Source organism: Pseudomonas sp. GW821-FHT09C10, assembly GCF_059418085.1.
Genome location: NZ_JBWKPE010000008.1, coordinates 228,110 through 285,780, shown reverse-complemented (window position 1 = coordinate 285,780; position 57,671 = coordinate 228,110). Strand labels below are relative to the sequence as shown.

Sequence of the window (57,671 nt, the reverse complement as noted above, 5' to 3'; positions counted from 1 at the left end):
CTTGATGACCGACGGCTCGGTGGTAGCGGTCACGCCGAGCAAGCGCAACGCTTCCTGGTAGGTCGTGCCACGATTGACCAGCGGCTTGCGCTCAGGTGTGTAATCGGCCGCCAACGCCTGGAGCTGTTGCGGCGTCCAGCCCAACCACTTACCCCACAGGTCGATCAAATCGCGCTCGGCGGCGTCCGCCTTGCCGTCCGCCCAGACCATCCGCCAGCACGCCCGCAACACCCCTTCCGCCGCATGGGGCTGGGCCTTGAGCACACGCAGGTAGCGGCGTACCCGGTCGGAACCGGATTTGCCGCGGTTGAACGCCGCAATCGCGCGGCGCTGGGCCGACTCGGTCATGTCCAGTGAACGCATTTCCTGCCGCGCCTGCTGGATATGCCCGCCCACCACACGCCCGTTGCTTTTGGCCAGGCGCCCGAGCAACACAAACAATAACTCGTCATTGCGTAACGCCGGACGCCCGCCCAAGCGCTCGCGCAACTGTGCCCAACTGTGCAGTTGCAGGCGGCGATCCAGCGCCTGCCCCAACAGCGCCCCCAACAAGGCCCCCGGAATACTGGCAATGGCAAAGCCAGCCCCGGCGCCGATCAGCGTCCCTGGCCACAACATGCTACTGCCCCGCTGTCAGCAGGGTTTCGACGTGCGCCAGGCGCTCCAGCGTGCCGACATCAATCCAGCGTCCCGCCATGTGTTCCCCCGTTACCAAACCTTTCGCCATGGCCGCACGCAGCAGCGGCGCCAGCTTGAAGGCACCGGCGCTGCAACCCTCGAACAGCCGGGGGTCGAGCACTGAAATGCCACTGAAGGTCAGGTTATCGGCACCAGGCGCCGCATCATGAAGCAAGCCCTGATCAAGGTAGAAATCACCGCCCGAGGGGTGATGTGCCGGGTTGTCGACCATCACCAGATGAGCCAGGCCCTTGAGCGGCTGCTTGAGGCGGGTGAAGTCGTAGTCGGTCCAGATATCGCCGTTGACCACCAGGAACGGCTCATCCCCCAGCAAGGGCAGCGCCTGGAAGATCCCGCCGCCGGTTTCCAGCGGTTCGCCCTCCGGGGAGTAGCGGATACGCAAGCCGAACTGCGCGCCATCCCCCAGGTAGCGCTCGATCTGCTGGCCGAGCCAGGCATGGTTGATCACCACATCGGTAAAACCGGCCTTGGCCAGCGCCTCCAGGTGGTACTCGATCAGGCGCTTGCCGCCGGCCTGCACCAGCGGCTTGGGGGTGTGCAAGGTAAGCGGACGCATCCGCTCGCCTTTACCGGCGGCCAGGATCATGGCCTTCATACGCTGGCCTCTGCGGGCTGGCGCAGGCTGGTCAGTAACTCAGCCAGTTCGCCCAACTCCGGACGATCGGCCAGCACCGCCTCTATATAAGCAAAGAAGCGCGGTACGTCGGCCAGGTAGCGTGGCTTGCCGTCGCGATGGCAGATGCGCGCAAAGATACCGATGACCTTGAGGTGGCGCTGCACGCCCATCAGGTCGCTGGCGCGCAGGAAGTCTTGAAAATCCGGCTGTACTGGAATGCCGAGCCGGGCCGCACGCTCCCAATAGCCGCGCTGCCATTCGCGCACGCGGGCCTGGGGCCAACTGAGGAAGGCATCCTTGAACAGGCAGGTGATGTCGTAGGTGACCGGACCATACACCGCATCCTGGAAATCCAGCACGCCAGGGTTCGGCTCGCTGATCATCAGGTTGCGTGGCATATAGTCGCGGTGCACCAGCACTTTGGGTTGCGCCAGGGCACTGTCGATCAGGTGATCGCTGACACGCTGCCAAAGTGCCTGCTGCCGAGTATCCAACTCGATACCCAAGTGCCGGCGCACGTACCATTCGGGAAACAATTCGAGTTCACGGCGCAGCAAGGCGACGTCATAGCTGGGCAGTGGTGCGTCCATCGGCAACTGCTGAAAAGCCAGCAAGGCGTCGATGGCATCGGCAAACAATTGATCGGCGTTTTCGTCGGTTATCACGTCCAGGTAGGTTTTTCTGCCCAGGTCATTGAGCAAAAGAAAGCCTCGCGGCAAGTCTTGTGCATAAATTTTCGGCACATTTATTCCCGAAGTGGAGAGCAAATACGCGATATCGACGAAAGGTTTGCAGTTTTCCTGGGGAGGCGGCGCGTCCATTACCACGAATGTTCGACCGCCGCCGTCCCAACGGAAATAGCGCCTGAAACTCGCGTCGCTGCTGGCCGCAGTCAATGTGGCCGGGGGTACGGCACCCCAGCCTTGAGCGTTGAAAAGGATCGGCAACTGCTCATCCAGCCAGACTTCCAGCTGTTGTAAACGTAGATCTTGCTCGGGCATTACAAGGGTCTCCGACGGCGCTAGCCGTCAAGCGGGGCATGCTTTATTATCACGCATCTTTTTCAGACCATCGAGAGGCGTGCGGCCCAAACCGCGGGCAGATGGCACGCAGGAAGCCCGGACTAATAAGATGGCATTGAAATCCCCCGCGTTTCGTAGAAAATTTCCGTTGCTGGTAACCGGCAGTCTGCTGGTCATGCAACCCTTCGCCACCTCATTCGTGGTCGCCGCGGAACAGTATGACTGCTCAGTCTCTGCTTCGGGTGCCTGGGACTGCGCGCCGAAAACCGCCGCCGCCCCCTTGCCACCGCGCCCGGTGCATGACGGCGCAGCCGTCAGCTCGGCCAACAGCACGGCGCAGGCCGACGCTGGCGGCAGTGCCGAAGCCGAGCCGAAGACCGCACTGGTCACCGAGTCCAAGGGCCGTGGCCTGCGTTCGCGCAGCGCCGACTACAGCCACTTGGACTGGGTGCCTCGTGAAAAGTTGACCGCAGCCCAGCTGGCGGAAACCGGTCCTTACTGCGGCGGTGCGTACATCGAGCCAACGCGTCCTGGCATGAACGACAAGACGAACAAGAGCGATGCGCCCACTTTCATCGGTGCCAAGGCCTCTCGTTACGAGCAGGAACAACAAGTCGCAACCCTGGCCGGTGACGTCGTCATGCGCCAGGGCAGCATGCAGCTGGAGTCGGAAGAAGCCAGCCTGTACCAGGCCGAGAACCGTGGTGAGCTGAACGGTAACGTGCGACTGCGCGACAACGGTGCATTGATCGTCGGCGACCATGCCCAGGTTCAACTGGACACCGGCGCGGCGCAGATCGACAACGCCGAATACGTGCTGCACAAGTCGCGTATCCGCGGTAACGCGCTGTACGCCAAGCGCGCCGAAAACGCGATCATCCGTCTCAAGGACGGTACGTACACCACCTGCGAGCCGGACAGCAACGCCTGGCAGCTCAGGGGCAACAACATCACGTTGAACCCGGCCACCGGTTTCGGTACGGCTACCAACGCGACATTGCGGATCAAGAACATTCCGATCCTGTACACCCCTTACATCTACTTCCCGATCGACGACCGTCGTCAGTCCGGCTTCCTGCCACCGAGCTTCAGCACCGGCGGCGAAACCGGCTTCACCCTGGTCACGCCGTACTACTTCAACCTGGCACCAAACTACGATGCCACGTTGTACCCGCAATACATGACCAAGCGCGGCATGATGATGGAAGGCGAATTCCGCTACCTCACCAAGTCCAGCGAAGGCCAGTTCGGCGGCGCGTACCTGAACGACGACAACGACGAACGCAAGAAGCAGACCGACTACGAAAAAACCCGCTACATGCTCAATTGGCAGCACAAGGGCGGGCTGGATTCGCGTGTACTGACCCAGGTCGACTACACCAAGATCAGCGACCCCTACTACTTCCAGGACCTCAAGTCCTATCAGGAAGGTGTCGAGAGTCGGGACTTCGTCAACCAGCAGGGCTCGGTGGCCTATCGCGGCGACTCGTTCCAGGCGCGCTTGAATGTCCAGGCTTATCAACTGGCGACGATTTCCCAAACCACACCTTATGACCGCCTGCCGCAGATCACTTTAAATGGGCAGTTGCCGTTCCGCCCAGGTGGATTGAAGTTTACCTACGATACCGAAGCAGTTCGGTTTGAGCGAAGCCTGGAAACCGGCAACTTCATCAATGAAGATGGTGGTACCGAGCGCCGCCTGGACACCTACGTAACCGGCCTGACCCGTGCAAACGGTACTCGCCTGAACGTAGCACCCGCCGTCGAATACCCGATGAACTGGACCTACGGTTTTGTGACGCCGAAGCTCAAGTACGTCTACACCAAGTACGATCTCGACCTGGACAACAAGGGCAAGAACGACATCATCGCTGCACAGACAGCAGCAGCGAATGCCGGCACCCAGTACGCAGGCGGCTCCTTCAAGAGCTCCCAGGACCGTGCGATTCCGGTGGCCAGCCTCGACAGCGGCCTGTATTTCGACCGCGATACCAACTGGTTCGGCACAAACTATCGCCAGACCCTTGAGCCGCGCGCGTTCTACCTGTACGTGCCGAACAAGGACCAGTCCGATATCCCGATCTTCGACAGCAGCGAGTATGCGTTCAGCTACGCGTCCTTGTTCCGCGACAACCGCTTCAGCGGTACGGACCGTATCGGCGACGAAAACAAGCTGTCCCTTGGCTTGACCAGCCGCTGGATCGAAGAAAACGGCTTCGAGCGTCAGCGCGTATCCGTGGGCCAGGCGCTGTACTTCAAGGATCGTGAAGTTCAATTGCCGGGCATCCTCGCCGCCGACCGTGCCGATTCGCAGTCCGACGTATCCCCGGTTGCCCTGGACTACGAGTTCCGCTTCAACCGTGACTGGCGCGCCACTGCCGGTTACAACTGGGACACCGAGGAGCACAGCCCTCGCTCCGGCAGTGCGATGCTTCACTACCAGCCGGAGAACGACCCGAACAAGATCATCAACGTCGGTTATCGCTATCGTAACGACCAGGTCGTCTACAACCAGCTGACCGGCAAATGGCAGTTCGGTGGCGACTACGGCACCCCAGGTTCGGCGAACTACGTGAAGGATTACTACAAAATCCAACAACACGATTTCTCGATGATGTGGCCGATCATTCCCCAGTGGAACCTGATCACCCGCTGGCAGTATGACTACGCTCGCAACCGTACCCTGGAAGCCTTCGGTGGTTTCGAGTACGACAACTGCTGCTGGAAACTGCGCGTCATCAACCGTTACTGGGTTTCCAACGACGAATACAGCCAGATCGCCCCGCTTAACGAAAAGGGTGACCACGGGCTCTTCCTGCAGATCGTCCTCAAAGGACTCGGCGGCCTGACCGGCGCCAAGGTAGAGAGCTTCCTCGACAAAGGCATTGAAGGTTATCGTGAACGTGAAGACCAAGCTTTCTGATTGTCTGCGCCCGCTAGTGCTGGGCGCGCTGTTCCTGGGCACCGTATCGGCTCACGCTGCGGTTCAGCAACTGGATAAAGTAGTGGCCATCGTCGATAACGACGTGATCATGCAAAGCCAACTGGACCAGCGCGTCAAGGAAGTGCAGCAAACCATCGCCAAGCGTGGCGGTGGCGTGCCACCTACCAGCGTGCTGGACCAGCAGGTACTGGAACGCCTGATCGTCGAAAACCTGCAACTGCAGATCGGCGAGCGTTCCGGCATCCGTATCTCGGACGAAGAACTGAACCAGGCGGTCGGCACCATCGCTCAGCGCAACAACATGAGCATTGATCAATTCCGCGCGGCCCTGGCCCACGACGGTCTTTCGTATGAAGACGCCCGTGACCAGATCCGCCGCGAAATGATCATCAGCCGTGTGCGCCAGCGTCGCGTTGCCGAGCGGGTCCAGGTATCCGAGCAGGAAGTGAAGAACTTCCTGGCCTCGGACCTGGGCAAGATGCAGCTTTCCGAAGAACTGCACCTGGCCAATATCCTGATCCCGACCCCGGACAGTGCCAACTCCGAGCAACTGAATGCGGCAGCGGCGAAAACCCAGGCTATCTATGATCGCCTGAAAGCCGGTGCTGACTTTGCCCAGATGGCCATTGCCCAGTCCGGCAGCGACAACGCCCTTGAAGGTGGTGATATGGGCTGGCGTAAAGCGGCTCAACTGCCACCTCCGTTCGACCGTGAACTGAGCGCCATGGAAGTGGGTGGCATCACCCAGCCAGCCCGTACCCCAGGCGGCTTCATTATCCTGAAGTTGCTGGAACGTCGCGGTGGCGAGACCTCGCTGAAAGACGAAGTGCATGTTCGTCATATCCTGGTCAAACCAAGTGAAATCCGCACCGAAGCCCAAACCAAGGAACTGGCCCAGAAGATCTATGACCGCATCGAAAGCGGTGAAGACTTCGCCACCCTGGCCAAGAGCTTCTCGGAAGACCCGGGTTCCGCCCTCAACGGCGGCGACCTGAACTGGATCGACCCCAAAGCCCTGGTGCCCGAGTTCCAGCAGGTAATGGCCGATACTCCGCAAGGCGTACTGTCCAAGCCGTTCAAGACCCAATATGGCTGGCATGTACTGGAAGTCCTTGGTCGTCGCGCCACCGACAACACCAGCCAGGCCCGCGAGCAGCAGGCGCTGAACGTACTGCGTAACCGCAAATACGACGAAGAGTTGCAAACCTGGCTGCGTCAGATCCGTGACGAAGCCTACGTGGAAAACAAGCTGCCAGGCGCCGAGCAAACAGGCACCGACCAGGCAGCTCCGTGAAACCCCAGCGTTTCGCCGTGACACCCGGCGAGCCGGCCGGCATTGGTCCAGACCTGTGCCTGCTGCTCGCCTCGCACCCCCAGCCGCACCCCCTGATTGCCATTACCAGCCGCGACCTGCTCCTTGAGCGGGCCGCGCAGTTGGGTGTGGTCGTCAATCTGCTGGACGTGGCACCGGGCAACTGGCCCGACCTGCCGGCGCCCGCCGGCAGCTTGTATGTATGGAACACCCCGCTGCAAGCCAGGGTCGTTGCCGGGCAACTCGACAAGGCCAACGCGGCGTTCGTCCTGGAAACCCTGACCCGCGCGGGGCAAGGCTGCATCGACGGCGACTTCGCCGGCATGATCACCGCGCCGGTCCACAAGGGCGTGATCAACGAATCGGGGATTGCGTTTTCCGGCCACACCGAGTTCCTGGCCGAGCTGACCAACACCGCTCAAGTCGTCATGATGCTGGCCACACGCGGCCTGCGGGTCGCCCTGGTGACCACGCACCTGCCATTGCGCGACATTGCCGACGCCATCACCGCCGAGCGTGTGGAGCGCGTTACGCGCATCCTGCATGCCGACCTGCAACAAAAATTCGGCATCGCCCAACCGCGCATCCTGGTCTGCGGGCTCAACCCCCACGCCGGCGAAGGCGGACACTTGGGCCATGAAGAAATAGACATCATCGAACCAACCCTGGAGCGTCTGCGCCTAGAAGGCATGGACCTGCGCGGCCCACTGCCAGCAGACACTCTGTTTACCCCCAAATATCTGGAGCACTGCGACGCAGTGCTGGCGATGTACCATGACCAGGGGCTGCCCGTGCTGAAGTACAAAGGCTTCGGCGCCGCAGTCAACGTGACACTGGGCCTGCCGATCATCCGCACCTCCGTCGACCATGGCACCGCCCTGGACCTGGCAGGCAGCGGCAAGATCGATACCGGCAGCCTGCACGTGGCCCTGGAAACCGCCTATCAGATGGCCGAGACCCGTATATGACCGAGCATTACCAACACCGGGCGCGCAAGCGCTTCGGGCAAAACTTTCTGCACGACGCTGGCGTGATCGACCGTATCCTGCGCTCCATCCATGCCAAGCCAGAAGACCGCCTGCTGGAAATCGGCCCGGGCCAGGGCGCACTGACCCAAGGCTTGCTCGCCAGTGGCGGCCAACTGGACGTGGTGGAACTGGACAAGGACCTGATCCCGATCCTCAACCAGCAGTTCGCCGACAAGCCCAACTTCAACCTGCATCAGGGCGATGCATTGAAGTTCGACTTCAATACCCTCAACGCCGCGCCTAATAGCCTGCGTGTGGTGGGTAACCTGCCGTACAACATCTCCACACCGCTGATTTTCCACCTGCTGAACAACGCCGGGATCATCCGCGACATGCACTTCATGCTGCAAAAAGAAGTGGTGGAACGCCTGGCTGCCGGCCCTGGTGGTGGTGATTGGGGCCGATTGTCGATCATGGTTCAGTACCACTGCCGCGTCGAACACCTGTTCAATGTCGGCCCGGGTGCGTTCAACCCACCACCGAAGGTCGACTCGGCCATCGTGCGACTGGTGCCTCACGCCGTGCTGCCACACCCGGCCAAGGATCACAAATTGCTGGAACGCGTGGTGCGTGAGGCGTTCAACCAGCGCCGCAAGACCCTGCGCAACACACTCAAGGCCCTGCTGAGCAACGCCGAGATCGAAGCAGCCGGCGTCGACGGCAGCCTGCGCCCCGAGCAACTGGACCTGGCCGCGTTCGTGCGCCTGGCCGACCAGCTTGCCATCCAGCCTGCGCCAGTCGCCGACTGAAACACCCAGGCATGGCCAGACACATGTCTGGCCTAGTGCCCACCTCTTGGCCTAGACTGATCCGCATCTGCTGTCCTCCGCTTTTGCTTTTAAGGCCTCTTGCATGTCCGATCCTCGCTACCAGATCGACGTCAGCGTCGTCACCCGCTTCCTCGCGGACCAATCGCAACCTGAACAGAACCGCTTCGCCTTTGCCTACACCATCACGGTGAAAAACAACGGCCAGGTGCCGGCCAAGCTGCTGTCACGCCATTGGGTGATCACCGACGGTGACGGTCAGGTCGAGGAAGTTCGCGGCGCAGGCGTTGTCGGCCAACAACCGTTGATCGACATTGGCGCCAGCCACACTTACAGCAGCGGCACGGTAATGACTTCCAAGGTCGGCACCATGCAAGGCTCGTATCAGATGAAAGCCACTGACGGCAAACTGTTCGACGCCATCATCAAGCCTTTCCGCCTCGCCGTACCAGGCGCCCTGCACTGATGGCAACGTACGCGGTCGGCGACCTGCAAGGCTGTCTGGAGCCCCTCAAGTGCCTGCTTGAACGGGTGGCCTTCGATCCGGCGAACGATCGCCTGTGGCTGGTCGGCGACCTGGTCAATCGCGGCCCCGAGTCCCTGGAGACGCTCCGTTACCTGTATAGCCTGAGGGACTCCCTGGTGTGCGTACTGGGCAACCATGACCTGCACCTGCTGGCCGCCGGCAATAACATCGAGCGCTTGAAAAAGGGCGATACCCTGCGCGAAATCCTCGAAGCGCCAGATCGCGCGCCACTGCTTGACTGGCTGCGTCGGCAAAAGATCATGCATTACGACGAAAGCCGCAATATGGCCTTGGTCCATGCCGGCATCCCGCCGCAGTGGACGCTGAAAAAAGCCCTCAAGTGCGCCGCCGAAGTCGAAAACGCCCTGGCCGATGACAGCCTGTACACCGCCTACCTCGACGGCATGTATGGCAACGAGCCAGTTAAGTGGGACAACGACCTCACTGGCGTCGCCCGCCTGCGGGTGATTACCAACTATTTCACACGCATGCGCTTCTGCACCGCCGAGGGCAAGCTGGACCTCAAGAGCAAGGAAGGCGCCGACACGGCACTGCCCGGCTACAAACCATGGTTTGCCCACAAGGAACGCAAGACCCGCGACACCAGGATCATCTTTGGTCACTGGGCAGCCCTTGAAGGCAAGTGCGAGGAACCTGGCGTGTTTGCCCTCGACACCGGCTGCGTATGGGGCGGCGCCATGACCCTGATGAACATCGACACCGGCGAGCGTCACGGCTGCCAGTGCCCACCCACTCTTCCCGTTACCCTGCCGGCTGCAGCCAGGCCATAGGAGCCCGCCATGAGCGAATTCAAACGTATCCCTCCCGAACAAGCCCAGGCCCTGCGCGAGCAAGGTGCAGTGGTCGTCGATATCCGCGACCAGCCGACTTACGCCGCCGCTCATATCGCTGGCGCCCAGCATCTGGACAACGTCAACATCGCCGATTTCATCCGTGCCGCCGACCTTGATGCACCGCTGATCGTGGCCTGCTACCACGGTAATTCCAGCCAGAGCGCAGCCGCCTACCTGGTCAGCCAGGGCTTCTCCGACGTCTACAGCCTCGACGGCGGCTTTGAGCTGTGGCGTACGACGTATCCTGCAGAAATTGCCTCCGGCGATTCGCAATAATTTTTTTCACACCCCGCTACCCCGCGTGACGCTTGGGCTCGCGCCGTTTCTGACGAACGGCGCAACCAAACTAATTGCGCATCACGCCTTGCCCTCTCAGATTCCGAACTATCCTTAAGCGCAGGCCATCCGAATCAGGGGAGAGCCGGTACACCGGCGTACGGGTCATCGGTAGCGTTTCAGGGTGTTCTGGGGGGAAAACAGCCATTGGCGTTCGTCAATGACTGCCAGCATCGACTGATAGATCCGGCGTCGGCTCCACGTATCGAGCGAGGTGACGACGTCATGAGTATTTTCAGCCACTTCCAACAACGCTTCGCGTCCACACAGCAGGAAGAACTCACGCTGCAAGAGTATCTCGAGCTGTGCAAGCAGGACCGCAGCACCTACGCATCTGCCGCCGAACGCCTGTTGTTGGCGATCGGCGAGCCGGAGCTGGTGGAAACCGCTAATAATTCGCGCCTGTCGCGAATATTTTCCAACAAGGTGATCCGTCGCTATCCGGCCTTTGAAGACTTCCATGGGATGGAAGAATGCATCGACCAGATCGTCTCCTACTTCCGCCACGCCGCCCAAGGCCTGGAAGAGAAGAAACAGATCCTCTACCTGCTCGGCCCCGTTGGCGGTGGTAAATCGTCCCTGGCCGAAAAACTCAAGCAACTGATCGAGAAGGTGCCCTTCTACGCCATCAAGGGCTCACCGGTCTTCGAGTCGCCCCTGGGCCTGTTCAACGCCACGGAAGATGGCGCGATCCTCGAGGAAGACTTTGGTATCCCACGACGCTACCTCAACACCATCATGTCGCCCTGGGCCACCAAGCGCCTGGCCGAGTTCGGCGGCGATATCAGCCAGTTCCGCGTGGTGAAACTCTACCCGTCGATCCTCAACCAGATCGGCGTGGCCAAGACCGAACCGGGCGATGAGAACAACCAGGACATCTCGGCGCTGGTGGGCAAGGTCGATATCCGCAAGCTGGAGGAATTCCCGCAGAACGACGCCGACGCCTACAGCTACTCGGGCGCACTGTGCCGGGCCAACCAGGGCCTGATGGAATTCGTGGAAATGTTCAAGGCGCCGATCAAGGTGCTGCACCCACTCCTCACCGCCACCCAGGAAGGCAACTACAACAGTACCGAAGGCCTGGGCGCGATTCCGTTCACCGGGATCCTGCTGGCGCACTCCAACGAATCGGAATGGCACACCTTCCGCAACAACAAGAACAATGAAGCCTTCATCGACCGGATCTACATCGTCAAGGTGCCGTACTGCCTGCGGGTCAGCGATGAAATCAAGATCTACGACAAGCTGCTGTTCAACAGCTCGCTGGCCAAGGCCCATTGCGCACCGGACACCCTGAAGATGCTCGCCCAGTTCACCGTGCTGTCGCGTCTCAAGGAGCCGGAAAACTCGAATATCTATTCGAAGATGCGCGTCTACGACGGCGAGAACCTCAAGGACACCGATCCCAAGGCCAAGTCGATCCAGGAATACCGCGACACAGCGGGCGTGGATGAAGGCATGAACGGCCTGTCGACGCGCTTTGCGTTCAAGATCCTGTCCAAGGTCTTCAACTTCGACCCCCATGAGATCGCCGCCAACCCGGTGCACCTGCTGTATGTGCTGGAGCAGCAGATCGAACAGGAACAATTCCAGGCCGAAACCCGCGAACGCTACCTGCGCTTCCTCAAGGAATACCTCGCGCCGCGCTACATCGAGTTTATCGGCAAGGAAATCCAGACCGCGTACCTGGAGTCCTACAGCGAGTACGGCCAGAACATCTTCGACCGCTACGTGCTGTATGCGGACTTCTGGATCCAGGACCAGGAATACCGCGACCCGGAAACCGGCGAAATCCTCAACCGCGTAGCCCTCAACGAAGAATTGGAGAAGATCGAAAAACCCGCCGGCATCAGCAATCCGAAGGATTTCCGCAACGAAATCGTCAACTTCGTACTGCGTGCCCGCGCCAACAACAACGGCAAGAACCCTACCTGGCTCAGCTACGAGAAGCTGCGGGTGGTCATCGAGAAGAAAATGTTCTCCAACACCGAGGATCTGCTGCCGGTCATCAGCTTCAATGCCAAGGCCAGCAAGGAGGACCAGCAAAAACACAACGACTTCGTCACACGAATGGTCGAGCGCGGCTACACCGACAAACAGGTACGACTGCTCTCCGAGTGGTACCTGCGGGTACGCAAATCGCAGTAAGGCAGCGATGGGCGTCCACTGCCAGGTCATGGGCCTGGCAGTGGACCGCTTGTCTCTAAGCTTCCAGCTCGCCGCTTGAAGCTTGTAACGTGAAGCTGCCCGGAGGGCTCCTCATGAGCTATGTGATCGACCGACGCCTTAATGGCAAGAACAAGAGCACGGTAAACCGCCAGCGTTTCCTGCGGCGTTACCGTGACCACATCAAAAAGGCCGTTGAAGAGGCCGTCAGCCGCCGTTCCATTACAGACATGGAGCATGGCGAACAAATCAGCATTCCCGGACGCGACATCGACGAACCGGTGCTGCACCACGGCCGGGGCGGCAAGCAGACTGTCGTGCACCCCGGCAATAAAGAGTTCACCACCGGCGAGCATATCCAGCGCCCGCAGGGCGGTGGCGGTGGCAAAGGCCCGGGCAAGGCCGGTAACTCCGGCGAAGGCATGGACGAGTTCGTGTTCCAGATCACCCAGGAAGAATTCCTCGAGTTCATGTTCGAGGACCTGGAACTGCCCAATCTGGTGAAGCGTAACCTGACCGGCACCGATACCTTCAAGACCGTACGCGCCGGGATCAGCAACGAAGGCAACCCCTCTCGAATCAACATCATCCGCACGCTGCGCTCAGCCCATGCGAGGCGTATCGCCCTCTCGGGCAGCAGTCGTGCCAAATTGAGGACGGCAAAGGAAGAGTTGGCGCGTTTAAAGCGCGAAGAGCCAGACAACTTCGGCGATATCCAGGAAATCGAGGCGGAAATAGAGAAACTCAGCGCGCGTATCCACCGCGTGCCGTTCCTCGATACCTTTGACCTCAAGTACAACCTGCTGGTCAAGCAGCCCAACCCCAGCTCGAAAGCCGTGATGTTCTGCCTGATGGACGTGTCAGGCTCGATGACCCAGGCGACCAAGGACATCGCCAAGCGTTTCTTTATCCTGCTGTACCTGTTCCTGAAGCGGAACTACGACAAGATCGACGTGGTGTTCATCCGCCATCACACCAGCGCTCGGGAGGTGGATGAGGAAGAGTTCTTCTACTCGAGGGAAACCGGCGGCACCATCGTGTCCAGCGCCTTGAAGCTGATGCAGGAGATCATGGCCGAGCGCTACCCGGCCAACGAGTGGAATATCTACGCGGCCCAGGCCTCCGACGGCGACAACTGGAACGACGATTCGCCGATCTGCCGCGACATCCTGATCAACCACATCATGCCGTTTGTGCAGTACTACACTTACGTCGAAATCACCCCCCGTGAGCACCAGGCACTGTGGTTCGAATACGAGCGCATCGGCGAAGCCTTTGCCGACACGTTCGCACAACAGCAACTGGTCTCGGCCGGCGATATCTATCCGGTCTTCCGTGAACTCTTCCAGCGCAGGTTAGTGACATGACCGCCAAAAAAGAGACTAAGCGCCAACCCATTTCCACCGGCTCCGAGTGGACCTTTGAACTGATCCAGGCCTATGACCGGGAAATCAGCCGCATCGCGGCGGGTTATGCCCTGGACACCTACCCCAACCAGATCGAAGTGATCACGGCCGAACAGATGATGGATGCCTACGCCTCCGTCGGCATGCCCCTGGGTTACCACCACTGGTCATACGGCAAACACTTCCTCAGTACCGAAAAGTCGTACACCCGGGGCCAGATGGGCCTGGCCTACGAGATCGTGATCAACTCCGACCCGTGCATCGCCTACCTGATGGAAGAAAACACCATCTGCATGCAGGCGCTGGTGGTGGCCCATGCCTGCTATGGGCACAACAGCTTCTTCAAGGGCAACTACCTGTTTCGCACCTGGACCGACGCCAGCTCGATCATCGATTACCTGGTGTTCGCCAAGCAGTACATCATGCAGTGCGAGGAGCGCCACGGTATCGACGCCGTGGAAGACTTGCTCGACTCCTGCCATGCCCTGATGAACTATGGCGTCGACCGCTACAAGCGCCCATACCCTATTTCTGCCGAGGAAGAGCGCCTGCGCCAGAAGGAGCGCGAAGAGCACCTGCAGAAGCAGATCAACGACCTGTGGCGCACCATTCCCAAACGCGCCGGCAAGAACAGCGACAAGGACAATGCGCGCTTCCCCGCCGAACCCCAGGAAAACATCCTGTATTTCCTGGAAAAGCACGCACCGCTGCTGGAGCCGTGGCAACGGGAAATCGTGCGTATCGTACGCAAGATCGCCCAGTACTTTTACCCACAGCGCCAGACTCAAGTGATGAACGAAGGTTGGGCGACGTTCTGGCACTACACGCTGATGAACGACCTGTACGATGAAGGCCTGGTCACCGACGGCTTCATGATGGAGTTCCTGACGTCCCACACCAGCGTGGTGTTCCAACCCGGCTTCGACAGCCCGTATTACAGCGGGATCAACCCTTACGCGCTGGGTTTTGCCATGTATCGCGATATTCGGCGCATGTGCGAACACCCCACCGATGAGGACCGCCGCTGGTTCCCGGAAATCGCCGGCAGTGACTGGCTGTCGACGATCAAGTTCGCCATGAGCAGCTTCAAGGATGAGAGCTTTATCCTGCAGTACCTCTCACCCCAGGTGATCCGCGACCTCAAACTGTTCAGCATCCTGGATGATGACCTCAAGGACGACCTGGTGGTGCCGGCCATCCACGATGAGCCCGGCTACCGCACCATCCGTGAAACCCTGGCGGCGCAATACAACCTGGGCAACCGTGAGCCCAACGTGCAGATCTACAGCATCGATGTGCGCGGCGACCGCTCGCTGACCCTGCGCCACCAGCAGCACGACCGCAAACCCCTGGGCGAATCCACCGAAGAAGTGCTCAAGCACCTGCATCGGCTATGGGGCTTCGACATCCACCTGGAAACCCTGCAAGGCGACCAAGTGATGAAGACCCACCATGTGCCACCGCGCAACGATCATAGCGACAACGACTACGGCCGCCTGGACCTGGCCGTCGTTCATCTCTGAAACAGCAAAGCCTCCATTGGCCAGGCACAGGCGGTATCCTGTGCCGCTAATGGAGGCTTTTTCATGAAAATCTACAAAGTCGGCGGCGCCGTGCGTGACCGCCTGCTGGGCATCAAGGTCACCGATGTCGACCGCGTGGTCGTCGGCGCGAGCACCGAAGAAATGCTCGCCAAGGGTTTCAAGCCAGTGGGTTCGGACTTCCCGGTGTTCCTGGACCCGAAAAACGGCGATGAGTACGCCCTCGCCCGCACCGAACGCAAGAGTGGTCGGGGTTACGGTGGCTTTGTGTTTCACGCCAGCCCCGAGGTGACGCTGGAAGAAGACCTGATCCGTCGCGACCTGACCATCAACGCCATGGCCGAAGACGGCGACGGTAATCTGACTGATCCGTATCACGGCCAGCGCGACCTTGAGTCCCGCATACTTCGTCACGTTTCCCCCGCATTCGCCGAAGATCCCCTCCGAGTTCTTCGTGTCGCCCGCTTTGCCGCGCGCTATGCACACCTGGGTTTTACGGTAGCTCCGGAGACGCTGGAGCTGATGCGCCAACTCAGCGAGTCCGGGGAATTGGAAGCCCTGACCCCGGAGCGCAGCTGGAAAGAAATCTCCAGGGCGCTGATGGAAGATCAGCCCCAGGTGTTTATCCAGGTACTTCGGGACTGTAATGCGCTGAAAACCTTGATGCCGGAAGTCGATGCATTGTTCGGCGTGCCACAGCCCGAAGCCCATCACCCCGAGATAGATACTGGCGTGCACACCTTGAGCGTGCTGGAACAAGCTGCCATGCACAAACAGCCCCTGACCGTACGCTGGGCCTGCCTGCTGCATGACCTGGGCAAGGGCCTGACGCCTGTGGATAAGTTACCGCAGCACATTGCTCATGAGCATCGAGGCTTGAAGCTGATCAAGGCCGTCAATGAGCGCTTCAAAGTGCCAAGGGATTGCCAGGAATTGGCGCTGTTGGTGGGCCAGTATCACACCCACGGTCATCGCGCGCTGGAGCTGAAAGCCTCGACGCTGCTGGAGCTGCTGCAAAGTTTTGACGTATACCGCAGGCCACAGCGCTTTGAGGAGTTTGTGGTCGCCTGCGAAATGGATGCCCGAGGCCGCAAGGGACTGGAGCAAAGAAGTTATCCACAGGCGGATTACTTACGCGGCGCGGCGAAAGCAGCGCGCGAGGTTGCCGTGGCGCCACTGCTTGAGCAGGGATTCAAGGGGCCGGAGTTGGGCGAGGCGCTCAAGCGTGAACGACTCAGGGCACTCAAAGCCTACAAGGAACTACACAAACCCTCTTAGGAGCGAGTCCGGGGTGAGTTGCTGGCCCTGCCATTCAAACCCGACAGGCGCCAGCACCTGATCAATCTGAGCATCACGCCACAACGCAGCCATCGTCTTTCCCGCTTCAGGGTGCACCCGGTCCGGCGCCATCATCGACAGCGGCCACAGCACAAAGGCATTTTTCAGGATCTCCGCCCGCGGCAGGATCAAGCCATCGAAGTCACCCACCAACTCGCCATACAGCAGCACGTCGATATCCAGCGGCAGGCCTTTGCGGTCCGGCGCATAGCGGCCATTGTCGGCCTCGATGGATTTCAACCGACGATCCAACTCCATCAATGACAGGTCGGTATAGGCCGACACCACCAGATTGAAGAACGGCCCGCTTTTGATGCCCACCGGCTGGCTCTCGAACACCGCCGAGCAACGCATATCCGTCAGGAAACTCGCCAACGCGTCGAGCCCGGCGCACAGATGGGGTTCGCGCTCGATATTACTACCGAGGCCAAGGTAAACCTGAGTCAGCGACATCCGCGCTCAATCTCCACGCCTACACCCTTGGCAGCCGGCACTGCGCCGGGCTTGGTCAGCTTGAGGTGCAGCCAGGGAATCTGGAACTCGCTCATCAGCACTTCGGCCAGGCGTTCGGCAAAGGTCTCGACCAGCTGGTATTGGGACTGCTCGGCAAAGGCCTGGATCCGCGCGGACACGCTGGCGTAATCCAGCGCCAGGGCCAGGTCGTCGCCAGCCGCAGCCGGGCGGTTATCCCAAGCGAAGCTCAGGTCCAGGCGCAGGCATTGACGGATCCCGCGCTCCCAGTCGTAGGCCCCGATCACGGTGTCGACTTCCAGGCCTTCGATAAACACTCTGTCCAAGCTCTTCTCCGCAGCACGACAAGGGCGCGATGCCCCGTTAGAATCAGGGCGTCCTCGCCCGGAATAGTTAGCATGTTTTGGTCACTGGCGATTCTCGCCTACCTGCTCGGCTCGCTGTCCTTCGCCATTTTGCTCAGCCGCCTGACGGGAAATCCCGACCCGCGAATGAGTGGTTCAGGCAATGCCGGCGCCACCAATATGTTGCGCCTGGCCGGCAAGAAGCTCGCCGTACTGACGCTGCTGGGCGACGTGTGCAAGGGCCTGTTGCCCGTACTGATCGCCAACCTCGCAGGCCTGACCCTGCAGCAGCAGGCCTGGGTGGGCGTGTGCGCCGTCCTCGGCCATCTGTTTCCCCTGTACTTCCGTTTTCGCGGCGGTAAAGGTGTCGCCACGGCAGCCGGCATGCTGCTGGGGATCTACCCGCCGGCGGCGTTGCTGGCCGTGCTCGCCTGGCTGCTGACGTTCTACCTGACCCGCACCAGCTCGCTGGCGGCGCTGATCGCCACACCGCTCACCCTGCCGTTGCTGGCCTGGCAGGAACCGGCGGCGCTGCTGCCGATGAGTGTGCTGACACTGCTGATCGTCTGGCGACACCGGGGCAATCTACGCGACCTGTTTGCCGGGCGCGAACGGCATTTTTAAATACCGTCAATGAGCCCGACTCACGCAGCCCCCTTACAAGGGCGGCAGTTGCTCCATCGGCCAGCGCGCCTGCACGCTGATCGCCAGGCTTTCGTGCTGCCCCGCCTGCAGGCGCTGACAACCGGCATAGGCGATCATCGCGCCGTTGTCGGTGCAGAACTCAGGGCGGGCGTAGAACACATCCCCCCTCATATCACCGAGCATCTTTTCCAATGAGCTGCGCAACGCCTTGTTGGCGCTGACGCCACCGGCGATCACCAGGCGCTTCATGCCGGCCTGTTTCAGGGCTCGCTTGCACTTGATAGTCAAAGTCTCCACCACGGCCTGCTGGAACGCCAGCGCGATGTCGCAACGGGCTTGCTCACTGTCGTCCCCGGCGCTGACACTCTGCTGCCAGGTATTCAACGCGGAGGTTTTCAAGCCGCTGAAGCTGAACATCAGGCCAGGCCGATCGCACATCGGGCGCGGGAAGGTGTAGCGACCGAAAACGCCTTTTTCGGCCAGGCGGGCGATTTCCGGCCCACCCGGGTAATTGAGGCCCATCATCTTCGCGGTCTTGTCGAAAGCTTCGCCGGCGGCGTCGTCCAAGGACTCGCCCAACAGCGTGTATTGACCGATTCCGTCGACCTGGACCAGCTGCGTATGCCCGCCCGAAACCAACAAAGCGACGAACGGGAACTGCGGCGGGTTTTCTTCCAGCATCGGCGCCAGTAAATGGCCTTCCATATGGTGCACGCCGAGTGCCGGAATGCCCCAGGCAAAAGCCAGCGCCTGGGCACAAGAGGCGCCAACCAGAAGGGCTCCGACCAATCCGGGGCCCGCCGTATAGGCAATCGCATCGATCTCGGTCGGCACGCAACCGGCCTCGTCCAACACCTGGCGAATCAACGGCAGCATACGTTTGACGTGATCACGACTGGCCAGCTCCGGCACAACGCCGCCATAGGCCCGATGCAAGTCGATCTGACTGAACAGTGCATCGGCCAAGAGCCCGCGTTCACTGTCGTAAAGTGCGACACCGGTTTCGTCGCAGGAGGTTTCAAGTCCCAGTACTAGCATGGGTTTGCGCCTTGTAGAGGCTGAATTCGAAGGCGCGCATAATAGTCGCCGCTCCCCCTCCCGACTAGCGGTTTTCGATCAGAGGCTTTGCATTCCTGCCAATGAGGGGTTAACATCCGCAACCCTTAAAAACCGACGACCTCAGCCGCGAATTTTTTGCGACGAGAACGTTGATTCCCGGTAATGAAAGAAGGTAGCTCTGGATGCCAGCCGTCAAAGTAAAAGAGAACGAACCCTTCGACGTAGCTCTGCGTCGTTTCAAGCGCTCCTGCGAAAAAGCCGGTGTTCTGGCTGAAGTTCGTAGCCGCGAATTTTATGAGAAGCCAACTTCTGAGCGTAAGCGTAAAGCAGCAGCCGCTGTTAAGCGTCACGCCAAGAAAGTTCAGCGCGAACAGCGCCGCGCCGTTCGTCTGTACTAATACACAGACGTTCGTAGCAAGCTTCTGCCAAGCCCGGCCCTCAGCCGGGCTGTTGGCATTTGCGGATATCGCTTGATGCTTCATCGTTGACGCCGCACACGCGACTGATACACCTGCTTCAAACGTCAGGACTGGCTCTTTTGCCAGCGGTGCACGTCTCTTCTGACGAGCCTAACAAGGCTACTGACGAGCACACTCATTTTGTAAGCAGACGATCAACTGTATCGGCTGTGCCCAGCGACGAGCATCCGAGGCCACGATTGGCCAGCGCCGGACTCGAGGGCAACATTTCCAGGCCGACACACTGATTGAAACTAACGTCAGTGAATGTTCGGCAGATACACTTCCTGACAGCCCAAGCAGACGATTGATGGTCAAGCCATTCGATACGTGCGCTTGAGCACTTCACGGGCACTCATTTACACGCAGTGATGACGAGAACGCCATGGCCGGGCTGATTCCCCAGAGCTTTATTGACGACCTTCTGAACCGCACCGACATCGTCGATGTTGTCAGCTCGCGCCTGCAATTGAAGAAAGCTGGCAAAAACTACACAGCCTGCTGCCCGTTCCACAAGGAAAAAACCCCGTCATTCAGCGTCAGCCCCGACAAGCAGTTCTACTACTGCTTCGGCTGCGGCGCAGGCGGTAACGCCCTCGGCTTCCTGATGGACCACGATAACCTGGACTTTCCCCAGGCGATCGAGGACCTGGCGAAAGCCGCCGGCATGGAAGTCCCCCGCGAAGAAAGCGGCCGCCCGCATAAACCACGGCAACCCACCGACTCGCCTCTGTACCCGCTGCTGACTGCCGCTGCCGACTTCTACCGTCAGGCCCTTAAAAGCCATCCGCAGCGCAAGGCCGCCGTCGACTACCTGAAGGGACGCGGCCTGACCGGCGAAATCGCCCGCGACTTCGGCCTCGGCTTTGCTCCACCGGGCTGGGACAACCTGTACAAACACCTGAGCAGCGATACCCTGCAGCAAAAAGCCATGATCGACGCCGGCCTCCTGGTTGAGAACGCAGAGACCGGCAAGCGCTACGACCGCTTCCGCGACCGCGTGATGTTCCCGATCCGCGACAGCCGTGGTCGCATCATCGCCTTCGGTGGCCGGGTGCTGGGGGATGACAAACCCAAGTACCTGAACTCCCCGGAAACCCCGGTATTCCACAAGGGCCAGGAACTCTACGGCCTGTTCGAAGCGCGCAAGAACAATCGAAACCTCGATGAAATCATCGTGGTCGAAGGCTATATGGACGTGATCGCCCTGGCCCAGCAAGGTTTGCGCAACGCCGTGGCCACCCTCGGCACCGCCACCAGCGAAGAACACTTGAAGCGCCTGTTTCGCGTCGTGCCAAGCGTGCTGTTCTGCTTCGACGGCGACCAGGCCGGCCGCAACGCCGCCTGGCGCGCGCTCGAAGCCACCCTGTCGAGCCTGCAGGATGGGCGCCGCGCGCGCTTCCTGTTCCTGCCCGAAGGGGAAGACCCGGATACCCTGGTGCGCTCCGAAGGCACCGACGCATTTCGCGCCCGCATCAATCAACATGCGCAGCCGTTGGCGGATTATTTCTTCCAGCAACTGACCGAAGAAGCCGACCCACGCTCCCTCGAAGGCAAGGCCCATATGGCCACGCTCGCGGCCCCCTTGATCGACAAGGTTCCAGGCGCGAACCTGCGCACCCTGATGCGCCAACGCCTGTTGGAAATTACAGGGCTGAGTGGCGAAGCCGTCAGCCAGCTGGTACACAGCGCACCGCAGGACGCACCACCTGCCTACGACCCAGGCATGGATTATGACGCCATGCCGGACTATGCCGACTTCCATCAACCCCAGGAGGCGTATGCCCCCCAGCAGGAATGGACGCCGAAGAAGCCCGGTGCCGGCGGCAAGAAATGGGACAAGAAACCCTGGAGCAAAAACGGCAAGCGCGGTGATCGCGATGAGGCCTACGCGCCTCGCACACCGGTCGCCGTAGAAGCTCCCACGCTGATTGCCCTGCGCACGCTTATCCACCACCCGCAATTAGCGAGCAAGGTCGAAAGCGCCGACCATTTTGCCAATGCGAGCAATACCTACGCTCAGGTGCTGATCGCACTGATCGAGGCCGTGCAGAAAAATCCTAAGCTAAACTCCATTCAGCTGATGGCTCGCTGGCATGGCACAGAACAGGGTCGTTTGTTGAAGGTACTCGCGGAAAAGGAGTGGCTAATTGACGGCGATAACCTTGAACAACAGTTTTTAGACACCATTACTAGGTTATCCGCGGGCCAGCACACGCAGACCCTCGATGAACTGATCAAGAGAGCAAGACAGCCGGGATTGTCGGCTGAAGAGCAAATTCAGATAGCAAAACAGATGCGCGACCTCTTAAAACAGAATGTTTCCGCATCAAACCCGACCTCAGCTGGCGTGTGAGGTCATAGCTCGGGTATAATCCTCGGCTTGTTTTTTGCCCGCCAAGACCTTCAGTGGATAGGGTGTTATGTCCGGAAAAGCGCAACAGCAGTCTCGTATCAAAGAGTTGATCACCCTTGGTCGTGAGCAGAAGTATCTGACTTACGCAGAGGTCAACGATCACCTGCCTGAGGATATTTCAGATCCAGAGCAGGTGGAAGACATCATCCGCATGATTAATGACATGGGGATCCCCGTACACGAGAGTGCTCCGGATGCGGACGCCCTTATGTTGGCCGACGCCGATACCGACGAGGCAGCCGCTGAAGAAGCCGCTGCCGCGTTGGCCGCGGTGGAGACCGACATCGGTCGCACGACTGACCCTGTGCGCATGTATATGCGTGAAATGGGTACCGTCGAGTTGCTGACACGCGAAGGCGAGATCGAAATCGCCAAGCGTATCGAAGAGGGTATCCGTGAAGTGATGGGCGCAATCGCGCACTTCCCTGGCACGGTTGACCACATTCTCTCCGAGTACACTCGCGTCACCACCGAAGGTGGCCGCCTGTCCGACGTCCTGAGCGGTTATATCGACCCGGACGACGGCATCGCGCCGCCTGCTGCCGAAGTACCGCCGCCCGTCGATGCCAAAGCCGCGAAAGCGGACGATGACACCGAAGACGACGATGCCGAAGCCAGCACCGACGACGAAGATGAAGTCGAAAGCGGCCCAGACCCGATCATTGCTGCCCAGCGTTTCGGCGCGGTTTCCGATCAAATGGAAATCACCCGCAAAGCCCTGAAAAAGCACGGTCGCACCAACAAGCTGGCAATTGCCGAGCTGCTGGCGCTGGCTGAGCTGTTCATGCCGATCAAGCTGGTACCGAAGCAGTTCGAAGGCCTGGTTGAACGGGTTCGTAGCGCCCTTGAGCGTCTGCGTGCACAAGAGCGTGCGATCATGCAGCTCTGTGTCCGTGATGCGCGCATGCCGCGTACCGACTTCCTGCGCCAGTTCCCGGGCCACGAAGTGGACGAAAGCTGGAGCGACGCCCTGGCCAAAGGCAAGGCGAAGTACGCTGAAGCCATTGGTCGCCTGCAGCCGGACATCATCCGTTGCCAGCAGAAGCTGACCGCACTCGAGACCGAAACCGGTCTGACGATTGCAGAGATCAAGGACATCAACCGTCGCATGTCGATCGGTGAGGCCAAGGCCCGCCGCGCGAAGAAAGAGATGGTTGAAGCGAACTTGCGTCTGGTGATCTCCATCGCCAAGAAGTACACCAACCGTGGCCTGCAATTCCTCGATCTGATCCAGGAAGGCAACATCGGCTTGATGAAGGCTGTGGACAAGTTCGAATACCGTCGCGGCTACAAGTTCTCGACTTATGCCACCTGGTGGATCCGTCAGGCGATCACTCGCTCGATCGCCGACCAGGCCCGCACCATCCGTATTCCGGTGCACATGATCGAGACGATCAACAAGCTCAACCGCATTTCCCGGCAGATGCTGCAGGAAATGGGCCGCGAACCGACCCCGGAAGAGCTGGGCGAACGCATGGAAATGCCTGAGGATAAAATCCGCAAGGTATTGAAGATCGCTAAAGAGCCGATCTCCATGGAAACCCCGATCGGTGATGACGAAGACTCCCACCTGGGTGACTTCATCGAAGACTCGACCATGCAGTCGCCAATCGATGTCGCCACTGTTGAGAGCCTTAAGGAAGCGACCCGCGACGTACTGTCCGGCCTCACTGCCCGTGAAGCCAAGGTACTGCGCATGCGTTTCGGCATCGACATGAATACCGACCACACCCTTGAGGAAGTCGGTAAGCAGTTTGACGTGACCCGCGAGCGGATCCGCCAGATCGAAGCCAAGGCGCTGCGCAAGTTGCGCCACCCGACGCGAAGCGAGCATCTGCGCTCCTTCCTCGACGAGTGACACCAGAACCCCCGGCCCAGGCCGGGGGTTTTGCTTTGTGCAGATAAAATCCTGCGCAAATCCCCTCCCCCGCAATGCCCGTCTACACTCGAAACATTCCCCGTGCCATAACGAGACCGTTATGCCCAGATTGCCGACTGTGTTACTGCTGTCGCTGCTGACCTGGACCGCAACGGCTGGCGCGTTGACTCTTAGCGATGATGAGCGTGGCTGGCTGGCGGACCATCAGGAGTTGCGCGTGGGGGTGGACGCCTCCTGGCCACCTTTCGAATACCGTGATGAAGAGGGCCGCTACCAAGGCCTGGCGGCGGACTACGTACGCCTGATCCAGGAACGCCTGGGGGTCAGGATCAAACTGATTGAGCCGGCCAATTGGAGTGCCTTGCTGGAGCAGGCACGCCACAACCAACTCGACCTGCTGCCGGGCATCATGTCTACCCCCGAACGCCAGGGCTTCATGGCCTTCACACGCCCTTACCTGGATTTTCCCATTGTCATCCTCGCCCATGAAGGCGGCGCCCGACCACGCAACCTCAAAGACCTTTATGGATTGAAGATTGCCGTGGTGGAAAATTATGCCCCCCATGAACTGCTGCGCACCCACCATCCAGACCTCAACCTGGTGGCCCTGCCCAATGTCAGTTCGACGCTGCAAGCCTTGGCCACCGACGAAGTCGACGCCGTGGTGGGCGACCTCGCGTCGAGCGTCTGGAGTCTGCGCCAGCTCAAGCTCGATGGCCTGTACGTAAGTGGCGAAACGCCGTACCGCTATCAATTGGCGATGGGTGTACCACGGGACAACAAAATACTGGTGGGCATCCTGGACAAGGTTCTCGCCGACCTCAGCCCGACCGAAACCGAAGCCATCCAGCAACACTGGGTGGGCAGCCTCACCGACCATCGTACGTTCTGGACCGACCTGCTGATGTACGGCCTGCCCGCCGTGCTGTTGTTGAGCACCGTTTTGGCCATCGTCATTCGGATCAATCGCCGACTGAGTTCGGAAATTTCCCGCCGCGTCGCCCTCGAACAGGAACTGCGCAGCAGCGAATACCATTATCGCGGCCTGGTGGAGAGCCTGTCCGCCATCGCCTGGGAAGCCAGCGTTACCGATTTCACCTACAGCTATGTGTCACCCCACGCCGAGGATCTGCTCGGTTACCCGCGCGCCCATTGGCTGATTCCGGGCTTCTGGCGCAACATCATTCACCCCGCCGATCTCATCCGCGCCGAAGCCTATTGCTACCGGGAAACCCGCGCCAACCGCGACCACAGCATCGACTATCGGGTGATCACGGCGGACGGCCGCTGCCTTTGGGTGCGCGACATTGTCAGCCTGATCGAACACGGCCATGAGCCAGTGTTACGGGGCTTGATGATCGACATCAGCGAAACCAAACGCACTGAAGAGGCGCTGCAGCTTTCCGAGCAAAAGTTTGCTTCCGTGTTTCAGCAATGCCCGGACATCCTGGTGATCGCGCGACTGTCCGATGGCTGCCTGCTTGAGGTCAACAAAGCATTTGAGGACCAAGTGGGCCTGAAAGCCGCGCAGGTGATCGGAAAAACCGCGACCGCCCTGAATATCTGGGGCATCCCCGGTATCGGCACCGATCTGTTGAAACGCGTGCAAACCACCAGCATTCGCAACCTGGAAATGCCCTTTCTGCGCAGCAATGGCCAGGCCTTTATCGGGCTGATTTCCGCCGAGCCGTTTCAACTCGACACCACTGAAGCCATTGTGGTGGTGGTCCGCGACATCACCCAGCTCAAGGAAACCCAGCAACAACTGCAAATCTCCGAAGAGAAATTCGCCAAGGCCTTCCACGCCTCTCCCGATGGCTTGCTGCTGAGCCGCCAGCGGGATGGCCTGCTGATTGAAGTGAATGATGGTTTCAGTCGCATCACCGGCTTCAACAGTACGACATCCCTCGACCAATCGACCCTTGACCTGGGCATCTGGGTCGATCTTGACGAACGCAAGCACATGCTGGAGTTGATGCATCGAGATGGATACGTGCGTGACTTCATCTGCCATATACGCCGCAGCGACGGGCAGATCCGGCTGTGCGAAGTCTCCAGCCGCCCACTGCCGATCGCCGGTGAAGACTGCATGCTCACCATCGCCCGGGACATCACCGAGCGCCAGTTGATGCAGGAAAAACTGCAACAGGCCGCGACGGTATTCGAGAGTACCGCCGAGGGTGTATTGATCACCGACACGCGCCAGAACATCAGCGCCGTCAACCGTGCCTTCAGTGAAATCACCGGCTACAGCGAAGCCGAAGCCCTTGGCCACACACCGCGCCTGCTCGCCTCCGGCCTGCATGACAGCGCCTTCTACGCCGCCATGTGGCACCAGTTGACGGCCCAGGGTCATTGGCAGGGCGAAATTTCCAACCGCCGCAAGAACGGCGAGTTATACCCCAGTTGGCTGACCATCAGCGCCGTGCGCAACCGCGACCAGTTGATCACGCATTTTGTCGCGGTGTTTGCCGACATCTCCAGCCTCAAGCTGGCCCAGGCGCGCCTCGACTATCAGGCGCACCACGACCCGCTGACCGGCCTGCCGAACCGCACACTGTTTGAAAGTCGGCTGCAGGCGGCCCTCAACGGCCATCAGGAAACCGGCAAACAAGGCGCGGTGCTGTTTCTCGACCTGGATCGTTTCAAACACATCAATGACAGCCTCGGCCACCCGATCGGCGACCTGCTGCTCAAAGACATCGCCGTACGCCTCAAGGAGCAACTGCGTGACATCGACACCGTCGCGCGCCTGGGCGGCGATGAATTCATCATCCTGCTGCCCGGCCTGCAACACGCCAGCGACGCCGAACAACTGGCCAACAAGCTGCTGGCCTGCTTCACACCGCCGTTCCAGGCCGGCGAACACGAGTTCTTCATCAGCGCCAGCATCGGCACCAGCCTGTACCCCCAGGACGGTACCGACGTGGCCACCCTGGTCAAGAACGCCGACGCCGCCATGTACCGCTCCAAGGCCAAGGGGCGTAACCGGGTCGAAAGCTATACCCGTGATCTGACTGTACAGGCCAATGAGCGCGTAGCGTTGGAGCACGAATTGCGCCGCGCCATTGAGCGTGATGAATTGAGCCTGTATTACCAACCAAAACTGAGCCTGGCGACCCAGGAACTGATCGGCGCCGAAGCGCTGATTCGCTGGCGGCACCCCATGTTTGGCGAGGTCCCGCCCGAACACTTCATCGCCCTCGCCGAAGAGAACGGCACTATCCTGCAGATTGGAGATTGGGTCCTGGAACAGGCCTGCCTGCAAATGCACACCTGGCAAACCACTTTCGATGACTTTGGCCCACTATCGGTCAACCTCGCCGGCGCGCAATTGCGCCACCCTGGTTTACTGGCTCGTATCGAACAGTTACTGCGCGACTACAGCCTCGAACCGGGCTGCCTGCAACTGGAGATCACTGAAAACTTCATCATGAGCCAGGCCGAAGAAGCGCTGGCAGTCCTCCACCAACTCAAGCGCCTGGGCGTACAGTTGGCGATCGACGATTTCGGCACCGGCTATTCGTCCCTCAGCTATCTCAAGCGCCTGCCCTTGGATTTCCTGAAGATCGACCAGTCCTTCGTCCGCGGCCTACCTGACGACCCCCACGACGCCGCCATCGTGCGCGCCATCATCGCCCTGGGCCACAGCATGCAATTCACCATCATCGCAGAAGGCGTGGAGAACCCCGCGCAGCAAGCCTTCCTGGCTGCTGAAGGCTGCGAACAGATGCAGGGCTACATCGTCAGCCTGCCGCTACCGCCCGAGCTTTTTGCGGCGACCTTCCTTCGCAGGAGCATTGAGGATTTTTCGGATAGCACAGTAGAGAAACCATCGCTATAATCCGCGACCTACTGAGGGCCTATAGCTCAGTTGGTCAGAGCAGAGGACTCATAATCCTTTGGTCCACGGTTCAAGTCCGTGTGGGCCCACCAATTCGAAAGCCGCGCATTGCGCGGCTTTTGTGTGTCTGGCACAGGCGTTTTGCGTGGGGGGCGGCCTACAACCTTACTTCGCAAATAACTGCCCAATATCCCTGAACGCCTTGAACTCCAACGCATTGCCGCACGGGTCGAACAGGAACAATGTCGCCTGCTCCCCCACCTGTCCCTTGAACCGAATATGCGGTTCCAACACAAACGTCGTCTGCCGCGCCTGTAGACGGTCTGCCAGGGCGTGCCAATCTTCCCAGCCCAGCACCACGCCAAAATGCGGCACGGGTACGTCGTGGCCGTCGACGGCGTTGGTGTGGGCGGCTTCCTGGGAGGCGGTTTTCGGGTGTTCGTGGATCACCAGTTGATGGCCGAAGAAGTTGAAGTCGACCCAGTGTTCGCTGGAGCGGCCCTCCTCCAACCCAAAGACGTCGCCGTAGAAGTGCCGTGCAGCGGCGAGATCGAATACCGGAATTGCCAGGTGAAAGGGCGCGAGTGTCATCAGTTCAAACCTCTATGGGCGTTAGTTACCCGAGTTTAGCCTTGCTCCCAACGATGAAAAGACGATAGTTTTTGCGTCGAGCTCAAAAAATTTTGATGAATCGAGACCCCCATGCTGCGTGAATTGAAGACCTTTATTGCGGTAACGCGCCACGGGACGTTTGCGGCAGCGGGCATGCATATCGGGCTGACGCAGTCAGCGGTGAGTGCCCAGATTCGTCAGTTGGAGCAAGCGCTGGGCGTGCAGTTGTTCGACCGCACCGGCCGCCAGGCCACCCTGAATGCCGCCGGTTTGCGCGCATTACCCTTGGCCAAGGAGATTCTGGAGACCTTCAACCGCATGGCGGTGCCGGTGAATACCAACGAATACCGGGGTGAGTTGAAAGTCGGTGCTATCACTACGGCTCAAACCGGTTTGCTGCCCCGGGCGTTGGTGCGCTTGCGCCAAGCGGCGCCAACGGTTGAGTGCAAGTTGGTGCCTGGTGTCTCCCTGGAGCTGTTGAACCAGGTCGACGCGGGAGAGTTGGATTCGGCAATCATCATTCGACCGCCCTTCGACCTGCCCAAGGAGTTGTATGTGCAGGTGCTGCGCAAGGAGCCGTTCGTGTTGGTCGTGCCGAACACATTGGTGGGCGACGACCCTTTGCACCTACTCAACACCCAGCCCCATGTGCGCTATGACCGTGCTTCGTTTGGCGGCCGACTCGTGAGCCGGTTTCTGCGCGAGCAGAAGCTTGAGGTGCAAGTGGCGCTGGAGCTGGATGAACTCGAAGCCATCGTCAGGATGGTGGAGTGTGGCCTGGGCGTATCGTTGATTCCAAAGGCAGGCTTGTGGCTGGAGCGCTCGCCCCAAGTAAGAATAATCCCGCTGGGCAAGCTGACATTTTACCGCGAGATCATCCTGCTGGGCCGCTACAGCCAACGTCACCTGCCGGTACCACAACTGTTTGCCCGCTGCCTGCTGGCCGATCCAAGCCTGTAACATGCGTTCCCATTGCCGCCCGTCACGGAGCCCCACGTGCCTGTTCTAGATGAAATCGATCGCCAGTTGATCGCCGCCCTGCAGATCAATGCACGCGAAAGCGTGGCCATGCTCGCCCGGCAGTTGGGCATTGCGCGCACCACGGTGACGTCGCGCCTTGCGCGCCTGGAGAAAACCCACGTGATCACCGGTTATGGTGTGCGCCTGGGTCAACGCGTGGCAGATGGCGGCTTGCAGGCCTATGTGGGAATCACCGTGCAACCGCGCTCGGGCAAAGAAGTGCTGCGCAGGCTGAGCGCCATGGCCCAGGTTCAACAATTGTGCGCGGTCAGCGGCGAGTTCGATTACGTGGCCTGGTTGCGCACCGATTCGCCGGAACAGCTCGATCAATTACTGGACCAGATCGGCAGTGTCGATGGCGTGGAGAAAACCACCACATCGATCATCCTCAGTAACAAATTGGATCGCGGCCAACCCATCTGACCACCTAACTCGTCACTATGACTAAAAACAATTCATTCCGACGACACTTTGCGTCTTATTAACGAACGCAACGCTCCCTAAACTGGCTGCCATCTTTTCCTATACTCAGCGGGTCACTTCCCGCCGAGCCGCCAGCAAGGGCCCGCCATGAGCATTCCGTCCAGCACCATCAGCAAGACCCATCGCCACCCTGCCGACGGTAAAAAACCCATCACCATCTTTGGCCCGGATTTCCCGTTCGCCTTCGATGACTGGATCGAACACCCCGCCGGACTCGGCAGTATCCCCGCCGCCAATCACGGTGCAGAAGTGGCCATCGTCGGCGCCGGTATCGCCGGGCTGGTCGCCGCCTACGAGCTGATGAAGCTGGGCCTCAAGCCCGTGGTGTATGAGGCCTCGAAGATGGGCGGCCGTTTGCGTTCCCAGGCCTTCGAAGGCGCCGAAGGCATCATCGCCGAGCTGGGCGGCATGCGCTTTCCGGTGTCGTCCACCGCGTTCTATCACTACGTCGACAAGCTGGGCCTGGAAACCAAACCCTTCCCCAACCCGCTGACGCCGGCTTCCGGCAGTACGGTGATCGATCTGGAAGGCCAGACCCACTACGCACAAAAGCTGTCCGATCTGCCTGCGCTGTTCCAGGAAGTGGCTGACGCCTGGGCCGACGCCCTGGAAGCCGGCTCGCAGTTCGGCGATATCCAGCAAGCCATCCGCGACCGTGATGTGCCGCGCCTCAAAGCGTTGTGGAACAAGCTGGTGCCCTTGTGGGACGACCGCACCTTCTACGACTTCGTAGCCACCTCCAAGGCCTTCGCCAAGTTGTCGTTCCACCACCGCGAGGTGTTTGGCCAGGTGGGTTTCGGCACCGGCGGCTGGGACTCGGATTTCCCCAACTCCATGCTGGAAATATTCCGTGTGGTCATGACCAACTGTGACGATCACCAGCACCTGGTGGTCGGCGGCGTAGCCCAGGTGCCGCTGGGCATCTGGCGCCATGTGCCGGAACGATGCGCCCACTGGCCCGCCGGTACCAGCTTGAGCTCGCTGCACCGCGGTGCACCACGGGCCGGGGTAAAACGCATCGCCCATGCTGCCGAGGGCCGTTTCGCGGTGACCGACAACTACGGCGATACCCGCGAATACGCGGCCGTGCTCACCACCTGCCAAAGCTGGCTGCTGACCACCCAAATCGAGTGCGATGAAACCCTGTTCTCGCAAAAGATGTGGATGGCCCTCGACCGTACCCGCTACATGCAATCGTCAAAGACCTTCGTGATGGTCGACCGCCCATTCTGGAAAGACAAAGACCCGGAGACCGGCCGCGACCTGATGAGCATGACCCTCACCGATCGCCTCACTCGCGGCACTTACCTTTTCGACAACGGCGACGACAAACCAGGGGTGATCTGCCTGTCGTACTCGTGGATGAGCGACGCGCTGAAAATGCTCCCGCAGCCCATCGACAAGCGGGTGAAACTGGCGCTGGACGCCTTGAACAAGATCTACCCGAAAGTCGACATCAAGGCGCGCATCATCGGCGACCCGATCACCGTGTCCTGGGAAGCCGACCCGCATTTCCTCGGTGCCTTCAAAGGCGCGCTGCCGGGTCACTACCGCTACAACCAGCGCATGTATGCGCACTTCATGCAGAAGGACATGCCCGCTGAACAACGTGGGATTTTTATCGCCGGTGACGACGTGTCCTGGACTCCAGCATGGGTGGAGGGCGCGGTACAAACCTCATTGAACGCGGTGTGGGGCATCATGACCCACTTTGGTGGCAGCACTCACCCCGAGAACCCGGGGCCGGGTGATGTGTTCGATGAGATCGGGCCGATCGCCCTGGCTGACTAAGGAGTTGAACATGCGCGTCGCCCTGTACCAATGCCCACCGCTGCCGCTGGATGTCGCAGGCAACCTCAAGCGTCTGCACCAACTGGCGCATGAAGCGTCCGGCGCCGACGTGCTGGTGCTGCCGGAGATGTTCCTCAGCGGTTACAACATCGGTGCCGAAGCCGTGGGTGCCTTGGCCGAAGCCCAGGACGGGGAGTCTGCCCAAGCCGTTGCCGAAATCGCGCAGAGCGCCGGGCTGGCGATTCTGTACGGCTACCCGGAGCGGGCCGAAGACGGGCAGATCTACAACGCCGTGCAGTTGATCGACGCCCACGGCCAGCGCCTGTGCAACTACCGCAAGACCCATCTGTTCGGGGATCTGGATCACTCGATGTTCAGTGCCGGCGACGATGATTTCCCGCTGGTGGAACTCAACGGATGGAAGTTGGGGTTCCTGATCTGCTATGACCTGGAGTTCCCGGAAAACACCCGACGCCTGGCCCTGGCCGGTGCCGAGCTGATCCTGGTGCCCACCGCCAATATGGTGCCGTTCGACTTTGTCGCCGATGTCACCGTGCGGGCGCGGGCCTTCGAGAACCAGTGCTATGTGGCCTACGCCAATTACTGCGGGCACGAAGGCGATATCCAGTATTGCGGGCAAAGCAGCATTGCCGCACCGGATGGCCAGCGAATTGCCCTGGCGGGCCTGGATGAAGCCTTGATTGTCGGGACAGTGGACCGGCAATCGATCCTCGACGCCCGCGCCGCCAACCATTACCTGCAAGACCGGCGTCCCGAGCTTTACGGCCCGCTGTACAAGCCCTGACTGAATGGGTTTGTTAGCATAGGCACTTGCCCCGTTCTGGAAGTGCCCATGCCCGCCCCGGCCCACCTTTATCCCGTTCACCTGACCCTGGCCAATGGCCTGCGGGTTTCCCTGCGCCATGCACCGCGCTTAAAACGTTGCGCGGCGGCGCTGCGGGTGGCTGCCGGTAGCCACGACGTGCCGTTGGCCTGGCCGGGGCTGGCGCATTTTCTTGAGCATTTGTTGTTTCTGGGAACCGAGCGATTTCCTGCAGGCGAAGGGCTGATGGCCTACGTGCAGCGCCACGGCGGCCAAGTGAATGCAAGCACCCGCGAACGCACCACGGACTTCTTCTTTGAACTACCGGTTTCAGTCTTTGCGCACGGGCTGGAGCGGCTGGCGGACATGCTGACCCATCCGCGCCTGACCCCGGAAGATCAACGGCGCGAGCGCGAAGTGCTGCACGCTGAGTACGTCGCCTGGTCCCAGGATGCCAAGGCACAGCAGCAGGTGGCACTGCTCGAAGGCTTGGCAGCGGATCATCCGCTGCGCGGTTTTCACGCGGGCAACCGTGACAGCCTGCCGGTGGAGCGCGAGGCATTTCAGCAAGCACTGCGGGAGTTCCACACGCATTTCTATCAAAGCGGGCAGATGACACTGAGCCTCGCCGGCCCGCAACCGCTGCAAGAACTGGAAGCCCTGGCGCAGCGTTTCAGCGCGCCACTGATCGCTGGCCCCTTGCATCCGCAGGCCTCACCACCGGCCTTGATGCAAGGCCAGGCTCGGCGCTATCAACACATCGACAACAACCACCTGCACCACATCATCACCTGTGACGCGCCCCGTGAAGCCCTGGATTTCCTCTGCACCTGGCTCAATGCCTCTGCACCGGGCGGGCTGCTCGCCGAGTTGAAAACCCGACACTTGGCCAGCGCCCTGCAGGCATCGGTGCTGTACCACTTCGCCGGACAAGCCGTGCTGGACATCGACTTTACACTCGATAACAAGGACGAACCGACCACACCCATTGAGACGCTGCTGCACGACTGGCTGAGCTTTTTCGCCCACAGCGACTGGACGCCACTGCGCGAAGAATTCGCCCTGCTGAACGCTCGTCAGCAACAGGTCCAGGGCGCCCTGGCATTGGCTCGAAACGACAGCGAAGACCTCAGTGAACAGGGCGTCGCCGCGCTCAAGGCCCTGCTTGATTCACTGCACTTGCCGCCCGCCGAACACCGTTGGCAACTGCCCCCGAACAACCCGTTCCTGCGCCCACCGGTCAAAGAAGAACGCGCCGGCCTGATTCGTGGCCAAACCAGCGCTCACCGAGGCTTGCGCACGTTTGCCCAGGATCGTTCACGGGGGCGAAGGGACGTATCGGCGCTGACCTTCAGCCAGGCCTTGGCGGATGACGGCGATGAAGGTGCGCTGTATGTGCAGTGGCGCTTCGACGCGCCAGCGCCTGCCGGGCTGGAAAACACCTTGCAGCCATTGCATGAACATGCGCGCCAGGCGGGCGTCGAATTATCTCTCGAAGCCACCGGCCATGATTGGCTGGTGAAGATGACCGGGCTGCACGAGCCGATGCCGGCCGTGCTGGAGGCGTTGGCGCAGCGCCTGAACCTGCCGCAGGAAACTGCCCCGGCACCTGCGCCCATGATCGCTATCCGGGAACTGCTCCAGGCCCTGCCCACGTGCTGCGCCACCGGCCGTGCCGACGCCAGCGAACAGCCTGGATCCTGGGCCACTGCCCGCTGGCACGGCCTGGGGCAGAGTCTGCCCGCCGCATGTGAAACGTTGATAAAGGCAGCCGCCGCCCGTCTGCCTGGGCAACCTGCACACTTCGAACCTTCTCTTCAACACCTCGGTGGTCAACGTGTGTGGCATACGGTTAAAACTGACTCAACCGAAGCCGCCGTGCTGCTGTTTTGCCCGGCACCCAGCCAATCCCTGGCCGATGAAGCCTCATGGCGGCTGCTTGGGCACCTGCTCCAAGGGCCGTTCTACCAACGCCTGAGGGTCGAGTTGCAATTGGGCTACGCCGTATTCAGCGGTGTCCGACAGATCAACGGGCAAACCGGCCTGCTGTTGGGTGTGCAATCACCCAGCGTTTCACTGGCAGGTATCGTCGATCACCTGCAAACCTTCCTGAAACACCTACCGTTGTTGATCGACAGCAGCGATGACTCGGGCAATCACGCCTTGGCACAGCAGTTCTGCGCTACGACGTTACCGATCACCCAAAGCGCCGAACTGCTTTGGCATGCGCGCCTGGCGGGCCATCCGTCGGATTATCTGTACCAGCTTCAACAGCTGATCCAGGCCCGCACACGGGAGGACCTGCAACACGCGGCCCAACAGCTGCAGGACGCGACCGGCGGCTGGCGCTGCATCGCCAACGGCCCGCCTGTCGACGAGAGCTGGCAACCAGCGAGCTGATCATTGCCAACCCTGCAACAGGCTTTTTCCACCAAGACAGCGCTAACTTGAGAAGAATTGCGTAACATTCCCACGCACACATCTGAACATCTCCGATTGGAGGTGGACTATATGTATTACTTGGTAGTAAACGTCCCATCCCTTCGTAGGAGTAAGAATATGACCTGGTCCAAACCTGCTTACACTGATCTGCGCATCGGCTTCGAAGTCACCATGTACTTCGCCAGCCGCTAAGCCGCTGGGTAATACAACGCCTCGGTTCGCCCGGGGCGTTTTTGTTTTGAGCTTTGCTTGATGGAGCGGCCATGTTTGTCCAGATTCTAGGTTCCGCCGCTGGCGGCGGCTTCCCGCAGTGGAACTGCAACTGCGTGAACTGCGCAGGTTTTCGTGACGGCAGCCTGCGGGCGCAGGCGCGGACCCAGTCGTCCATCGCCATTTCCGACGATGGCGTGAACTGGGTACTGTGCAATGCCTCGCCGGATATCCGCGCGCAACTCCAGGGTTTTGCGCCGATGCAGCCAGGCCGCGCACTGCGCGACACCGGCATCAGTGCCATCATCCTGATGGACAGCCAGATCGACCACACCACCGGCCTGTTGAGCCTGCGCGAAGGTTGCCCGCACCAGGTGTGGTGCACCGACATGGTCCATGAAGACCTGAGCACCGGCTTCCCGCTGTTCACCATGCTCACCCACTGGAACGGCGGCCTGGCCTGGAACCGCATCGAACTGGATGCCAGCTTCGCCATCCCGGCCTGCCCCAACCTGCGCTTCACCCCGCTGCCACTCCGCAGCGCTGCCCCGCCCTACTCGCCGCACCGCTTCGACCCGCACCCAGGCGATAACATCGGCCTGATCGTCGAAGACCTGCGCACCGGCGGCAAACTGTTCTACGCCCCGGGCCTGGGCAAGGTCGACGCGCCGTTGCTGGAGATCATGGCCGGCAGCGATTGCCTGTTGGTGGACGGTACGATGTGGGACGACGATGAAATGCAGCGCCGTGGCGTCGGCACCCGCACCGGCCGTGAGATGGGCCACCTCGCGCAAAATGGCCCCGGCGGCATGCTCGAAGTGCTGGAGCAGTTGCCCAAGCAGCGCAAGGTGCTTATCCACATCAACAACACCAACCCGATCCTCGATGAAGATTCTCCCGAGCGCGCGGAACTGGTGCGGCGCAATGTCGAAGTCGCTTACGACGGCATGAGCATTGAATTGTAGGAGCAGACGACATGACTGACACACCATTGAGCACCGCCGAGTTCGAAGCCGCCTTGCGGGCCAAAGGCGCCTTCTACCATATCCATCACCCGTACCATGTGGCGATGTATGAAGGCCGTGCCACCCGCGAGCAGATCCAGGGCTGGGTCGCCAACCGTTTCTATTACCAGGTGAACATCCCGCTGAAAGACGCGGCGATCCTGGCCAACTGCCCGGACCGCGAGATCCGTCGCGAGTGGATCCAGCGCCTGCTCGACCACGATGGCGCACCGGGTGAGGACGGCGGCATCGAAGCCTGGTTGCGCTTGGGCCAGGCGGTCGGCCTCGACCCCGACCAGTTGCGCTCCCAGGAACTGGTGCTGCCCGGCGTACGCTTTGCGGTAGACGCCTACGTCAACTTTGCGCGCCGCGCCAGCTGGCAGGAAGCCGCCAGCAGCTCGCTCACCGAGCTGTTCGCGCCGCAGATCCATCAGTCGCGCCTCGACAGCTGGCCGCAGCACTACCCGTGGATCGACCCCACCGGATACGAGTATTTCCGCACGCGCCTGGGCCAGGCGCGGCGCGATGTGGAGCATGGGCTGGCAATCACCTTGCAGCACTACACCACCCGTGAAGGCCAGGAGCGCATGCTGGAAATTCTCCAGTTCAAACTCGACATCCTGTGGAGCATGCTGGATGCCATGAGCATGGCCTACGAACTGAAACGCCCGCCGTATCACAGTGTGACCGAGCAGCGGGTGTGGCATAAAGGGATCACCCTATGAGCTTCGATCGCAGCAGAAAACCGACCTGGCGCCAGGGCTACCGCTACCAGTACGAACCCGCGCAAAAAGGCCATGTGTTGCTCTACCCCGAAGGCATGATCAAGCTCAACGACAGCGCCGCGCTGATTGGAGGCCTGATTGACGGTGAGCGCGACGTGGCGGCGATCATTGCCGCGCTCGAAGAACAGTTCCCCGGCGTACCTGAGCTGGGTGACGACATCGAGCAATTCATGGAGGTCGCCCGTGCTGAGCACTGGATCACCCTTGCCTGAAAAACCCGCCATCGGCCTGCCGCTGTGGTTGCTCGCCGAGCTGACCTACCGCTGCCCGTTGCAATGCCCGTATTGCTCCAACCCGCTGGACTTTGCCGAGCAGGGCAAGGAACTGAGCACCGAGCAGTGGATCAAGGTATTTCGCGAGGCCCGTGAGATGGGCGCGGCGCAACTGGGGTTTTCCGGCGGTGAGCCGCTGGTGCGCCAGGACCTCGCCGAGTTGATCGCCGAGGCGCGCAGGCTGGGGTTCTACACCAACCTGATCACCTCGGGCATCGGCCTGACCGAGCAGAAGATCAGCGACTTCAAGAAAGCCGGCCTGGACCATATCCAGATCAGCTTCCAGGCCAGCGACGAACAGGTGAACAACCTGCTGGCCGGTTCGAAAAAAGCCTTCGCGCAAAAGCTGGAAATGGCCCGCGCAGTCAAGGCGCATGGCTACCCGATGGTGCTGAACTTCGTCACCCATCGGCACAATATCGACAAGATCGACCGCATCATCGAGCTGTGTATTGCGCTGGAAGCGGATTTTGTCGAGCTTGCCACCTGCCAGTTCTATGGCTGGGCGCAACTCAATCGCGTGGGTTTATTGCCGACGAAGGAACAACTGGTGCGCGCCGAACGCATCACTAACGAATACCGCGCCAAGCTCGAAGCCGAAGGCCATCCGTGCAAGCTGATCTTCGTGACACCGGACTACTACGAGGAGCGCCCGAAGGCCTGTATGAACGGCTGGGGCAGTATCTTTCTGACCGTGACGCCAGACGGCACTGCCCTGCCCTGCCACGGCGCCCGACAGATGCCGGTGCAGTTTCCCAATGTGCGCGACCACAGCATGCAGCACATCTGGTACGACTCTTTCGGGTTCAACCGCTTTCGCGGCTACGACTGGATGCCCGAGCCGTGTCGTTCGTGCGATGAAAAGGAAAAGGATTTCGGTGGCTGCCGTTGCCAGGCTTTCATGCTCACGGGGGATGCGAGCAACGCCGACCCAGTGTGCAGCAAGTCCGAGCAGCACGGCATCATCCTCAAGGCGCGGGAGGAAGCCGAGCACGCTACCCAGACCATCGAGCAACTGGCCTTTCGCAATGAGCGCAATTCACGGCTCATCGCAAAAGGCTGACGGGCTCAGCGCTTGGCGATGATGTACACGGCGTGAATGATGCCTGGGAAGTAACCGCACAAGGTCAGCAGAATATTCAGCCAGAACGCGCCGGCGAAACCCACTTGCAGGAACACACCCAGTGGCGGCAGCAGAATGGCGATGATGATACGAATGATGTCCATGGGTCAGCTCCAGAAAATCGGCTCGTGTGAGCCGTGTAGCTAATCGACCTTGGGCGTTCGTGAGGGTTCAGTGGGATCTGGCACCGGGCCATCCTTTAATGATCAGACAAAAAAACGCCCCCAGCCGAAAAAATCAGGCTGGAGGCGCCGCGTATACCGCGAGACGGTTCCGGAATGTGGGTTAAACGGCGATGCCCTTGCGGCATTGCAACTGGGCGGTGCGCACCCGGGAAAAAGCGCGGGCCAGGCGCAGGAGCATTTCGTCGATATTGCTTTTGCTCACCGTAAGCGCCGGGGTGAAGCGCAGGCAGTCAGGTTGCGGGGCGTTGAGGATCAGGCCTTCGTGCAGGGCGGCTTTTACCACTGCATCGGCAGAATCATCCGACAACGTCAGGCCCCACATCAGGCCGTGGCCACGCAGTGGACCCTGGTCGTAGCGATAGGCCAGCCGGGCAAGGCCTTCGCCCAGGTAAAGGCCGGATTCACGTACGTGTTCCAGGAAGCCGTGCTCCAGCACCGTATCGAGTACCGCCAGCCCGGCCGATGCCATCAATGCGTTGCCATGATGGGTGCCTTCCAGCTCACCCACTTCAAAGCAACAGGCGTTGCCGCGCGCCAGCAGCGCAGCCAATGGCACGCCGCCGCCCAGGCCTTTGCCGAGGGTGATGATGTCGGCTCGCACGCCGTATTGCTGTTCGGCAAGCAAGGTGCCGCAACGGCCAAGGCCGGTTTGTACTTCGTCGAGGATCAGCAGGATCCCCAGTTCGCGGCACAGCCGTTCAACCCCCTTGAGGTAATGTTCCGTCGCGGGGATCACACCGGCCTCGCTCTGGACCGGCTCCAGCAGGATGGCGACTGTCTGTGCATCGACCGCTGCATGCAGGGCCGGCAGATCGTTGAACGGCACATGGCTGAAGCCGGGCAATTGCGGTTCAAAGCGGTTTTCCAGATTGCCGGCCGACGCCGCCAGTGCGGCGAAACTGCGCCCATGGCAACCATTGCTCGCGCTGATAATGCGGTAGGCCCCGCCGCGATGCAGTTGGCCCCACTTGCGCGCCAGCTTGATCGCCGCTTCGCAGGCCTCGGCGCCACTGTTGAGCAGGTAGGCCTGGTCGCTGCCGGTTCGATGGCACAGGCGGTCGACAAGATTGAGTTGAGCGCGGTTATGCAGACCCAGGCCTGGATTGATCAGGGCCTGGGTCTGGTCGGCAAGGGCTTTGATCAAGACCTGCGGGCTGTGGCCGAGGCTGTTGGCAGCGTTGCCCTGGCTGAAATCCAGGTAAGCACGCTCGTCGCTGTCCCACAGCCAGGAGCCCTGGCCACGTACGAAAACCTGCGGCGGCCTCGCCACGGTGGGCATCAGCGCCTCGCTGGACAGCGTATCGGGTGCAGCCTCCAGCACCAGGTCGTCCAGGCTGGGCACGGGGCGACGCATATTGAAGAGATTCACAGCTTGCCCCCGGTGGCAACCGGACCTTGGTCGGTTTTCCCTGCAATCACTGTCTGCGGGTGTGTTGCCTTGCCTATGTAAACGCCATCAACATAAACGCTGTTCATTGCCCGACCCGGCCCCTGTAAGCCCTGCGAATAGGCGCTAGACTAGGCGCCTCGGGGGCCACCGGCCATTTCGATTTTCCAGCTTTTTCGATAAGTAAGCCTTATGGATTTTAAGCAACTGCGTTATTTCGTCGCGGTGTATGAAGAAGGCCATGTGGGCCGTGCCGCTGAGCGCCTGTCGATCTCCCAGCCGGCGCTTTCACAACAGATCCGTCAGTTGGAGCGCAACCTCGATGTGAGCCTGTTCGAACGCAGCAGCAAACGCCTGCTGCCCACCCTGGCCGCCCATACGCTGTACAACCATGCCTTGCCGCTGATCGATGGCATGCAGCAAGCCGTCGAAGCCTTGCGTAACTTCAAGGGCCAGGCCATGCGCACCCTGGCCATCGGCGTGCTGCAAACCGTGCACACCAGCCTGGTCCCGCAAATGCTCGAGCGCGTGCGCAAGGCCCAGCCGCACCTGGTGGTGCAGATCTACGAATTGACCGGGATCGAGATTGAACGGCGGTTGCTTAACGGCTCGCTGGACATCGGCATCAGCTATCTGCCGCCACGCCAGCCGGGGCTGCACGGCGTGTTGTTGTACGAAGATGAATTGAAGGTAGTCATCCCTGAGGACCATCCCCTGCGCGAATTCAAGAAAGTCTCGCTGAAACAGGCCGCCGAACTGCCGATGTTGTTGCTGGGGGAAGAGTTCCAGGTTCGACAGATCTGGCAGGGTCAGTTATCCAACCTCGGACGCCGGCCGCAGGTACAGGCGGAGTTGAATACCATGGTGGGGATTCTCGACAGCTTGCCTAACACCAAATTGGCCACGGTGCTGCCGGGACGCTCCCAGGACGAACACAACAGCCAGTCGCTGCTCTGGAAGCCCTTGAGTGAACCCAGGGTGCCACTAAAGGTAGGTTTGGTGTGTCGCGATGTACAGCGCCAGCAGGCAACCATGGCGCTGCTGCGCACCTTGCTGGAAGACGTGATGAATGCGCCGCCGGCCCTGCCCTGAAATTCGGCGCCTGACTTTTTCGCAGGCAAAAGAAAACCCCGCCGAAGCGGGGCTTTGCAGACTGTTTCCCTGACATCCATTTCACTCCGCCATCCTGGCAGAATCCTACGTGTCCGTGTTGTTGCTTTGCGCTTCCTGCGCGACGTCCATGTGAAGTAGATTATCCGTGGATCCAATTTGGCGATAGAGGACGATTAGCAGTACGTCATGTAAGAGAATGCTTACACGCCCTCCAAGCCCTTAGAACAGTGCCTCATCCAGCAAAAACAAGGATTCGCTACCGGCTTTTACGGACGCACTCAGCGAGTGAATACGTGGCAACAGACGCGCAAAGTAGAAGCGCGCGGTGCCCAGCTTGCTGGCGTAGAAGTCTTCCTCAGTCTCCTTGCCCAACGCGGCCTTGGCCATACGTGCCCACATATAGGCGTAGGCCATGTAACCAAATGCATGCAAATACTCCACCGAGGCTGCGCCGATCTCGTTCGGGTTGGTCCTGGCGCGATCCAGCACCCAGGCGGTCAATTCGTCCAGGTTATCCACCGCTGCGCCCAGTGGCTTGGTGAACTCCGCCAGTTCGGGCGTGGCCGCGGCGATGAACTGGCGGATCTCGTCGGCGAACAAGGTATAGAACGCACCGCCGCTGCCGACGATCTTGCGTCCCATCAAATCCAGTGCCTGAATGCCATTGGTGCCTTCGTAGATCTGGGTGATGCGTACATCACGCACCAGTTGCTCCTGGCCCCACTCACGAATGTAACCGTGGCCGCCAAACACTTGCTGGCCGAGCACGGTGGTTTCCAGGCCCAGGTCGCTGAGGAACGCCTTGGCGACCGGCGTCAGCAACGCCACCAGGTTATCGGCCCGCTCGCGGGCAGCGGCATCTTCACTGAACTTGGCGATGTCCAGCTGCGTCGCCACATAGGTGGAAAACGCGCGACCGCCTTCGTTGGCGGCTTTCATGGTCAACAGCATACGGCGCACGTCGGGGTGGACGATGATCGGGTCGGCCACTTTGTCTTTGGCCTGGGCACCGGTCGGCGCGCGGCTTTGCAGGCGGTCGCGGGCATATTCAATCGCGTTCTGGTAGGAGCGCTCGCCGGACGCCAGGCCCTGGATACCCACGCCAAGGCGCTCATAGTTCATCATGGTGAACATCGCCGCCAACCCACGGTTGGGTTCGCCCACCAGGTAACCCACGGCTTCGTCGAAGTTCATCACGCAGGTGGCGGATGCCTGGATCCCCATCTTGTGTTCGATGGAGCCACAGCTCACCGGGTTGCGCGCGCCCAGGCTGCCGTCAGCGTTGACCATGAACTTCGGCACCAGGAACAGCGAAATCCCCTTGGGACCGGCCGGTGCGTCCGGCAGTTTGGCCAGTACCAGATGAATGATGTTCTCGGTGAGGTCGTGTTCACCGCCGGTGATAAAGATCTTGGTCCCGCTGATCGTGTAGGAACCGTCTGCCTGCGGCTCGGCCTTGGTGCGGATAATCCCCAGGTCGGTACCGGCGTGCGCTTCCGTCAGGCACATGGAGCCTGCCCACTCGCCGGAATACATCTTCGGCAGGTAGATGGCCTTGAGTTCCTCGCTGGCGTGGGTGTTGATCGACACGCAGGCGCCGGAGGTCAGCATCGGGTACAGGCCGAACGCCAGGCTTGACGAGTTGATCATCTCCTCGACCTGGGCCGATACCGCCTTGGGCATGCCCATGCCGCCAAACACGGGTTCGCCGCCTACGCCGACCCAGCCACCTTCAGCGTAGGTCTTGTAGGCCTGTGGATAACCATCCGGAGTAAACACCGCGGTGTTATCCCAACGGCAGCCCTGTTCATCGCCGCCGCGGCTGAGCGGGGCGATGGATCTGGCGGTGACCTTGCCGGCTTCTTCGAGGATGGCCTCTACGGTCTCGGCGTCAACGCTGTCTGCCAATGCCGGCAATTGGGCCCAAGTGGTGGCGACCTCAAAGACTTCGTTGAGGACGAAGCGCATATCACGCAGCGGCGCTTTGTAATCAGCCATGGCAAACCTCGTGAGAACGTGAAAAGTGATTCGATAGGATCGGTTTTACAGGCTCCGAGTGTACCCGAACAACTTTTCAGACACATAGGGTCCACTTGTGACTGATTGGTATTTTTAAGTCATCACAACGCAAACGACTCCGCAGGCAGACTCATCAGGCATTCGCTGCCTGCTTCCACGGCGGCGCGATGGGTTGCGGTACGTGGTAACAGGCGCTTGAAGTAAAAGTCGCAGGTCGCCAGCTTGGCCTTGGCGAAGTCAGTGTCATCGTGCGCCAGCGCCGCAATGGCCATCCGAAGCCACAGGTAGGCGAGGATGATGTAACCGCTGTACATCAAGTAATCCACCGCCGCTGCGCCCACCTCATCCGGGTTTTTCATCGCGGCCATACCGACCTGGGTGGTCAGCTCGCCCCATTCCTGATTCAGTTGATTAAGCTGCACCACATAGCCCTTGAGCTGCGCATGTTCGGCATTCGCCGCGCAAAACTTATGCACGATTTTGGTAAAGCCGCGCAGCAGCTTGCCCTGGCTGCCCAACACCTTGCGCCCCAGCAGGTCGAGGGCCTGGATGCCGTTGGTGCCTTCGTAGATCGGCGCAATCCGCGCATCGCGCGCCAGTTGTTCCATGCCCCACTCACGAATGTAGCCATGGCCGCCGAATATCTGCATGCCGTGGTTGGTCACCTCCAGCCCGGTGTCGGTCATAAAGGCTTTGCAGATGGGAGTGAGGAACGCCAACAGGTCTTCGGCTTCCTGACGCTGGCCAGCGTCGCTGCTCAGGTGCGCGGTATCGAGCAACTGCGCAGTGAAATAGGTGAGTGCGCGGTTACCTTCGTTGAAGGCTTTCATGGTCAGCAGCATACGGCGCACATCGGGGTGCACGATGATCGGGTCGGCGGCTTTCTCCGGGGCCTTGGCGCCGGTCAGCGCGCGCATTTGCAGGCGGTCGTTGGCGTACTTGATCGCGCCCTGGAAGCTCGCCTCGCCATTGCACAGGCCCTGCATACCGGTGCCCAGGCGGGCGTGGTTCATCATGGTGAACATGCAGTTGAGGCCTTTGTTCGCCTCGCCAATCAAAAAGCCCTTGGCGCCGTCGAAGTTGAGCACGCAGGTGGCCGAGGCCTTGATGCCCATCTTGTGCTCGATAGAGCCGCAGTGCACCGCATTGCGCTCAGCCGAATCCACATGGAACTTGGGCACGATAAACAACGAGATACCCTTGGTGCCCGCCGGCGCATCCGGCAGCTTGGCCAGCACCAGGTGGATGATATTGGCGCTCATGTCGTGCTCACCGGCCGAGATGAAGATCTTGCTGCCGGTGATCGCGTAGCTGCCATCCGCCTGGGGCACGGCACGGGTCTTGATCAGTCCCAGGTCGGTGCCGCAATGGGCTTCGGTCAGGCACATGGTGCCGGTCCATTCGCCCGCTGTGAGTTTGCTCAGGAACGTGGCCTTCTGCTCTTCGGTGCCGTGGGCGTGGATCGCCGACATCGCGCCGTGGGTCAGGCCCGGATACATGCCCCACGAGGTGTTGCTGGAGCCGATCATCTCGCTGAGCACCAGGCCCAACGATTGCGGCAGGCCCTGGCCGCCGTAGGCCGGGTCTGCCGCCACACCGTGCCAGCCGCCCTCGACGTACTGGGCGAAGGCTTCCTTGAAGCCCTTGGGCGTGGTCACCACGCCGTTGTCGAAATGGCAGCCCTCTTCATCACCAGTGCGGTTGAGTGGCGAAAGCACGTTCTCGCAGAATTTGGCGCCTTCCTCCAGGATTGCACTGACCATGTCCGGGCTGGCGTCCGTGGCGCCCAGGGCAGCGTAGTGGCCGTGGAAATCAAACACGTTGTTGATCAGAAAGCGCATGTCGCGCAGGGGAGCTTTGTACTCAGGCATGGCGATGTCTCCGGCAGCAGATCCTTTCAACCTACTGCCGGCCAGCGTCTCGGACAATCATTGTAGAACCGCTGAATACAGCGCCATCACTCAACCGGCAGCGCTCTGCATGCGCACCGCGCCACGGCGCGTCTGCCCGGCCGCAACCACACAGTTACGCCCCGCGCCCTTGGCGGCGTACAGCGCCTGGTCGGCGGACTTGAGCACTTCTTCCGCCGTGCGCTGTTCGATCTGGCGTTCGGCCACGCCGATGCTGACCGTCACCGACACACTCGACGCGCCGCTGCCCGCCCGGCGTTGACGGCCTTGTTGATCATCCTGGGGCCGGTCCGAGTTGCGCAACTTGATGTCGTAGTTGGCGACGATCTCGCGGATTTCCTCCAGGTGCGGCATGCACTCATCCAGGGTCTTGCCGGCAAACACCACGGCGAATTCTTCACCGCCATAGCGGTAGGCACGCCCACCCCCATTGACCTTGGACAGCTTGCTCGCCACCAGGCGCAGCACCTGGTCGCCTACATCGTGGCCATGGGTGTCATTGAAACGCTTGAAGTGATCGACGTCGGTCATCGCCAGCACATAGTTGCGCCCCAGCCGCTGCATGCGTTCGTTCAGGGCACGGCGCCCCGGCAGGCCGGTCAGTTCGTCGCGGAACGCCATTTGATAAGCCTCGTGGGCCACGCCGGCGGCGATCATCAGCATGACCTGGCTGCACATGATGTTCAGGGTGAACGGCAGGATGAAGGTCTGCGGCAACATCCAGAACATCCCCAGCAACCCGACCAGTTGCGCCGCATGCAGCGGGCGCGGCTGGTACCAGTATTGCGCCGCCAGAGTGAGGAAGCCGATCAGGAACATCGGGTATGACAGCTGGATCAGGCTCATCCAGGTCCCATGCAGGGCGGGCCAGCGGATCTCCGCCAGCCAGTTCAGCAGTGCCTGGGGATAACTTTGCTCCAGGGCCAGCGCGACGCTGCCGATTGCCAGCAGCACCGCACAACGGGCAACGAAATCGCGGAACAGATGGGTCTTCTCCTGCCACAGCGCGTAGATGCTGAACAGCAGCGGCAATAACAGGCAACACAGGTGAAACACCACGGCTGCGTCTTCGCGCACGCGGCCATTGTCGCGATAGAAATCGGTCTGGGTATCGAGCAGGAAGTAGGCGATGTACACCGTGATCATCAGGAACAATTCACGCTGGCGGCGATAAACCGCGCAGTACGAACCGCCCAGCAACAGCACCAGGGTCGGCAACACATTGAACAGCGAGGTGAAAAAGACGCTGAGGTCCTTGACGTACGCAGCCGAGAGCCCGGCCAGCAACAGCAGCAACGAAGGAAGAAAGTGACTGAAACGTAAAGCAGACACGCGTGACAAGGGTAAAAACTCCGACCCGCAAAAAGTAGTGGCACTGTGCCTTGATGCGAACAGTTAAGCACACCTTGCCCGTCATGTATCACATTGCCATCACTGTAACGGCAGCCGGAGAAAATCCCTGAGCGCTGCACTGTGTTTTTTATCCCCCAATGAAAAAACCGCCGCTCCCAAGGGAAGCGACGGTTTCAGATGAACCCGGTAAGGCTTAGTAAGCCAGGCCGAAGTCTTCTTCTTTCATGTCCATCAGGTTACTGGCGCCCGACAGCATGGTGGCCACGTGGGTACGGGTCCGCGGCAGGATGCGCTGGAAGTAGAAGCGCGCCGTTTGCAGCTTGGCGGTGTAGAACGCTTCTTCGCTGGTACCGGCGGCGAGTTTTTCGGCAGCCAGGCGCGCCATGTCGGCCCAGAAGTAAGCCAGGCAGGCGTAACCGGAGTACATCAGGTAATCCACCGAAGCGGCACCCACTTCTTCGCGGTCTTTCATCGCGGCCATGCCGACCTTCATGGTCAACTCGCCCCACTCTTTGTTCAGCGCAGCCAGCGGTGCCACGAACTCCTTGACCGCGTCGTTGCCTTCGTTGGCCTGGCAGAACTTGTGCACGATCTTGGTGAAGCCCTTGAGCGCTTCGCCCTGGGTCATCAGCACTTTACGGCCGAGCAGGTCCAGCGCCTGGATGCCGGTGGTGCCTTCGTACAGCATGGAGATACGGCTGTCGCGGACGTTCTGCTCCATGCCCCACTCGGCGATAAAGCCGTGGCCGCCATAGATCTGCACGCCGTGGTTGGCGGATTCAAAACCGACTTCGGTCATGAACGCCTTGGCAATCGGGGTCATGAATGCCAGCAGGCCGTCGGCCTGTTTCTTGGCCTCGTCGTCGGTGCCGTACTTGACGATGTCCACTTGCTTGGCGGTGAAGTACACCATCGCACGGTTACCTTCGGCGAAGGCTTTCATGGTCAGCAGCATGCGGCGCACGTCAGGGTGCACGATGATCGGGTCGGCGGCCTTTTCCGGCGCTTTCGGGCCAGTCAGGGAACGCATCTGCAAGCGATCGCGGGCGTATTTCAGGCCGCCCTGGAAGCCGATCTCGGCGTGGGCCAGGCCTTGCAGCGCGGTGCCCAGGCGAGCGGTGTTCATAAAGGTGAACATGCAGTTCAGGCCTTTGTTCGCCGGGCCGATCAGGAAACCGGTGGCCGCGTCGAAGTTCATCACACAGGTGGCATTACCGTGGATACCCATCTTGTGTTCCAGGGAACCACAGCTCACGGCGTTGCGTGCACCGATCGAACCGTCGGCGTTGGGCAGGAACTTGGGCACGATGAACAGCGAGATGCCTTTGGTACCCGCCGGTGCGTCCGGCAGGCGGGCCAGCACGATGTGGACGATGTTGTCGGCCATGTCGTGTTCACCGGCCGAGATGAAGATCTTGGTACCGGAGACTTTGTAGGAACCGTCAGCCTGAGGCTCGGCCTTGGTGCGCAGCATGCCCAGGTCGGTACCGCAGTGTGGTTCGGTCAGGCACATGGTGCCGGTCCACTCGCCCGATACCAGCTTGGTCAGGTAAGCCTCTTGCTGCTCGGGGGTGCCGTGCTCGGAAATGGTGTTCATCGCGCCATGGGACAGGCCCGGGTACATGCCCCACGACCAGTTGGCTTCGCCGACCATTTCGCTCACGGCCAGGCCCAGGGATTCCGGCAGGCCTTGGCCACCGTGCTCCACGTCGTGGGCCAGGCTTGGCCAGCCGCCTTCGACGAATTGCTTGTAGGCTTCTTTGAAACCAGCAGGGGTTTTAACGCCAGACTCACTCCAGGTGCACCCTTCGATGTCACCCACGCGGTTCAACGGTGCCAGCACTTGCTCACAAAACTTGGCGCCTTCTTCGAGAATGGCGTCAACCATGTCCGGGGTAGCGTCCTGGCAAGCCGGCAGGCTCTGATAGTGCGCTTCATAGCCGAGCAGTTCGTCACGAACGAAGCGAATATCACGCAAGGGGGCCTTGTAGTCAGGCATAGCGATAAACCTCTGCTGATGTATCTGGAATGAACAACCGCGTGGATGTGTTGTGGCGGTCAAACAGGTGTTTGAAACATACGTTTACGACCTGGGGATGTCAAGCGTCGTCCAGACACCGTTTGTCATGACGCGGGTCAATGCCAGGCATGGCGAGGCCTGCGGCGGGATGCCACAAGGTGCTCAGAAGAAAATGGAGGATTGCACAAAGGCGACCAGCCCCAGGAAGAAGCCGGTCGTACGAAAGAGGGGTTAAGCGAAGGTGTCGATCAGGGTACCGAGCATTTCGTCTGAAGCCTTGGCGACCTTGGCGCCCAACTCCACTTGAAACTTGCCTTGGGCCATTTCAACCATATTGCTCGCCGAATTCGTCGGCTGGGCGCGGTCATTGGCTTGCAACCGGTCGCTCTGTGCGTCCGACGGCTGGGTGGTCGCGGCGCTGGCAATCCTGCCGGCGGCCTGGTCGACACGGCTCTGCCCGGCCTGAATAGTGCTCAGCCCCGAGTAAAACGCGCTGCTGCCAGAGATTTCCATGGCTTTAACCTGCCTTTAGAGAATCGTGAAGTTGAATTGAAGCAGACATACTGGCAAAAAGCCCGTTAAAAACACTAATGGCATAATGCCGTGCCGATAGCCAGAATCAGTCAAGCAGGTCCAGTTGCAGGTACTCAGCTACCGCCTCGGCACCGGCGTGCTTGAGCTTGGGTACTCGGCCCAGGCATGGCGCGGGCAAACGCTCGGCCAGGGTCGCGAGGTTTTCTTCCAGACGAGAGGTCTTGGGGTCGATGATATTCGCCACCCAACCGGCCAAGGGCAAACCGTCCCGGGTGATGGCTTCGGCGGTGAGCAAGGCATGGCTGATGCAACCCAGGCGCACACCCACCACCAGGATCACCGGCAGTTGCAGCGCCATGGCCAGGTCCGACAGGTTGTCCTGGTCAGCCAACGGCACCCGCCAACCGCCTGCGCCTTCGATGAGGGTGAAATCCGCCTGACGCGCCAGAATCTGCTGCATGGGTTTCAACAACGACTGCACCGTCAGCGCGACGCCGGCCTCCCGTGCGGCCAGATGGGGCGCGATGGCGGGTTCGAACGCCAGCGGGTTGACCTCGGCATAACTCAACGGCAATGAACACTCGGCCAGCAGCGCCAGGGCATCGGCGTTGCGCAAGCCCTTGACCGTGACCTGGCAACCGGAAGCCACGGGTTTTCCCGCCGCAGTACTTTTGCCGGTTAGCCGGGCGGCGTGCAACAGGCCGGCGGCGATAGTGGTCTTGCCGACATCCGTATCGGTGCCGGTGATGAAATAAGCGGCGCTCATAGGGGCTTCTCCAGGACGGCGTACACCACTTGATACGTGACCGGCAGTCCCTCGGCCTGACGGAACTGCTCGTAGGCGTCTACCAGTGCAACAATCCGCGCACGGCCCGTCAACCCTCCCGGGCGGCCCGGGTTGAGATTATGCGCACCGAGCGCCTTGAGCTCATGGGTCAGGCTGCGCACATCCGGGTAATGCAGCACATGGGCACGCCGCTCCAGGCTGACCACGCGCAAACCACTGGCCGCGCACAACTGCTGGTACGCCTCGAAAGTGCGGAAGCGATTGACGTGCACCAGGCCATCCGCCGCCCGCCAGCTTTCGCGCAACTCATCCAGCGTTCCGACGCACAAACTGGCGAACGCCAGCACGCCACCCGGTTGCAGCACGCGATAGGCCTCGCTGAGCACCGCCTCGAAGTTCGCACACCACTGCACCGCGAGGCTGGAGAAGAGCAACTCGAAGCTCTCGGCTTTTAGCGGTAAGCGTTCTGCATCGCCCGCGACAAAATGATGTGCGCCACCCAAAGGCCGCGCATGGTTAAGCATGCCCTCGGCAATATCCAACGCCACACCTTGGCTGGCGGGCAACAACTCGCCCAACACGCGGCTGAAATAACCCGTGCCGCAGCCTATATCCAGCCAGCGCTGTGGCGCGCACGCTGATGGCAGGCGGGCCAGCAGCGCATGCCCCACCGCTCGCTGCAACTCGGCGACGCTGTCGTAACTGGCCGCCGCACGGGAAAACGACGCCGCCACCTGACGTTTGTCCGGCAAGGCGCCCGGCAGGGAGGGCTGGGATAAATCAGTCATCGACGCACTCATGCAAAAAAGCCTGGATGGCCCCCGCCACACCGTGGGGGTCTTCCAGAAGAAAAGCGTGACCAGCCTGTTCAATCAGGCCGATTTCCACATCCGGCAGCAGCTTAAGCAGGTCGCTGGCGGCTTCGGCGGGCACCAATCCGTCCATGCCGGCGAACAGGTGCAACTGTGGGCCGCGATAAGCCAGCAAGGCTTCGCGGGTATCCAGTTGGGCCAGCAGTTCCAGGCCGGGCATCAACACGCTGGACGCTGAATGCGGCGCGCCGCTGACCAGCAGGCGCGACAGCCCGCGCGGGTCCTCGGCGCCCTTGGCGCACAACAGGCCGAAGCGCTTGAGGGTGACTTGGGAGTCGGCATGGCAGCCGGCCAGGAACGCATCGAAGGTCGCGGCGGGCATCCCATGGGGCCAGCCGTCGTGGGCGACGAAACACGGGTTGCTCGCCAGGGTCAGCAAGCCGCAGCAACGCTCGCCGCGCCGCGCCGCCAGTTCGGCAGCGAGCATGCCGCCCAGGGACCAACCGCCCAGCCAGGCGTTGTCGGGCAGGGTAGCGTCGAGTTCGTCGAGCCATTCATCGAGGTCGCTGGAAGCAAGCGCCGGCAATGGCTCGACCTGCACCTGCAGGTGTGCGTCCAGGCCACGCAAGGCGGCGGCCAAAGGCTCCAGCGGCGATACGCCGAGACCCCAGCCGGGCAGCAGGATCAGTCGATCACGCATGGTCGGGCTCCATGGCGCCAAGCAAGCGGAAACACTCTTCCAATGCGTTTAACAATAGCTGCACCTGCGCTTCGCTGTGGGCTGCGGTCAAGGTCACGCGCAAACGCGCGCTGCCGGCGGGTACGGTGGGTGGGCGGATCGCCGTGACCATCAGGCCGCGCTCACGCAGCATCTGCGACAGACGCACGGCCTTGGCACTGTCGCCGATCAGGATCGGCTGGATCGGTGTAAAGCTGTCCATCAAGTCCAGGCCAAGTTGCTCGGCACCCTGGCGAAACTGACGAATCAGGCGGTCGAGGTGCTCGCGCCGCCAATGTTCGGTGCGTAGCAGCTCCAGGCTTTTCAGGGTGGCGCAGGCCAGCGCCGGCGGTTGGCTGGTGGTGTAGATATACGGCCGGGCAAACTGGATCAGGCTTTCGACCAGGTCCTCACTGCCCGCGACAAACGCGCCCGCCGTGCCGAACGCTTTGCCCAGGGTGCCGACCAATACCGGCACGTCGTCCTGGCTCAAGCCGAAATGCTCGACGATCCCGCCGCCATTAGCACCCAGCGGACCAAAGCCATGGGCATCATCCACCATCAACCAGGCGCCTTTGGCCCTGGCTGCACGGGCCAGTGCCGGCAGGTCGGCCAGATCGCCGTCCATGCTGAACACACCATCGGTGACCACCAGCGTATTGCCGGAGGCTTTCTCCAGGCGCTTGGCCAGGCTGATCGCGTCGTTGTGCAAATAGCGATTGAAGCGCGCACCGGACAGCAAGCCGGCATCCAGCAGCGAGGCATGGTTGAGACGGTCTTCCAGCACCGTATCGCCCTGCCCCACCAACGCCGTGACCGCACCAAGGTTGGCCATGTAGCCGGTGGTAAACAGCAGAGCACGCGGGCGGCCGGTGAGATCGGCCAGCGCCTCCTCCAGCTCATGGTGCGGCGTGGCGTGACCCACCACCAAGTGCGAGGCACCGCCGCCCACGCCCCAACGGGACGCCCCGGCGCGCCAGGCCTCGATCACTTGCGGGTGATTGGCCAGGCCCAGGTAATCGTTATTGCAGAATGCCAGGAGGGGTTGACCGTCAACCACCACCTCCGGGCCTTGGGGGCTCTGGAGCAGCGGGCGTTGACGGTAAAGGTGTTCGGCACGGCGGGCAGCGAGGCGCGCGGAGAGATCAAAAGACATGCAGGCCTCGGGGTGGCAGGTGCAACTCGGTCAAAACAGGTGGGGATCAAACAACGGCGTTATAGAACTGCTCGCTGCTCTTCTGCTCCACCAACGCCTGTTCGATGGCCGCCTGGTGCACTTCATCTGCATGCTCTTCACGGGCTTCCGGCAGGATGCCCAGGCGCGAGAACAGTTGCATGTCCTTGTCGGCCTGAGGGTTGGCGGTGGTCAGCAGTTTGTCGCCGTAGAAGATCGAGTTGGCACCGGCAAAGAACGCCAGGGCCTGCATCTGCTCGTTCATGGCTTCGCGCCCCGCCGACAGGCGCACATGGGATTGCGGCATCAGGATGCGCGCCACGGCCAGCATGCGGATGAAATCGAACGGGTCGATGTCCTCGGCATTTTCCAACGGTGTACCGGCGACTTTCACCAGCATGTTGATCGGCACCGACTCCGGATGCTCCGGCAGGTTGGCCAACTGGATCAGCAGGTTGGCGCGGTCGTCGAGGGACTCGCCCATGCCAAGGATGCCGCCGGAGCAGATCTTCATCCCCGACTCACGCACATAGGCCAGGGTTTGCAGGCGCTCGCTGTAGGTACGGGTGGTGATGATACTGCCGTAGAACTCCGGCGACGTGTCCAGGTTGTGGTTGTAGTAATCCAGGCCGGCCTGGGCCAGGGCTTGGGTCTGGTCCTGGTCGAGACGGCCGAGGGTCATGCAGGTTTCCAGGCCCATGGCCTTCACGCCCTTGACCATCTGCAGCACATAGGGCATGTCTTTGGCCGACGGGTGTTTCCAGGCGGCGCCCATGCAGAAACGGGTCGAACCGATGGCCTTGGCGCGAGCGGCCTCTTCGAGGACCTTCTGCACCTCCATCAGCTTTTCTTTTTCCAGGCCCGTGTTGTAGTGGCCCGACTGCGGACAATATTTGCAATCTTCCGGGCAGGCACCGGTCTTGATCGACAGCAGGGTCGACACCTGTACACGGTTGGCATCGAAATGCGCGCGGTGCACGGTCTGCGCCTGGAACAACAGGTCATTGAACGGCTGCACGAACAACGCTTTGACTTCGGCTAAGGACCAATCGTGACGCAAGGTGGCGGTGGTGCTGGCGCTCATGGGCGATTCCTTGATTATGCTTTGGCAAGCGCTGCGGGAAGGGCAATACCCACAGACACGACACGGATGCTCGGCATATTTAAGGAAGATTCATGCACTGTCAACCAAGCCGCAAACACGAAGTTTACATCTGGTCAAAAAACACACAGAAATGTTTAATCTGCGACGAGACGACTGAAACCGCCGACTGTGTGTGCAACGTCTGCGAAACCGAGCTGCCCTGGCTGATGGAGCATTGCGAAATCTGCGCCTTGCCTTTGGCGATGGACGGCCTGGTCTGCGGCCAGTGCCTGAGACAACCGCCTGCCTTTAAACACGTGATCGCCCCCTGGACCTACAGCTTTCCGGTGGACACCCTGATCAGTCGCTTCAAGCACCAGGCACGCTGGCCCCTCGGGCATATGCTGGGGCGCTTGCTGGGGCACTACTTGCAACATCGCTTCGACAACCACTCACTCACCCGCCCGGACATGCTGCTGCCGGTGCCCATGGCCCGCAGGCGCCTGCGTGAACGGGGCTATAACCAGGCGCTGATGCTGGCGCGCTGGCTCAGCGCCGACCTCGACCTTCCCCACGATGCACATCTATTGCTACGCCCTTATGAAACCGTCGCGCAGCAAGCCCTCGACGCCAAGACGCGCAAACGCAACCTGCTCAACGCCTTCGCCCTGGCCCCGGGTGCCGAGGTGTGCGGCCGCCACCTGGCACTGGTGGACGACGTGCTCACCACCGGCGCCACCGCCCACAGCCTGGCGCGGTTATTGATCAACGCCGGCGCGCGACAGGTAGACGTGTACTGCCTGGCCCGCACGCCAAAGCCTGGCACTTGACTCTCATGCCTCGCGGCCGCAACGTCCGCTCATCCCACCACAGCGAATGCCCATGTCCCTACCGACTCTGCTCAGCCAACATATTGTCCGCCGCCCCCAGCGTATCGCCCTGCTGGGGCATATCGCCGAGCAGGGCTCCATCACCCGCGCCGCCAAAAGTGCGGGCTTGAGCTACAAGGCCGCCTGGGACGCCATTGACGAGCTGAACAACCTGGCGCAAAAACCCTTGGTCGAACGCAGTGTCGGCGGCAAGGGCGGCGGCGGCGCCAAACTCACGGCCGAGGGTGAACGGGTGTTGCGCCTCTACCAGCGCCTGCAAGTGTTGCAGGCCGAAGTGCTCGGCTCGGACGAGGCCGCCAGCGACTTCAACCTGCTCGGCCGCTTGATGCTGCGCACCAGCGCCCGTAACCAGTTGCATGGCCAGGTCATTGCGATTGAACAGCATGGCCGCAACGACCTGATCCACCTGCAACTCGCCGAAGGGCTGACCCTGGCGGCGCAAATCACCCATGACAGTACGCAACGGCTGGAGCTGGAGGTCGGCGTGGAAGTTGTCGCGCTGATCAAGGCCGGCTGGCTGGAATTGCTGGCGCCCGACAAACCTGCAACACCTGGACACAATTGCATGAGCGGGACCGTAGACGCGATTCTCGCCGCCGAGGACGGCCCCAGCGAAGTGCGCATCGCCCTGCCCAATGGCCAGGTTTTATGCGCCTTGGCGCAGCCCGCCGAGCTCGAGACCCTGGGCGCCGCCGTTGGCAGGATGCTCCAAGTGCAATTTGCCGCCAGCAATGTGCTGCTCGGCACGCCGGTCTGAGCCGAGTAGCTCTTCAAACTGCAACAATTTCGTCACGCCCGCTCCTTATGGTGTCTGCAAAAACCGCAGGGAGCCTGACATGAACCTATTAGAAGAAAACCAAGCCACCGACCTCGAACAGATGGTCGGCCTCACCCGCCGCCGCTTCATCGGTGCCGGCGCCCTGTGCGGTGCGGCGATGTTCCTCGGTGGCAACCTGCTGAGCCGCAGCGCCCTGGCCGTCAATGCCGCCTCCGCCAGCCCGCTGCTGGGCTTTACCAGCATCGCCGCAGCCACCAGCGACACCATCACCCTGCCACCGGGCTACAGCGCTTCGGTGCTGATCAGCTGGGGCCAGCCGCTGCACAAGAGCGCGCCGGCCTTCGACCCGTCCGGCAACGGCACCGCCAAGGCCCAGGAACAACAGTTCGGCGACAACAACGACGGCATGAGTCTGTTCGCCTTCCCCGGCGACGACAACCGCGCGCTGATGGCGATCAACAACGAGTACACCAACTACCGCTACCTCTTCGCCCACGGCGGCGCGCCGCAATCGGCCGAAGACGTGCACAAGGCCCAGGCCAGTGAAGGTGTGTCGGTGATCGAAGTACGGCGCAAGGGCGATACCTGGCAGTTCGTCCAGGACTCGCGCTACAACCGCCGCATCCACGGCAACTCGCCGATCCGCCTGAGCGGCCCCGCCGCCGGCCATGAATGGTTGAAAACCAGCGCCGACAAGTCCGGCAAAAAAGCCCTCGGCACCTTTCAGAACTGCGCCAACGGCCAGACCCCATGGGGCACTTACCTGACCTGCGAAGAGAACTTCACCGACTGCTTCGGCAGCAGCAACCCCCAGCAAACCTTCGATGCCGGGCAGAAACGCTACGGCGTGGTGGCCGCCAGCAAAGAGATCAATTGGCACCTGCACGACCCGCGCTTCGACCTGGCCAAGAACCCCAATGAGCTCAACCGCCACGGCTGGGTCGTGGAAATCGACCCGTTCGACCCGCAATCCACCCCGGCCAAACGCACCGCCCTGGGCCGTTTCAAGCACGAGAACGCCGCTCTGGCGCAAACCCGTGACGGCCGCGCCGTGGTGTACATGGGCGACGACGAACGCGGCGAGTTCATCTACAAGTTCGTCAGCCGCGACAAGATCAACCACAAGAACCCCAAAACCAACAAAGACCTGCTCGACCACGGCACCTTGTACGTGGCCATCTTCGATGCGGGCGATGGCAACGCCGATCATCCGAAGGGCAAAGGGCAATGGGTCGAGCTGACCCATGGCAAAAACGGCATCGACGCCAGCACCGGCTTCGCCAGCCAGGCCGAAGTGCTGATCCACGCACGGCTGGCCGCCAGTGTGGTGAAAGCCACGCGCATGGACCGCCCGGAATGGATCGTGGTCAGCCCTACCGACGGCCAGGTCTATTGCACCCTGACCAACAACGCCAAGCGCGGCGAAGACGGCCAACCGGTGGGCGGGCCCAACCCGCGTGAGAAAAACGTCTACGGCCAGATCCTGCGCTGGAAGGCCAACGCCGATGACCATGGCGCCGCGGACTTCAGCTGGGACCTGTTTGTGGTGGCCGGCAACCCGGGTGTGCATGCCGGCACGCCAAAAGGTGGCTCGTCCAACATCAACCCGCAGAACATGTTCAACAGCCCCGACGGCCTGGGGTTCGACAAGGCCGGGCGCCTGTGGATCCTCACCGATGGCGACTACAGCAACGCTGGCGACTTCGCGGGCATGGGCAATAACCAGATGCTCTGCGCCGACCCGAGCACCGGTGAAATCCGTCGTTTCATGGTCGGGCCGGTGGCCTGTGAGGTGACGGGCATCAGCTTCTCGCCGGATCAGAAAACCCTGTTTGTGGGGATCCAGCACCCGGGTGAAACCGGGGGTTCGACCTGGCCGGAGCATCTGCCGAATGGCAAGCCGCGTTCGTCGGTGATGGCGATTCGGCGGGATGATGGCGGGATTGTCGGCGCCTGATAGACCGCTATCGGGGGCAAGCCCCCTCCCACACTGGAGATAAACGCGGTCACCTGTGGGAGGGGGCTTGCCCCTGATGCCAGTGGCACAGGCGCCCCCTATCTCCAGCCTGGTGCGTTACCATACCCGGCCGGACGCGGCGCCCTGCTGCGCGCAGGAGTTCGCATGGCCCATCCGTTTGAAACCCTCACCCCCGACCTGGTACTCGACGCTGTCGAAAGCATCGGTTTCCTCAGCGATGCCCGCGTCTTGGCGCTCAACAGCTACGAAAACCGCGTGTATCAGGTGGGCATCGAAGACTCCGAACCGCTGATCGCCAAGTTCTACCGCCCCCAGCGCTGGACCAACGAAGCGATCCTCGAAGAGCACCGTTTCACCTTCGAGTTGGCCGAGTGTGACGTGCCGGTGGTCGCGCCGATGATTCATAACGGCGAAAGCCTGTTCGAGCACGCCGGTTTCCGCTTCACTCTGTTCCCCCGCCGTGGCGGCCGCGCACCGGAGCCGGGCAACCTTGACCAGCTTTATCGCCTTGGGCAACTGCTCGGCCGCTTGCACGCCGTGGGTTCCACCCGCCCGTTCGAACACCGCGAAGCCTTGGGTGTGAAGAACTTCGGCCACGACTCGCTCAATACGTTGCTCGAAGGCAATTTCATTCCCAAGAGCCTGCTGCCAGCCTACGAGTCCGTGGCCCGCGACCTGCTCAAGCGCGTGGAA

General features: G+C 61.0%; 50 protein-coding genes and 1 tRNA gene (2 of these 51 running past the window's edge). 32 read left to right on the top strand and 19 right to left on the bottom strand.

Features of this window, described 5'->3' with window-relative positions; all coding sequences use genetic code 11:
* The 3 genes in view from AC07OT_RS17605 to AC07OT_RS17595 are tightly spaced (at most 1 nt apart) and all read right to left on the bottom strand, a layout consistent with a single transcriptional unit that may run on beyond the window.
* Window positions 1-618 carry the 5' portion of a TerB family tellurite resistance protein gene (locus AC07OT_RS17605; protein WP_495108619.1) on the bottom strand. The gene continues 150 nt to the left of window position 1, outside the view, so 618 of the gene's 768 nt are visible here — the first part of the coding sequence; its start codon is at window positions 616-618; its stop codon lies beyond the left edge, outside the window.
* Window position 619: 1 nt separating this feature from the next.
* A complete protein-coding gene (gene murU, locus AC07OT_RS17600) occupies window positions 620-1,294 on the bottom strand; it encodes an N-acetylmuramate alpha-1-phosphate uridylyltransferase MurU (RefSeq protein ID WP_027605907.1) in 675 nt (224 codons plus the stop codon).
* Window positions 1,291-2,316: an aminoglycoside phosphotransferase family protein gene (locus tag AC07OT_RS17595; protein ID WP_495108618.1), complete on the bottom strand. Its 1,026-nt coding sequence runs from the start codon at window positions 2,314-2,316 to the stop codon at window positions 1,291-1,293. Before AC07OT_RS17595 ends, murU begins: the two co-directional genes overlap by 4 nt.
* A 130-nt stretch (window positions 2,317-2,446) precedes the next feature.
* Between AC07OT_RS17595 and AC07OT_RS17590 the strand changes: the two genes are divergently transcribed.
* The 11 genes from AC07OT_RS17590 to AC07OT_RS17540 all read left to right on the top strand — a co-directional run bounded on the left by AC07OT_RS17590 (window position 2,447) and on the right by AC07OT_RS17540 (window position 16,495).
* Complete coding sequence (locus AC07OT_RS17590) at window positions 2,447-5,260, top strand: LPS-assembly protein LptD (protein ID WP_141156144.1); 2,814 nt, start codon at window positions 2,447-2,449, stop codon at window positions 5,258-5,260.
* Window positions 5,235-6,575, top strand: a complete 1,341-nt coding sequence (locus AC07OT_RS17585) for a peptidylprolyl isomerase (RefSeq protein ID WP_027605910.1) — start codon at window positions 5,235-5,237, stop codon at window positions 6,573-6,575. Before AC07OT_RS17590 ends, AC07OT_RS17585 begins: the two co-directional genes overlap by 26 nt.
* The gene (pdxA, locus tag AC07OT_RS17580; RefSeq protein ID WP_281113594.1) at window positions 6,572-7,561 is read left to right on the top strand and encodes a 4-hydroxythreonine-4-phosphate dehydrogenase PdxA; all 990 of its coding nucleotides are present in this window, start codon (window positions 6,572-6,574) and stop codon (window positions 7,559-7,561) included. The genes AC07OT_RS17585 and pdxA overlap by 4 nt, the downstream gene beginning before the upstream one ends.
* Window positions 7,558-8,370 carry a 16S rRNA (adenine(1518)-N(6)/adenine(1519)-N(6))-dimethyltransferase RsmA gene (gene rsmA / locus AC07OT_RS17575; RefSeq protein ID WP_027605912.1) on the top strand — a complete coding sequence of 271 codons (813 nt, stop codon included), beginning with the start codon at window positions 7,558-7,560 and terminating at the stop codon, window positions 8,368-8,370. Before pdxA ends, rsmA begins: the two co-directional genes overlap by 4 nt.
* Window positions 8,371-8,473: 103 nt before the next feature.
* Entirely contained in the window at window positions 8,474-8,854 is a 381-nt protein-coding gene (apaG, locus tag AC07OT_RS17570) for a Co2+/Mg2+ efflux facilitator ApaG/CorD (protein ID WP_027605913.1), read from the top strand.
* Window positions 8,854-9,705: a symmetrical bis(5'-nucleosyl)-tetraphosphatase gene (locus tag AC07OT_RS17565; protein WP_065938233.1), complete on the top strand. Its 852-nt coding sequence runs from the start codon at window positions 8,854-8,856 to the stop codon at window positions 9,703-9,705. The genes apaG and AC07OT_RS17565 overlap by 1 nt, the downstream gene beginning before the upstream one ends.
* Before the next feature lie 9 nt (window positions 9,706-9,714).
* The gene (glpE, locus tag AC07OT_RS17560; RefSeq protein WP_065925391.1) at window positions 9,715-10,044 is read left to right on the top strand and encodes a thiosulfate sulfurtransferase GlpE; all 330 of its coding nucleotides are present in this window, start codon (window positions 9,715-9,717) and stop codon (window positions 10,042-10,044) included.
* Window positions 10,045-10,329: 285 nt separating this feature from the next.
* Window positions 10,330-12,252, top strand: a complete 1,923-nt coding sequence (locus AC07OT_RS17555) for a PrkA family serine protein kinase (RefSeq protein ID WP_003194732.1) — start codon at window positions 10,330-10,332, stop codon at window positions 12,250-12,252.
* 113 nt (window positions 12,253-12,365) lie between these two features.
* The gene (locus tag AC07OT_RS17550; protein ID WP_065925392.1) at window positions 12,366-13,637 is read left to right on the top strand and encodes a YeaH/YhbH family protein; all 1,272 of its coding nucleotides are present in this window, start codon (window positions 12,366-12,368) and stop codon (window positions 13,635-13,637) included.
* Window positions 13,634-15,199, top strand: coding sequence for a SpoVR family protein (locus tag AC07OT_RS17545; protein ID WP_495108617.1), 1,566 nt, complete (start codon window positions 13,634-13,636; stop codon window positions 15,197-15,199). Before AC07OT_RS17550 ends, AC07OT_RS17545 begins: the two co-directional genes overlap by 4 nt.
* 63 nt (window positions 15,200-15,262) lie before the next feature.
* The gene (locus AC07OT_RS17540; protein ID WP_495108616.1) at window positions 15,263-16,495 is read left to right on the top strand and encodes a multifunctional CCA addition/repair protein; all 1,233 of its coding nucleotides are present in this window, start codon (window positions 15,263-15,265) and stop codon (window positions 16,493-16,495) included.
* On the opposite strand, the gene folK is transcribed toward AC07OT_RS17540, so the two are convergent.
* Window positions 16,478-17,008 carry a 2-amino-4-hydroxy-6-hydroxymethyldihydropteridine diphosphokinase gene (folK, locus tag AC07OT_RS17535; RefSeq protein WP_495108615.1) on the bottom strand — a complete coding sequence of 177 codons (531 nt, stop codon included), beginning with the start codon at window positions 17,006-17,008 and terminating at the stop codon, window positions 16,478-16,480. The genes AC07OT_RS17540 and folK overlap by 18 nt on opposite strands.
* Window positions 16,999-17,352: a dihydroneopterin aldolase gene (folB, locus tag AC07OT_RS17530; protein ID WP_046069798.1), complete on the bottom strand. Its 354-nt coding sequence runs from the start codon at window positions 17,350-17,352 to the stop codon at window positions 16,999-17,001. Before folB ends, folK begins: the two co-directional genes overlap by 10 nt.
* A 72-nt stretch (window positions 17,353-17,424) precedes the next feature.
* On the opposite strand from folB, the gene plsY reads away from it, so the two are divergent.
* Window positions 17,425-17,994 carry a glycerol-3-phosphate 1-O-acyltransferase PlsY gene (plsY, locus tag AC07OT_RS17525; RefSeq protein WP_053131126.1) on the top strand — a complete coding sequence of 190 codons (570 nt, stop codon included), beginning with the start codon at window positions 17,425-17,427 and terminating at the stop codon, window positions 17,992-17,994.
* A gap of 33 nt (window positions 17,995-18,027) precedes the next feature.
* On the opposite strand, the gene tsaD is transcribed toward plsY, so the two are convergent.
* Entirely contained in the window at window positions 18,028-19,053 is a 1,026-nt protein-coding gene (gene tsaD, locus AC07OT_RS17520) for a tRNA (adenosine(37)-N6)-threonylcarbamoyltransferase complex transferase subunit TsaD (protein WP_495108614.1), read from the bottom strand.
* A gap of 203 nt (window positions 19,054-19,256) precedes the next feature.
* On the opposite strand from tsaD, the gene rpsU reads away from it, so the two are divergent.
* From rpsU to AC07OT_RS17495, 5 genes are all read left to right on the top strand, one after another.
* Window positions 19,257-19,472 carry a 30S ribosomal protein S21 gene (gene rpsU / locus AC07OT_RS17515; protein WP_002551877.1) on the top strand — a complete coding sequence of 72 codons (216 nt, stop codon included), beginning with the start codon at window positions 19,257-19,259 and terminating at the stop codon, window positions 19,470-19,472.
* Window positions 19,473-19,917: 445 nt separating this feature from the next.
* The gene (gene dnaG, locus AC07OT_RS17510; protein ID WP_495108613.1) at window positions 19,918-21,888 is read left to right on the top strand and encodes a DNA primase; all 1,971 of its coding nucleotides are present in this window, start codon (window positions 19,918-19,920) and stop codon (window positions 21,886-21,888) included.
* A 67-nt stretch (window positions 21,889-21,955) separates the two neighbouring features.
* Window positions 21,956-23,806 carry an RNA polymerase sigma factor RpoD gene (gene rpoD, locus AC07OT_RS17505; protein WP_495108612.1) on the top strand — a complete coding sequence of 617 codons (1,851 nt, stop codon included), beginning with the start codon at window positions 21,956-21,958 and terminating at the stop codon, window positions 23,804-23,806.
* Between the two features lie 121 nt (window positions 23,807-23,927).
* A complete protein-coding gene (locus tag AC07OT_RS17500; RefSeq protein ID WP_495108611.1) occupies window positions 23,928-27,671 on the top strand; it encodes an EAL domain-containing protein in 3,744 nt (1,247 codons plus the stop codon).
* Between the two features lie 15 nt (window positions 27,672-27,686).
* Window positions 27,687-27,763, top strand: a tRNA-Ile gene (locus AC07OT_RS17495).
* A 73-nt stretch (window positions 27,764-27,836) separates the two neighbouring features.
* Here AC07OT_RS17495 and AC07OT_RS17490 read toward each other — a convergent pair.
* Window positions 27,837-28,262, bottom strand: coding sequence for a VOC family protein (locus AC07OT_RS17490; protein WP_027605927.1), 426 nt, complete (start codon window positions 28,260-28,262; stop codon window positions 27,837-27,839).
* Between the two features lie 111 nt (window positions 28,263-28,373).
* Here AC07OT_RS17490 and AC07OT_RS17485 point away from each other — a divergent pair, with 111 nt between their 5' ends.
* From AC07OT_RS17485 to pqqE, 10 genes are all read left to right on the top strand, one after another.
* Window positions 28,374-29,243 carry a LysR family transcriptional regulator gene (locus tag AC07OT_RS17485; RefSeq protein ID WP_495108610.1) on the top strand — a complete coding sequence of 290 codons (870 nt, stop codon included), beginning with the start codon at window positions 28,374-28,376 and terminating at the stop codon, window positions 29,241-29,243.
* A 36-nt stretch (window positions 29,244-29,279) separates the two neighbouring features.
* The gene (locus tag AC07OT_RS17480; protein WP_495108609.1) at window positions 29,280-29,726 is read left to right on the top strand and encodes an Lrp/AsnC family transcriptional regulator; all 447 of its coding nucleotides are present in this window, start codon (window positions 29,280-29,282) and stop codon (window positions 29,724-29,726) included.
* A 168-nt stretch (window positions 29,727-29,894) separates the two neighbouring features.
* Entirely contained in the window at window positions 29,895-31,577 is a 1,683-nt protein-coding gene (locus tag AC07OT_RS17475) for a flavin monoamine oxidase family protein (protein WP_495108629.1), read from the top strand.
* Window positions 31,578-31,587: 10 nt separating this feature from the next.
* Window positions 31,588-32,382, top strand: a complete 795-nt coding sequence (locus AC07OT_RS17470; RefSeq protein ID WP_495108608.1) for a carbon-nitrogen hydrolase family protein — start codon at window positions 31,588-31,590, stop codon at window positions 32,380-32,382.
* 48 nt (window positions 32,383-32,430) lie between these two features.
* Complete coding sequence (pqqF, locus tag AC07OT_RS17465) at window positions 32,431-34,800, top strand: pyrroloquinoline quinone biosynthesis protein PqqF (RefSeq protein WP_495108607.1); 2,370 nt, start codon at window positions 32,431-32,433, stop codon at window positions 34,798-34,800.
* Window positions 34,801-34,959: 159 nt separating this feature from the next.
* Window positions 34,960-35,034, top strand: a complete 75-nt coding sequence (gene pqqA / locus AC07OT_RS17460; RefSeq protein ID WP_003194766.1) for a pyrroloquinoline quinone precursor peptide PqqA — start codon at window positions 34,960-34,962, stop codon at window positions 35,032-35,034.
* Between the two features lie 71 nt (window positions 35,035-35,105).
* Complete coding sequence (gene pqqB / locus AC07OT_RS17455) at window positions 35,106-36,017, top strand: pyrroloquinoline quinone biosynthesis protein PqqB (protein ID WP_141156153.1); 912 nt, start codon at window positions 35,106-35,108, stop codon at window positions 36,015-36,017.
* Between the two features lie 11 nt (window positions 36,018-36,028).
* Entirely contained in the window at window positions 36,029-36,781 is a 753-nt protein-coding gene (pqqC, locus tag AC07OT_RS17450; protein WP_065938223.1) for a pyrroloquinoline-quinone synthase PqqC, read from the top strand.
* The gene (gene pqqD, locus AC07OT_RS17445; protein WP_027605935.1) at window positions 36,778-37,053 is read left to right on the top strand and encodes a pyrroloquinoline quinone biosynthesis peptide chaperone PqqD; all 276 of its coding nucleotides are present in this window, start codon (window positions 36,778-36,780) and stop codon (window positions 37,051-37,053) included. Before pqqC ends, pqqD begins: the two co-directional genes overlap by 4 nt.
* Window positions 37,046-38,176, top strand: a complete 1,131-nt coding sequence (gene pqqE / locus AC07OT_RS17440; protein WP_495108606.1) for a pyrroloquinoline quinone biosynthesis protein PqqE — start codon at window positions 37,046-37,048, stop codon at window positions 38,174-38,176. Before pqqD ends, pqqE begins: the two co-directional genes overlap by 8 nt.
* Window positions 38,177-38,181: 5 nt before the next feature.
* On the opposite strand, the gene AC07OT_RS17435 is transcribed toward pqqE, so the two are convergent.
* The gene (locus AC07OT_RS17435) at window positions 38,182-38,340 is read right to left on the bottom strand and encodes a YqaE/Pmp3 family membrane protein (RefSeq protein WP_010207008.1); all 159 of its coding nucleotides are present in this window, start codon (window positions 38,338-38,340) and stop codon (window positions 38,182-38,184) included.
* A 181-nt stretch (window positions 38,341-38,521) separates the two neighbouring features.
* Entirely contained in the window at window positions 38,522-39,790 is a 1,269-nt protein-coding gene (locus AC07OT_RS17430; RefSeq protein ID WP_495108605.1) for an aspartate aminotransferase family protein, read from the bottom strand.
* A gap of 210 nt (window positions 39,791-40,000) precedes the next feature.
* Between AC07OT_RS17430 and AC07OT_RS17425 the strand changes: the two genes are divergently transcribed.
* Window positions 40,001-40,900: a LysR family transcriptional regulator gene (locus AC07OT_RS17425; protein ID WP_092489568.1), complete on the top strand. Its 900-nt coding sequence runs from the start codon at window positions 40,001-40,003 to the stop codon at window positions 40,898-40,900.
* A gap of 240 nt (window positions 40,901-41,140) precedes the next feature.
* Here AC07OT_RS17425 and AC07OT_RS17420 read toward each other — a convergent pair whose 3' ends face one another.
* From AC07OT_RS17420 to bioB, 10 genes are all read right to left on the bottom strand, one after another.
* Complete coding sequence (locus AC07OT_RS17420; protein ID WP_495108604.1) at window positions 41,141-42,919, bottom strand: acyl-CoA dehydrogenase C-terminal domain-containing protein; 1,779 nt, start codon at window positions 42,917-42,919, stop codon at window positions 41,141-41,143.
* A 122-nt stretch (window positions 42,920-43,041) separates the two neighbouring features.
* Window positions 43,042-44,811, bottom strand: a complete 1,770-nt coding sequence (locus AC07OT_RS17415; protein ID WP_495108603.1) for an acyl-CoA dehydrogenase C-terminal domain-containing protein — start codon at window positions 44,809-44,811, stop codon at window positions 43,042-43,044.
* 90 nt (window positions 44,812-44,901) lie between these two features.
* Entirely contained in the window at window positions 44,902-46,191 is a 1,290-nt protein-coding gene (locus tag AC07OT_RS17410) for a GGDEF domain-containing protein (RefSeq protein ID WP_495108602.1), read from the bottom strand.
* Between the two features lie 205 nt (window positions 46,192-46,396).
* Entirely contained in the window at window positions 46,397-48,202 is a 1,806-nt protein-coding gene (locus AC07OT_RS17405; RefSeq protein WP_027605944.1) for a phenylacyl-CoA dehydrogenase, read from the bottom strand.
* Window positions 48,203-48,454: 252 nt separating this feature from the next.
* Window positions 48,455-48,736 carry a pyrroloquinoline quinone biosynthesis protein PqqE gene (locus tag AC07OT_RS17400; protein ID WP_065938217.1) on the bottom strand — a complete coding sequence of 94 codons (282 nt, stop codon included), beginning with the start codon at window positions 48,734-48,736 and terminating at the stop codon, window positions 48,455-48,457.
* A gap of 106 nt (window positions 48,737-48,842) precedes the next feature.
* Entirely contained in the window at window positions 48,843-49,523 is a 681-nt protein-coding gene (gene bioD / locus AC07OT_RS17395) for a dethiobiotin synthase (protein ID WP_495108601.1), read from the bottom strand.
* Window positions 49,520-50,332, bottom strand: a complete 813-nt coding sequence (gene bioC / locus AC07OT_RS17390; protein WP_495108600.1) for a malonyl-ACP O-methyltransferase BioC — start codon at window positions 50,330-50,332, stop codon at window positions 49,520-49,522. The genes bioD and bioC overlap by 4 nt, the downstream gene beginning before the upstream one ends.
* Window positions 50,325-51,056: an alpha/beta fold hydrolase gene (locus AC07OT_RS17385; protein WP_495101977.1), complete on the bottom strand. Its 732-nt coding sequence runs from the start codon at window positions 51,054-51,056 to the stop codon at window positions 50,325-50,327. The genes bioC and AC07OT_RS17385 overlap by 8 nt, the downstream gene beginning before the upstream one ends.
* On the bottom strand, window positions 51,049-52,230 hold the full coding sequence (gene bioF / locus AC07OT_RS17380) for an 8-amino-7-oxononanoate synthase (RefSeq protein WP_495108599.1): 1,182 nt from the start codon (window positions 52,228-52,230) through the stop codon (window positions 51,049-51,051). The genes AC07OT_RS17385 and bioF overlap by 8 nt, the downstream gene beginning before the upstream one ends.
* A 46-nt stretch (window positions 52,231-52,276) precedes the next feature.
* Window positions 52,277-53,332, bottom strand: coding sequence for a biotin synthase BioB (gene bioB / locus AC07OT_RS17375; RefSeq protein WP_027605951.1), 1,056 nt, complete (start codon window positions 53,330-53,332; stop codon window positions 52,277-52,279).
* Between the two features lie 92 nt (window positions 53,333-53,424).
* Here bioB and AC07OT_RS17370 point away from each other — a divergent pair, with 92 nt between their 5' ends.
* The 4 genes from AC07OT_RS17370 to AC07OT_RS17355 all read left to right on the top strand — a co-directional run.
* On the top strand, window positions 53,425-54,162 hold the full coding sequence (locus AC07OT_RS17370; RefSeq protein WP_495108598.1) for a ComFC family protein: 738 nt from the start codon (window positions 53,425-53,427) through the stop codon (window positions 54,160-54,162).
* A 52-nt stretch (window positions 54,163-54,214) separates the two neighbouring features.
* Window positions 54,215-54,979, top strand: a complete 765-nt coding sequence (locus tag AC07OT_RS17365) for a TOBE domain-containing protein (protein ID WP_495108597.1) — start codon at window positions 54,215-54,217, stop codon at window positions 54,977-54,979.
* A 79-nt stretch (window positions 54,980-55,058) separates the two neighbouring features.
* A complete protein-coding gene (locus AC07OT_RS17360) occupies window positions 55,059-56,957 on the top strand; it encodes a PhoX family protein (protein WP_495108596.1) in 1,899 nt (632 codons plus the stop codon).
* Between the two features lie 165 nt (window positions 56,958-57,122).
* On the top strand, window positions 57,123-57,671 hold the 5' portion of the coding sequence (locus AC07OT_RS17355) for a serine/threonine protein kinase (RefSeq protein ID WP_015886213.1). It continues 426 nt past the right edge of the window; only the first 549 of its 975 coding nucleotides appear in the window; its start codon is at window positions 57,123-57,125; its stop codon lies beyond the right edge, outside the window.

Bases quoted from the DNA above. Each gene is read 5' to 3' on its own strand.
- AC07OT_RS17365 (WP_495108597.1), top strand. From the start codon at position 54,215: ATGTCCCTACCGACTCTGCTCAGCCAACATATTGTCCGCCGCCCCCAG.
- AC07OT_RS17385 (WP_495101977.1), bottom strand. From the start codon at position 51,056: ATGCGTGATCGACTGATCCTGCTGCCCGGCTGGGGTCTCGGCGTATCG.
- plsY (WP_053131126.1), top strand. From the start codon at position 17,425: ATGTTTTGGTCACTGGCGATTCTCGCCTACCTGCTCGGCTCGCTGTCC.
- AC07OT_RS17550 (WP_065925392.1), top strand. From the start codon at position 12,366: ATGAGCTATGTGATCGACCGACGCCTTAATGGCAAGAACAAGAGCACG.
- AC07OT_RS17405 (WP_027605944.1), bottom strand. From the start codon at position 48,202: ATGCCTGACTACAAGGCCCCCTTGCGTGATATTCGCTTCGTTCGTGAC.
- bioB (WP_027605951.1), bottom strand. From the start codon at position 53,332: ATGAGCGCCAGCACCACCGCCACCTTGCGTCACGATTGGTCCTTAGCC.
- apaG (WP_027605913.1), top strand. From the start codon at position 8,474: ATGTCCGATCCTCGCTACCAGATCGACGTCAGCGTCGTCACCCGCTTC.
- AC07OT_RS17470 (WP_495108608.1), top strand. From the start codon at position 31,588: ATGCGCGTCGCCCTGTACCAATGCCCACCGCTGCCGCTGGATGTCGCA.
- bioF (WP_495108599.1), bottom strand. From the start codon at position 52,230: ATGTCTTTTGATCTCTCCGCGCGCCTCGCTGCCCGCCGTGCCGAACAC.
- AC07OT_RS17485 (WP_495108610.1), top strand. From the start codon at position 28,374: ATGCTGCGTGAATTGAAGACCTTTATTGCGGTAACGCGCCACGGGACG.
- AC07OT_RS17540 (WP_495108616.1), top strand. From the start codon at position 15,263: ATGAAAATCTACAAAGTCGGCGGCGCCGTGCGTGACCGCCTGCTGGGC.
- bioD (WP_495108601.1), bottom strand. From the start codon at position 49,523: ATGAGCGCCGCTTATTTCATCACCGGCACCGATACGGATGTCGGCAAG.
- AC07OT_RS17360 (WP_495108596.1), top strand. From the start codon at position 55,059: ATGAACCTATTAGAAGAAAACCAAGCCACCGACCTCGAACAGATGGTC.
- AC07OT_RS17595 (WP_495108618.1), bottom strand. From the start codon at position 2,316: ATGCCCGAGCAAGATCTACGTTTACAACAGCTGGAAGTCTGGCTGGAT.
- AC07OT_RS17420 (WP_495108604.1), bottom strand. From the start codon at position 42,919: ATGGCTGATTACAAAGCGCCGCTGCGTGATATGCGCTTCGTCCTCAAC.
- pqqF (WP_495108607.1), top strand. From the start codon at position 32,431: ATGCCCGCCCCGGCCCACCTTTATCCCGTTCACCTGACCCTGGCCAAT.
- AC07OT_RS17590 (WP_141156144.1), top strand. From the start codon at position 2,447: ATGGCATTGAAATCCCCCGCGTTTCGTAGAAAATTTCCGTTGCTGGTA.
- AC07OT_RS17415 (WP_495108603.1), bottom strand. From the start codon at position 44,811: ATGCCTGAGTACAAAGCTCCCCTGCGCGACATGCGCTTTCTGATCAAC.
- AC07OT_RS17500 (WP_495108611.1), top strand. From the start codon at position 23,928: ATGCCCAGATTGCCGACTGTGTTACTGCTGTCGCTGCTGACCTGGACC.
- pqqC (WP_065938223.1), top strand. From the start codon at position 36,029: ATGACTGACACACCATTGAGCACCGCCGAGTTCGAAGCCGCCTTGCGG.
- glpE (WP_065925391.1), top strand. From the start codon at position 9,715: ATGAGCGAATTCAAACGTATCCCTCCCGAACAAGCCCAGGCCCTGCGC.
- dnaG (WP_495108613.1), top strand. From the start codon at position 19,918: ATGGCCGGGCTGATTCCCCAGAGCTTTATTGACGACCTTCTGAACCGC.
- AC07OT_RS17400 (WP_065938217.1), bottom strand. From the start codon at position 48,736: ATGGAAATCTCTGGCAGCAGCGCGTTTTACTCGGGGCTGAGCACTATT.
- AC07OT_RS17425 (WP_092489568.1), top strand. From the start codon at position 40,001: ATGGATTTTAAGCAACTGCGTTATTTCGTCGCGGTGTATGAAGAAGGC.
- rpsU (WP_002551877.1), top strand. From the start codon at position 19,257: ATGCCAGCCGTCAAAGTAAAAGAGAACGAACCCTTCGACGTAGCTCTG.
- tsaD (WP_495108614.1), bottom strand. From the start codon at position 19,053: ATGCTAGTACTGGGACTTGAAACCTCCTGCGACGAAACCGGTGTCGCA.
- rsmA (WP_027605912.1), top strand. From the start codon at position 7,558: ATGACCGAGCATTACCAACACCGGGCGCGCAAGCGCTTCGGGCAAAAC.
- pqqD (WP_027605935.1), top strand. From the start codon at position 36,778: ATGAGCTTCGATCGCAGCAGAAAACCGACCTGGCGCCAGGGCTACCGC.
- AC07OT_RS17435 (WP_010207008.1), bottom strand. From the start codon at position 38,340: ATGGACATCATTCGTATCATCATCGCCATTCTGCTGCCGCCACTGGGT.
- AC07OT_RS17545 (WP_495108617.1), top strand. From the start codon at position 13,634: ATGACCGCCAAAAAAGAGACTAAGCGCCAACCCATTTCCACCGGCTCC.
- murU (WP_027605907.1), bottom strand. From the start codon at position 1,294: ATGAAGGCCATGATCCTGGCCGCCGGTAAAGGCGAGCGGATGCGTCCG.
- AC07OT_RS17555 (WP_003194732.1), top strand. From the start codon at position 10,330: ATGAGTATTTTCAGCCACTTCCAACAACGCTTCGCGTCCACACAGCAG.
- AC07OT_RS17490 (WP_027605927.1), bottom strand. From the start codon at position 28,262: ATGACACTCGCGCCCTTTCACCTGGCAATTCCGGTATTCGATCTCGCC.
- pqqB (WP_141156153.1), top strand. From the start codon at position 35,106: ATGTTTGTCCAGATTCTAGGTTCCGCCGCTGGCGGCGGCTTCCCGCAG.
- bioC (WP_495108600.1), bottom strand. From the start codon at position 50,332: ATGACTGATTTATCCCAGCCCTCCCTGCCGGGCGCCTTGCCGGACAAA.
- AC07OT_RS17565 (WP_065938233.1), top strand. From the start codon at position 8,854: ATGGCAACGTACGCGGTCGGCGACCTGCAAGGCTGTCTGGAGCCCCTC.
- folK (WP_495108615.1), bottom strand. From the start codon at position 17,008: ATGTCGCTGACTCAGGTTTACCTTGGCCTCGGTAGTAATATCGAGCGC.
- AC07OT_RS17370 (WP_495108598.1), top strand. From the start codon at position 53,425: ATGCACTGTCAACCAAGCCGCAAACACGAAGTTTACATCTGGTCAAAA.
- rpoD (WP_495108612.1), top strand. From the start codon at position 21,956: ATGTCCGGAAAAGCGCAACAGCAGTCTCGTATCAAAGAGTTGATCACC.